Raw genomic sequence first — 57671 nt, 5'->3', positions numbered from 1 at the left:
AGATAAGATACAACGGAGGTTTTTATGTTAACAGGTAAACAAAAACGTTTTTTACGTTCAAAAGCACATCATTTAAATCCAATTTTCCAAGTAGGAAAAGGTGGAGTCAATGAAAATATGATTGGTCAAATTGCTGATGCATTAGAAGCAAGAGAATTATTAAAAGTAAGCATTCTGCAAAACTGTGACGAAGATCGTGACACGGTTGCTGCTCGATTAACAAAAGGAACAAAAGCAGAGCTTGTACAAGTGATTGGAAATACAATTGTATTATATAAAGAATCACGCGAAAATAAGCAGTTAATGCTTCCAAAAGTGAAATGAAATAGAGCGGGGAAACCCGCTCTATTTAAAAATGAAGTAAATTAAAGGAGTCGGGGATTGTTGAAGAGTATTGGAATTTTAGGTGGAACATTCAATCCGCCTCATTTGGGGCATTTAATGATGGCAAATGAGGTTTTGCATGCCTTGAAATTAGATGAGATATGGTTCATGCCGTCGTATATTCCACCTCATAAAACAATCAAAGAGCCTATTGAGCCGTATCATCGTTTACAAATGCTAAAGCTAGCTATTGAAGAACATGATCAATTTACCCTGCAGCCGATTGAATTTGAGCGCAAAGAGCCTTCATATACATATGATACGATGAGAATACTAACAGAGAAATATCCAACGTATCAGTTTCATTTCATCATTGGTGCTGATATGGTAGAATATTTGCCGAAGTGGTATGAAATTGATGAATTAGTCAATTTGGTTACATTTGTAGGTGTAAAACGCCCGGGGTATACCATTACGTCCCCTTACCCGATAAAAGAAGTAGAAGTTCCGCAGTTTGATGTCTCCTCTTCCTTTATTCGCGAACGAGTAGTAAAGAAAGAAACCATTCGTTATTTTATACCTGCTGGTGTTAAACAATATATCGAGGAGAATCAATTATATGAATCGAACTGAGGCATTAGAAATCGTAAAGAAACAGTTAACAGAACGTCGTTATATTCATACTGTCGGGGTAATGGAAACAGCAATTGAATTAGCTAAGCGTTTTAAAGCAGACGAAAAAAAGCAGAACTGGCTGCTATTTTTCATGACTACGCCAAGTTTCGTCCAAAGGAAGAGATGAAGCAAATTATTATTGATCAAAACATGAACCCTTCTTTATTGGAATACAATACCGAATTATGGCATGCTCCAGTAGGCGCGTTTTTAGTGAGAAATGAAGTAGGGATTACGGATAAGGAAGTATTGGATGCAATTACTTACCATACATCCGGAAGACCTGGCATGGCGTTACTTGAAAAAATTGTGTACGTTGCTGATTACATTGAACCCGGAAGGAGATTTCCAGGTGTTGATGAAGTGCGGGAGTTAGCTGAAACCGACTTAAATGCAGCACTTATTCAATCACTGAAAAACACCATTTCTTTTTTAATGACTAAACATCAGGCCGTTTATCCCGATACGGTGATGACATATAATGATTTAATCTTAGGAGGTCAAACACATGACTGAACGTGAATTGCTATCTCTTGTTGTAGAAGCAGCAGACGATAAAAAAGCAATCGATATCGTAGCGTTAAATATGGAAGGAATCTCACTTGTGGCAGATTATTTTGTTATTTGTCACGGTAACTCAGATAAACAAGTGCAGGCAATTGCTCGTGAAATTAAAGAAAAAGCACACGAACAAGGCATTTCTGTGAAGCGTTTAGAAGGATTTGAACAGGCTAAGTGGGTTCTTGTTGATCTTGGAGATGTTGTGGTTCACATTTTCCATAAAGATGAGCGCGGATATTATAACTTAGAACGCTTATGGGGAGATGCACCATTTGTAAGTTCAGAAGAGCTACAGCTATGAGCAGGTACGGAGAATTTGCCTACGTATATGATCAGCTAATGGCAGACGTTCCGTATGACGATTGGGCTGAATTTTTTAATCAGCAGGTGGCAAAAGCAAAAACAAAGCCTGACAGTATATTAGACCTTGCCTGCGGCACGGGAGAACTCTCCGTTCGATTTGCAAAAGAAGGTTTCTCCGTAGTAGGCGTTGATTTGTCTGATGATATGCTTATGGTAGCCCAGGAAAAGGCGGCAGAAGCAGGGGTAACGCTATCTCTTTTTCAGCAAAACATGGCGGAACTTGAGTTATTGAAAGAGTTCGACTGTGTAGTAATCTTTTGTGATTCTTTGAACTATTTGCAAAGTGATAAAGAAGTTCAAGAAACCATTCAACGTGTATATAAGCACTTAAAACCCGGTGGGCTCTTTATATTTGATGTTCATTCACTGCACAAGATGAAGGACGTATTTGGAAATCAATCTTTTTCTTACGTAGATGAAGACGTGTCATATATTTGGAACTGCACCTATGACGATACAGACATGCGCGTAGAGCATGATATTACGTTTTTTGCTTATGATGAAGAAATTGATGCATATCATCGCTTTGATGAGGTGCATGCTCAGCGCGCTTGGTCGATTGACCATTATCAATCATGGCTGCGCGAAGCTGGTTTTATAAATATAGAAGTAAGTGCAGATTTCAAAATGAGTGAGCCTACTTCAAACAGTGAGCGCATCTTTTTCTCTGCGCAAAAAAAAGAAGCCGAGTAGAGGCTTCTTTTTTGTTTCAAAGCAGGATTTCTACAGAAATTATGGAATAAGACTATCAAACTGATTGTGAACAAGCTCAATGTCTTCGTCAAATTTTTCATGTGTTTTTTGAAATACGTGCACAAACATCTCTCCGAGTTCAGCTTCTAAAACTTTAATACCTTCTCCGGTTACACCGCCTTTTACGCACACTTTATCCTGCAAGGTAGGAAGCGTAAATATTTCTTTTTCCAACAGTTTTCCCATTCCAATAATCATATCACTGGCCATGACGGTAGCTTCTTCTTCAGAAATATTTGTTTCTTGAACTGCTGCATCAATAAAGCGTTGAAGCAAAAAGCTGAAGAATGCAGGACCGCAGCTTACGATATCGGATGATACGCGCGTAATCGTTTGATCAATACTCACAGGCTTTGACATAGATGAAAATAATTCATGTAAATAATTTTGGTAAAAAGGCGTACATCTTTCTCCAAACGTGAAAAGAGAAACACCTGCTAATGCCCGATTCGTAATGCTAGGGATAATTCTAGCTGCTTGACTCGGAATGAGGCGTTCGATTTGTTCTACGCTAATTGGACTGGTAATGGATACAATGCAGTGATCTTTCGTCAGCAGTGGTTCTAATTTTATTAAAAGGGGGTGAATATCCAATGGCTTAACACAAATAAAAATGACTTTGGATGCGTGAACAACTTCTTCAGCTGTATCAGCAACATGAATTTTTTTATGCTGCTGTTGAATCTCTTTTGCTCTTTTTTTTGTGCGATTCATAATAGTAATTTTAGAAGAACGTACGGCTTTTGATTCAATAAACGCATCAATTAATATTTTCCCCATGTTTCCTGTTCCGATAAACCCTATGTTCACTGATTCATTCCCTCCTTCAAAAGCCTTTTCTTCTAAACACTATGAAGACATAATGGAATTTATGACGTTACTTCAAAATTCAAAGGAGTGTACAATTTGACTTTTTCAAAAAAACAATGGCTAATTGGGTGCATTTGTTTAGCAGTTGGATTGGCTTTTTATATTTATCGCACAGGCGGAGAGAAACCGGAAAGTTCTCTTCAAACCTCAGATATGATAAAGGCAGAATCTTCTGCTGCAAAAAAAGAAGGAGAGTCGTCTGATCAAGTAATTTCGAGCCAAGATTCCCCGTTTGTTATGGTGGATATTAAAGGAGCTGTTCAGAAGCCTGGTGTATACCAGCTTCCGAAAGATGCAAGGGTAAAAGATGCTCTAGCACAAGCCGGAGGTGCTACGAAAGAAGCGGACTTAAGACAGCTCAATTTAGCTAGCAAGCTACAAGATGAAATGGCAGTTTACATTCCAGCTGTTGGAGAAGAAATCCCACCTTCATCCCCTGTTTCTTCAATCCCTTCCTCAGGAACTTCAAACGATCAGCCCCTTGTTAATATCAATACAGCGAACACTGATGAACTGCAAACGTTAAATGGCATTGGACCTTCAAAAGCGAGTGCCATCATTTCATATCGAGAGGAAAATGGCTTGTTTCAAACAGTAGAGGATTTGGGGCAAGTATCAGGTATTGGCGAGAAGTCGCTAGAAAAAATCAAAGCTCAAATTACGGTACAGTAGAGACTTATTGACGAAAAAGGAAAAGAAACGCTACACTATGAAAGAGACAAGTATAATTATTCAGTTTTAAATAAAAAGGTAGGGAATGAGATGAACCGGATTTCATGGGATCAATATTTTATGGCACAAAGCCATTTGCTAGCTTTAAGAAGCACTTGTGAACGTCTGGCTGTTGGGGCTACAGTGGTGCGTGATAAACGTATTATAGCTGGAGGATACAACGGCTCGATCAGCGGAGGCGTGCATTGTGCTGACGAAGGCTGTTATGTGATTGATGGACACTGTGTAAGAACTGTCCATGCAGAAGTGAATGCACTCTTGCAGTGTGCTAAGTTTGGTGTAAAAACAGAAGATGCCGAAGTATACGTCACGCATTTTCCGTGTTTAAACTGCTGTAAAGCCCTTATTCAAGCGGGAATTAAAACAGTATATTACGCTAATGATTACAAAAATCATCCGTATGCTGTTGAGTTATTTCAACAGGCGGGAGTGAAAACAGCAAAAGTTGAACTTGATGAAGCAGTCATTGACTTAAAAAGTAAAGAGAAGCTTCAATTTGTGACGGATGTTCTCGCTCGTTTAGAAAAAAGCGGAGCGGACGAAGCAGAAGTGATGAATTTACAACGTGAAGCTCTCGCTTTGTTTACGGCAAATTAAAGGTAAAAGAGGTTTTTTACTTGGTAACAGTAAGAAGCCTCTTTCTTTTAAGAAGAAAGGAGCTAAAAGTGAAAGGATATTATATTTATTGTGCTTTTAGCATGATGATAGCTTTATATGTATATGATAATCATTCCGCTGTAAGCCTATTTTTGCTAATCGTGCTTTTCATTTTTCAATGGCTACAATGTCCGAGGAAAGTGGTTATTGCTTCTGCACTGTTGAGTGTTTTGTGCGTCTACCTATTAGCTGGGACAAATAAGCATAACAAAACGATTCTTTTAGCTGAATCTTCTTCTTTTACAGGCGAAATTTCATCTGTGCCGCATAGTGACGGCGACAAGCTTACTTTTAAGTTTACGGTTCAAAATGAAGAAGTCATGGCTTTTTATAAACTAAAAACGTTGGAAGAGAAACAGCAGCTCGAAAAGCTAACGATTCATCAAGTTTGTCAACTAGCGGGGCAATTAACTTCTCCTTCACCTGCTCGCAACCTTCATTCATTTGATTATCAGCAATATTTGTACCATCAGTCTATTCATTGGCAGCTTAACGTCAAGAGACTTGATTTGGTAAAATGCCAGCTCCCCACTTTAACTCCACTTACGTACCTTACCTTTATTCGCCAAAAAGGAATTAATTATATTCAACAAACTATGTCGGATCCAGGCGCTGGGTTTATGCAGGCACTAATTTACGGCGAGCGCACTGGCATCGAAGAAGAGAGTATCAAGCGCTATCAGCAATTTGGTTTAATACACTTGCTTGCCATATCAGGTCTTCATGTTGGACTGCTGACAGCGATGTGTTTTTATTTGCTCATTCGGATTGGAATGACGCGCGAGCGAGCCATTACGCTTTTACTTTTGCTTCTTCCTGTATACATGGTTTTGGCCGGTGGCAGCGCTTCAGTCGTCCGAGCTGTTTTTATGAGTATGCTGATGCTTATATCGATAAAAATACAAAGAAAAATTCTTTTGGTTGACAGCATCAGCCTTGCTTTTATGGTCATGCTGCTTTTTAAGCCGTACTATTTATTTGATGTAGGATTTCAGCTTTCTTTTGCCGTTAGTTTTGCATTGATTTTATCGAGTCAGACGATTTTACCTCGTTTTCATTCTTCTGTCAGCCAGCTCATGGTTGTTTCAGCGATTGCACAAGTCAGTTCACTTCCTTTATTGTTGTACTATTTTTATGGAGTATCTCTCCTCAGTTTGCCATTAAATATGGTTTTTGTACCGCTGTTTTCTCTTGTTATATTACCTCTTTGTTTGCTCATTCTTTTTGTTCGTATCCTCTTGCCGGGAGTGAGTGAACTGCTGGAGCAAATTCTTCATGTTCTTTTACTTTTTTGTGAAAAATTGCTTGGCTTTTTTGAATGGATTCCCGCTGATTTTATAACGGGAAAACCCCACATTGTTCTGTTTTTGGGCATGTACTTATGCATTTATGCTTTATTTGTGGCGGTCGAAGAAGGAGAATTTTTCGTTCGCTATATGTTTCTTCTCGTGGCATTGTTAGCCGCACAATGTATGTATCCTTATTTGAATCCAAAAGGAACGGTCACAATGGTCGATGTAGGACAAGGAGACTCCTTTATCATTGAGCTTCCTTATCGAAAAGGTGTGTATATGATCGATACCGGAGGAACCGTTTCATTTCCAAAAGAACCATGGCAAAAACGTCGTTCTTCTTTTGACGTGGGAGAAGACGTACTTGTTCCCTTTTTGCATTCAAAAGGAATAACAAGGGTAGATAAAATGATTATCACACACGGCGATTATGATCACGCAGGGGCGGCTCAGCATTTATTTTTACAAGTGGCTATCGGAGAGCTGGTGCTTGGGAAAAAAGCTGAATTAAATGACATAGAGACTGGCTTGGTGATCGCTGCTCAAAAACAAAGCGTGCCTGTTCAAATTGTTCAACAAGGAGATAGCTGGCAAGAAGGAGGTGTGTTATTTCAGGTTATTTCTCCGACAGGTTTCGAAGAAACGAGCAACAACCGCTCAATTGTAATAGACGCTAAGTTAGGAAATTTAAGATGGCTATTTACCGGAGATTTAGAAAAGGAAGGAGAACAAAGAATATTGAAAGACTTTCCAAACCTTAAAGCAGATGTATTAAAAGTTGGGCATCATGGCAGTAAAACCTCAACTTCAGAAGAGTTTGTGCAACATTTAAATCCTAAAGTAGCGCTTGTTTCAGCGGGACAAAAAAATCGTTATGGTCATCCTCATCAAGAAATATTAGAGCTTCTGAAAAGCTACGGGGTGTATATTTATCGAACGGATGAAAATGGTGGGGTAATGTATGAATTTACAAAAAAGTCAGGAACGTTTTCGCAGCAACTTCCATAGTCTATAGTAAGAAAAACGAACTAAAAAAGACTGCTAAGAAGCAGCCTTGAAGCAATTTTACGAACCCAAGTAGTGAATCACAGTTGCAATAACAAATAAGGCAGTGAAAAAGCCAAATGAAACACCAAATCCTACGGCAGAATCGACAGCGTCGTTGCGTTTACTTTGGACACTTTCTTCAAATTGGTTCATTAACACCCCTCCTGTTTACAGTATAATCTAACTTTTTTTAAAAATCTAGACAATTTAAAAGCGTTTTCACAAACTGACAACAGTTAACAACTATACTTTATGAGCATGAGGAGAAAATAGAGATAAGGGTTTAATCATTAACAAATAAGTAACCTAGGGCTTATATTGTTAATGTTTATCATAAACTGAGGAATTGTCTTTTTAAGGCAATTCCTTTTGTATTGTTGCCAAAAACTCATAACACCTTTACGATAGAAATTGTATTTTGTTTATCAGTAACTATACATAATTAATATAGATGAATAAAAAAGAGGAGCGTATATACGTTGGCAGTTGATAGCTTAAAAAGTATTACCAAAAATAATATAGCCCCCGTTTACTTAATACACGGGGTCAATGCATTTATGAGTAAAAAGATTAGAGATAAAATCGTCGACTATACGTTAAATGAAGAAGATAAAGAATTTAACTTGTCACTATACGATTTAGAAGAAACATCGATTGATCAAGTTCTAGAAGATGCTGAAACGCTTCCTTTTTTAGGAGACAAGCGTGTAGTGGTTGCGAAAAATGCAGCATTTTTAACGGCTGAAAAATCGAAAGATAAAGTAGAGCATGATCTAGCAAAACTGCAGCAATATGTGGAGCAGCCCCCATCTTTTTCAACGTTAATTCTACTAGCCCCTTATGAAAAGCTGGATGAAAGAAAAAAAATAACAAAATTATTAAAAAAACAAGCAGCTTACATCGAAGCGAACGAATTTGGTGAAAAAGAAATGAAGCAGTGGATTCATAATTTACTTTCAAAAGATGGAGTGAATATGGATGAAGATGCTGTGACGCTGCTTATTCAGCTTGTGGGTCTTAATGTAACGCTTGTGACAAATGAAATTGAAAAAATGGTGTTATACGTTGGACAAGGCGGAGTCATTACAAAAGAAGTTGTGCTTAAGCTTGTGGCAAAAACGCTTGAACAAAATGTATTTACGCTTATTGACGCTGTTATTCAGCGAAAGGTTTCTACTGCTTTAAATATGTATCAGGATTTACTGCGTAATAACGAAGAGCCTATTAAAATTTTATCTTTGTTAGCGACGCAGTTTCGTTTGATTTATCATACGAAGCAGCTGTCTAGTCAAGGGTACGGTCAGCAGCAAATTGCTCAAACGATTAAGGTTCATCCTTTTCGTGTGAAAATTGCTTTGCAGCAGAGCAGAAGTTTTGAGGAACAGCAGCTTAAAGAAATTTTAAAGGATTTAGCAGAGGCAGATTATGAAATGAAGACGGGGAAAATGGATAAAGCGCTTATTTTACAGCTGTTTTTATTAAAAAGAGCGCAATAAAAAAACGATCCTAATGGGATCGTTTTTGTCTCAATTATGCAGATAAACCGTTAAGTTTTACTGCTAAGCGAGATTTTTGACGAGCTGCAGCATTTTTGTGGATAATACCAGATTGTGCAGCTTTGTCTAATTTTTTAGAAGCAACAGCAAATGCTGCTTTTGCGTTATCTACATCGTTGTTTTCAACTAAAGCTTCAAAGTTTTTGATTGCAGTACGCATAGCTGATTTAGCTTGAATGTTATGAGCACGGCGAGCTTCAGTAGTTTTTACACGTTTGATAGCTGATTTAATGTTTGGCATCCGTTTCACCTCCCGAAATGATAACAATCGAGATTATATAGAACTCGACATTCTTCACAATAAGAACAAAAGATATTTTATCAAACACAAGGACAGAATGCAATAGCCTTGACAAGGAATTTTATATGACAGAGCTCTCTTTAAAAGCTTGTAGCTGATATTGCGCCCTTCCTTCCACTTTTCATTTCTTAAATGCATGAATCTGCCAGTCCTCGGTGACAATAATTTCAACAAAGATTGTCTAGGAGGTTAAGAAATGGAAAAAGAACTTGATTTAAGTCAATATAGCGTGCGCACGGATTTAGCTGTCGAAGCAAAAGACATAGCGTTAGAAAATCAGCCTAAACCGAATAACCAGTCAGAAATCAAAGGCGTAATTGTAAAAGAAAAAGAAGAACAAGGTGTCAAAATTTCAATGGTAGAAATTACGGAAGAGGGCGCAGAAGCAATCGGTAAGAAAAAAGGCCGATATGTAACCCTTGAATCGGTAGGTATTCGCGAGCAGGATACTGAAAAGCAAGAGGCCATGGAAGAAGTATTTGCTAAAGAGCTGAATTTTTTTATTAAAAGCCTCAACATTCCAGATGATGCTAGCTGTCTTGTAGTGGGTCTTGGAAACTTAAGTGTTACACCAGATGCGCTTGGACCAAAGGTAGTAGATAATTTGTTGATTACAAGACATTTGTTTGAGTTACAGCCTGAAAGCGTGCAAGATGGCTTTAGACCCGTTAGCGCCATTGTTCCGGGAGTAATGGGAATGACGGGTATTGAGACAAGTGATATTATCTTTGGCGTTGTAAAGAAAGTGAATCCAGATTTTATCATTGCAATCGACGCGCTGGCCGCTCGTTCGATTGAACGGGTAAATGCTACCATTCAAATTTCAGATTCAGGTATTCATCCGGGGTCTGGGGTTGGAAATAAGCGCAAAGAAATCAGTTATGAAACATTTGGCATTCCAGTTATTGCAATAGGTATTCCAACGGTAGTGGATGCTGTTTCCATTACAAGCGATACAATTGACTTTATCTTAAAACATTTTGGCCGAGAAATGAAAGAGCAGGGAAAGCCGTCTAAGTCGCTGCTTCCGTCCGGTATGACGTTTGGAGAAAAAAAGAAGCTCACGGAGGATGATTTACCCAATGAAGAGCAGCGTCAAACGTATCTCGGTATGATTGGCACCCTTCCCGATGAAGAAAAAAGACGTCTTATTCATGAAGTGCTTGCACCTTTAGGCCATAATTTGATGGTTACGCCAAAAGAAGTGGATATGTTTATTGAAGATATGGCTAATGTAGTTGCAGGAGGACTTAACGCTGCTTTGCATCATGAAGTGGATCAAGAGAACTTTGGGGCATATACTCATTAATACGCTTTTAGATGAATGAGTTCTTCAGAATATAGTCATAATGGTTAGTACTACAGAAGATAAAGAAGTAAGGGGCCTAATAATATGATTAAATTTACTTTAAAATCAGTAGTACTAACCATTTTTTTACTGTGCGTCGTATTTTTAGGGATGCAGACGGCTCAGCAAGGGTTGATTAAAATGAAGGGATATAATGATCCTTCGATTGAACATGTTATTAATGTGTCTAAAACGTCAGATGGTCAGGTGGAAGCTGCTGTTTTAGGTTCAAAAAAAGTCGTGAACATTGATGAAAAACAGCAGTTTCTAGAAAAACGAAAGGCTTTTAACTTTTTCTCCTCGCTAGGTCAAAGTCTAGCGGAAGGCGTGAAAAGTACAATAGGAAAAGCTTTTAAGGCTATCCATCATCTTCTTAATTAAAAGCAGAATCTCTTTCTGCTTTTTTGTATGGGAAAATCCCCAATGGAATGCTTATTGAATGTTGACGAATGTGTTGTTATAATTTAATTTAGTGTATTTTGCCGATTTTCAGTAGGAGTGAAAAAAATATGGATAGAGAAGCAAGATTGAAACGACAATCGAAAATCAGAAACTTTTCGATTATTGCTCATATAGACCACGGTAAGTCAACATTAGCGGACCGTATTTTAGAAAAAACAAATGCGTTAACACAGCGAGAAATGAAAGCTCAGCTTTTAGATTCGATGGATTTAGAACGTGAACGTGGAATTACCATTAAATTAAATGCTGTGCAGCTTCAATACAAAGCAAAAGATGGAGAAGAGTATACTTTTCATCTAATTGATACACCGGGACACGTCGATTTTACATATGAAGTGTCGCGAAGTTTAGCCGCGTGTGAAGGTGCAATTCTAGTAGTAGATGCAGCTCAAGGTATTGAAGCTCAAACACTAGCAAACGTATATTTAGCGCTTGATAACAACCTTGAAATTTTACCTGTCATTAATAAGATTGACCTGCCGAGTGCAGAGCCAGAGCGAGTGCGCCAAGAGGTTGAAGATGTAATTGGATTAGATGCGTCGGAAGCTGTATTAGCTTCAGCTAAAGCAGGAATTGGTATCGAAGAAATTTTAGAACAAATTGTTGAAAAAGTTCCTGCTCCTGAAGGGGATCCAGATGCACCGCTTCAAGCACTAATCTTTGATTCATTTTATGATGCATACCGAGGTGTAGTTGCATCCATTCGTATCGTACAGGGACGAGTAAAAGTAGGCGACAAAATTAAAATGATGGCAACAGGAAAAGAGTTTGAGGTAACGGAGCTAGGTGTGTTAACGCCAAAAGCCGTTGCTAAAGATGAACTTTCTGTTGGCGACGTAGGGTTTTTAACAGCAGCTATTAAAAACGTTGGAGATACGCGAGTAGGGGACACGATTACTCTTGCTAAAAACGGAGCAAGTGAACCTCTTCCTGGTTATCGTCGTCTGAATCCAATGGTATACTGCGGGCTGTATCCGATTGATACCGCGAAGTATAACGATCTTCGTGAAGCACTAGAAAAGCTAGAGCTAAATGACTCTGCACTTCAGTTTGAACCAGAGACGTCTCAGGCCTTAGGATTTGGTTTCCGATGTGGATTCTTAGGGTTGCTTCACATGGAAATTATCCAAGAGCGTATTGAGCGCGAATTTAAAATTGATTTAATTACAACAGCTCCAAGCGTTATTTATGACGTGTATTTAACAGACGAGACTCATCTGTCTGTAGATAACCCGTCTAATATGCCGGACCCACAAAAGATTGAACGCGTGGAAGAACCGTATGTGAAGGCAACGATGATGGTACCAAACGATTATGTTGGTGCTGTGATGGAGCTTTGTCAGAAGAAGCGAGGCAACTTTATTGATATGCAGTACTTGGATGCTAATCGCGTGAGTATTGTATATGAAATTCCACTAGCTGAAATTGTATATGATTTCTTTGATCAATTAAAATCAAATACAAAAGGCTACGCATCGTTTGATTACGAGCTTATTGGATATCAGCCTTCGAAGCTTGTGAAGATGGATATTCTCTTAAACGGCGAAACGGTCGATGCACTGTCCTTTATCGTGCATAGAGATTCGGCTTACGATCGTGGTAAAGTCATTGTAGAAAAGCTTAAAGAGCTTATTCCACGTCAACAGTTTGAAGTGCCGATTCAAGCGGCAATCGGTCAAAAAATTGTGGCGCGTTCAACAATTAAAGCCATTCGTAAAAACGTTTTAGCAAAATGTTACGGAGGAGATATCTCTCGTAAACGTAAACTTCTTGAAAAACAAAAAGAAGGTAAAAAACGTATGAAGCAGGTCGGTTCTGTTGAAGTACCGCAGGAAGCATTCATGGCTGTGCTTCGCATGGACGAAGATTAATAGCTGAAATTCTATTATTTAACATGTCAAATTAGTTTTGAAAATCAAGCTAATCTGATACGATAATAAAGAGTTTTGAACGCTGTAAATAAGTGTGAACGAACATAGATAAAAATACCGCAGAATCTCTCTGCGGTATTTTTATCATTTATAAATGTGATTGAGGTGGAAGTCCATGGTGAAGGCAGCATATCTGCATATCCCGTTTTGTCATCATATTTGTCACTATTGTGACTTTAATAAAGTGTTTTTCAAAAATCAGCCCGTTATGCCGTATTTGGAAAGCATGCGAGAAGAAATGAAACAAACAGTTGAACATTATCCAACGACCAATTTAAACACGATATTCGTTGGAGGTGGAACGCCCACAGCCTTAGATGAACAGCAGCTGGAGTATTTTTTAGAATCCATTCGTATGTATCTCCCTTATGACGAAAAAGGTGAGTTTACATTTGAAGCGAATCCGAATGAATTGACAAAAGAAAAGCTTCAGCTTCTCCATGATTATGGTGTGAATCGTTTAAGCATTGGTGTACAAACGTTTAATGAAAGATTATTGGAGAAAATTGGACGTGTGCATTCAAATAGACAGGTATTTGATTGTGTTGAGCAAGCGAGAAAGATTGGAATGTCGAATATAAGCTTAGACTTAATTTATAGCCTGCCGGAACAAACGGTAGCTGATTTCTCTTCTACGCTTCAAACCGCTTTTTCATTAGAGGTAGAGCATATGTCTGCCTATTCGTTGATTATTGAACCTAAAACGGTATTTTATAATTTAATGAATAAAGGAAAGCTGCCGCTGCCTGCTCAAGAAGAAGAAGCAGCTATGTATGAGCTGCTTATGAAAGAAATGGACAAACAAGGTTTTCATCAATACGAAATCAGTAATTTCGCAAAGCCAGGCTACGAGAGTATTCATAATCTAACCTATTGGAACAACGACGATTATTACGGAATTGGCGCAGGCGCACATAGCTATATAGACGGAATAAGACGAGCAAATATTGGACCATTAAAAAAGTACATTGATTCAGTCGAGCAAAAAGGAAATGCATATCTCAATGAAGTGAGCGTGACCGAGGCTGAAAAAATGGAAGAAGAAATGTTTTTGGGCCTTCGTAAAACGAAAGGAGTCTCAAAAGAGGAGTTTAAGAAAAAATTCAATCGAGAATTAAAAGATGTATTTGGAGAACCTATTCAAGAATACAAAGAGAAAGGACTTTTGGGTGAAGACAATAGCTCAGTCTTTTTAACACACAATGGTCGATTTTTGGGGAATGAAGTTTTTCAAGCCTTTATTGGGATAATCTAATATCAAATCGTTGACATCGCTATAGTGATTTGGTAATTTATTATTAGATTTAGCACTCAGAGTTTTAGAGTGCTAACAGAGGTGATGAAGCGTGCTTACTGATCGACAGTTATTAATTCTACAAGTCATTATTGATGATTTCATTCGATCTGCGCAGCCGGTAGGCTCTCGAACATTATCTAAGAAAGAAGAGTTTAATTTTAGTTCGGCTACGATTCGTAATGAGATGTCAGACCTAGAAGAACTTGGATTTATTGAAAAAACTCATACTTCTTCAGGGCGCGTTCCGTCTGAGAAAGGTTATCGTTATTATGTTGATCATCTAGTGTCCCCGCAGCACTTGAAAGCAAGCGACGTTTCGACGGTACGTTCGGTATTCGCTGAACGCATTGTAGAACTGGAGCAGCTCGTTCAAAAGTCAGCGCAAATTTTATCTGATTTAACGAGTTTAACGTCTATTGTGCTAGGACCAAAAGCGGTCAGCCATAAGTTAAAACAGCTGCAGATTTTACCTTTAACGGCTCAGTCAGCTGTTGCCATTATTGTGACCGATACAGGACACGTTGAAAGTCGGACGATTACGCTGCCGAGCAGTATTCAACCTTCCGATATTGAAAAAATGGTTAACATTTTAAACGAAAAGCTCATCGGCGTTCGCATTACTGATTTACATGATAAAATGTACAAAGAAGTAGCGACGCTCTTAAAAAGCCATATTCAAGGGTATGAGCAGACGATGGATATACTCAATGATGCATTAAAGCTCAACATGAATGGCAAATTAGTAGTTGGCGGCAAAACGAATATGTTTGCTCAGCCGGAATTTCATGATCTTAATAAAATTCGCGGGCTGTTTAACATTATTGAACATGAACAGCAGTTTTATAAGCTGTTAAGCCCAAATGAAGCTGGCATACATGTGAAAATTGGTCATGAAAATAAATTGAATGAAATGGTAGGGTGCAGCTTAATTACAGCTAGTTATTCCTTTGGTCACGAACAGCTCGGCACAATTGCTATACTGGGACCGACCCGCATGGAATATGCACGTGTAATTAGTTTGCTTACACTGCTGTCATCAGATATGTCTCAAGTGTTAACAAACTTGTATAAAGAATAAAGGAATCGGGTGGAATATATTACTTCCATCCTTTCCCTGTGATAAAATAAAAATCGTTGTTTAAAATGTGAAAATGTGTGTAAACATTTAAGGGAGGTGAATGAATTGTCAAACGAAAAGCAAGTAGAAGAACAAAACGAAGAAGTGGTTGAAGAAGTTCAAACAGAGGCTGCTGAAGCAACTGAAGCTGAAGCGTCTGAGGAAGTAAACCCTCTTCAACAAGAAAATGATCAATTAAAGCAACAGCTTGAAGAAGAAGAGAATCGCTACTTACGTCTACAAGCTGATTTCGATAATTTCCGTCGTCGTTCACGTCTCGACGCAGAAGCTGCTCAAAAATACCGTGCTCAATCATTGGTTGCGGATATTTTACCAGCACTTGATAACTTTGAACGTGCATTACAAGTTAACACAGCGGACGAACAAACTAAATCTGTGCTGCAAGGTGTAGAAATGGTATACCGTCAATTGGTAGAGGCACTTCAAAAAGAAGGTGTTGAAGCAATTGAGTCAGTTGGGAAAACATTCGATCCATACGAGCATCAGGCAGTGATGCAAGTAGAGGACGATGAATACGAACCGAACACGGTAGTAGAAGAGCTTCAAAAAGGTTACAAATTAAAAGATAAAATCATCCGCCCTGCGATGGTTAAAGTGAATCAATAACACTACATATTATGAAGGAGGTCATTGTCAATGAGTAAGATCATTGGTATCGATTTAGGTACAACTAACTCTTGTGTCGCTGTATTAGAAGGCGGCGAACCAAAAGTAATTCCAAATCCAGAAGGAAACCGTACAACGCCATCAGTTGTGGCATTCAAAAACGGTGAGCGTCAAGTTGGGGAAGTAGCGAAACGTCAAGCTATTACAAACCCTAACACAATTATTTCAGTTAAACGTCATATGGGTACAGACCATAAGGTTGAAGCTGAAGGCAAGCAATACACGCCTCAAGAAATGTCAGCTATCATTCTTCAACATTTAAAAGGTTATGCTGAAGAGTATTTAGGTGAGCCTGTAACAAAAGCTGTTATCACAGTTCCTGCTTACTTTAATGATGCTGAGCGTCAAGCAACAAAAGATGCTGGTAAAATTGCTGGTTTAGAAGTAGAACGTATTATTAACGAGCCTACTGCAGCAGCACTTGCATACGGATTAGAAAAAACAGATGAAGATCAAACAGTTTTAGTTTATGACCTTGGTGGCGGTACGTTTGACGTATCTATTCTAGAACTTGGCGACGGCGTATTTGAAGTTCGCGCAACTGCAGGTGACAACCGCCTTGGTGGTGACGACTTTGACCAAGTAATCATCGACTATTTAGTCGCTGAATTCAAAAAAGAAAACGGCGTTGATTTAAGCAAAGATAAAATGGCGCTTCAACGTTTAAAAGATGCGGCTGAAAAAGCGAAAAAAGATTTATCGGGCGTAACATCTACACAAATTTCTTTACCATTTATCACTGCTGGAGAAGCTGGTCCTCTTCACTTAGAGGTATCTTTATCACGTGCTAAATTTGACGAGTTATCAGCAGGCCTTGTAGAGCGTACAATGGCTCCTGTGCGTCAAGCTTTAAAAGATGCAGGCCTTTCTGCAAGCGAACTTGATAAAGTAATCTTAGTTGGTGGTTCAACTCGTATCCCAGCGGTACAAGATGCAATCAAAAAAGAAACTGGTCAAGATCCTCACAAAGGTGTAAACCCTGATGAAGTAGTTGCACTTGGTGCAGCAATTCAAGGTGGCGTATTAACTGGTGATGTAAAAGACGTTGTATTACTAGACGTAACGCCTTTATCACTAGGTATCGAAACAATGGGTGGCGTATTTACAAAGCTAATTGAGCGTAATACGACGATTCCAACAAGTAAATCACAAGTATTCTCAACGGCCGCAGATAGCCAAACGGCTGTAGATATTCATGTTCTTCAAGGTGAGCGTCCAATGTCTGCAGACAACAAAACGCTAGGTCGTTTCCAGTTAACTGACATTCCACCTGCACCACGCGGAGTACCTCAAATCGAAGTATCATTCGATATTGACAAAAACGGTATCGTAAACGTTCGTGCAAAAGATTTAGGTACAAACAAAGAGCAAGCTATTACAATTAAATCTTCAACAGGTTTATCAGATGATGAAATCGACCGCATGGTAAAAGAAGCGGAAGAAAACGCAGATGCTGATAAGCAACGTAAAGAAGAAGTGGAACTACGCAATGAAGCAGATCAATTAGTGTTTACAACTGAAAAAACATTAAAAGATCTTGAAGGAAAAGTAGAAGAAGCTGAAGTAACAAAAGCTAACGAAGCAAAAGATGCTTTAAAAGCTGCGATTGAAAAGAATGACCTTGAAGAAATCAAAGCGAAAAAAGATGAACTTCAAGAAATCGTTCAAGCGTTAACTGTAAAATTGTATGAGCAAGCTCAACAAGCTCAGCAAGCAGGTGAACAAGGCGCTCAAAATGATGATGTTGTAGATGCAGAGTTTGAAGAAGTAAACGACGACAAAAAATAATGCATCTTGACGACTAACGTGAATGACGCCATGGTGTCATTCACATCTTGTTAAAAAGTCAAAGTCAAGCTTATTTCTTGGCTTTGACTTTTTTAACGTGGAAAAGCGAAAGGGAAAGTTTTTCACTTGGCTCTCTGCGTGCACGGGAGCAATAGAAAGTAACTTTTATGTTGCTATGGAATTATTAATAATGATACAATTACGTTTATGTGAAACGATTCGGGAGTGAGTATTGATGAGTAAGCGAGATTACTATGAAGTACTCGGTATCAGTAAGAGCGCTACAAAAGATGAAATAAAAAAAGCATACCGCAAGCTTTCTAAACAATATCATCCAGATATTAACAAAGCGGAAGATGCTGCTGACAAATTTAAAGAAGTAAAAGAAGCATATGAAGTATTGAGTGATGACCAAAAAAAGCACAATACGATCAATTTGGTCATACTGATCCAAATCAAGGCTTTGGCGGCTTTGGTGGAGGCGGCTCAGACTTTGGCGGCTTCGGCTTTGAAGATATTTTCAGCTCGATCTTTGGTGGTGGTGGTCGCAGACGTGACCCTAATGCTCCGAGACAAGGTGCCGATTTACAATACACGATGACACTTTCTTTTGAAGAAGCTGTTTTCGGAAAAGAAACAACAATTGAAATTCCACGTGAAGAAACGTGTGAAACATGTCACGGTTCAGGTGCAAAACCTGGTACAAAAGTCGATACATGTTCGCACTGTAATGGTTCAGGTCAGTTAAACGTTGAACAAAACACGCCGTTTGGCCGCGTGGTAAATCGACGTGCGTGTCATCATTGTAATGGTACGGGAAAAATCATTAAAGACAAATGTGCAACTTGCCATGGTGACGGTAAAGTAACAAAACGACGTAAAATTAATGTTAAAATTCCAGCTGGTGTAGATGATGGTCAACAGCTGCGCGTTAGTGCTCAAGGAGAACCAGGGGTAAATGGTGGTCCTCCGGGAGATTTATACGTAGTGTTCCACGTGCGCACTCATGAATTCTTTGAACGTGATGGAGACGATATCTACTGCGAAATGCCTTTAACGTTTGCTCAGGCAGCGCTAGGTGATGAAGTAGAAGTACCAACTCTACATGGCAAGGTGAAGCTGAAGATTCCTGCTGGTACACAAACGGGGACGAAATTCCGTTTAAAAGGAAAAGGTGTGGCAAACGTACGAGGGTATGGTCAAGGAGATCAGCATATTCACGTTCGAGTTGTAACTCCAACAAAAATATCAGAAAAACAAAAACAATTATTGCGTGAGTTCGCTGAACTGAGCGGTCAAGAAGCCGTTGATGAGCAGCATGATTCCTTTTTTGCAAAAGTAAAACGAGCAATTAAAGGAGAATAATTGTCTTTCATAGTAAACAGAGACAGGTTGGTAAAGGTACTTTGCCAACCTGTCATCTGTCATGTTCATATTTAAAATCCTATATTACTGAAGGCAGAAAGGATGAAGTTGGTAGCAATGAAATGGTCTGAAATTTGTATTCATACAGCGCAAGAAGCAATTGAACCCATCTCTCATATTTTACATGAATCAGGAGCTAGCGGGGTAGTCATTGAAGATCCTGCTGATTTAGTGAAGGACAGAGATACAACTTTTGGTGAAATCTACGATTTAAACGTAGAAGACTATCCAGAAGAAGGTGTAGTGATTAAAGCATACCTTCCAGTTAACAGCTTTTTAGCAGAAACTGTGGATGGTATTAAAAAAGAAATTAATGGACTGCTTGTTTACGACTTTGATTTAGGAGCTAACAAAGTTACGATCAGTGAAGTGAACGAGGAAGAGTGGGCCACTGCTTGGAAAAAATATTACCATCCCGTGAAAATTTCAGAGCGTTTTACGATTGTACCAACTTGGGAAAACTATGAAAAAGTAAGCACAGATGAATTGATTATCGAGCTTGATCCCGGAATGGCTTTTGGTACAGGTACGCATCCAACGACGGTTATGTCTCTTCAAGCATTGGAAAGAACAGTGAAAGCAGGAGATACTGTTATCGACGTGGGTACAGGTTCAGGAGTGCTAAGTATTGGCGCAGCTCTGTTAGGAGCAAGTAATGTACAAGCTCTAGACCTTGATGAAGTAGCCGTACGTTCTGCCCGCGAAAATATTGAACTGAATCAAGTTGGGAACGTCGTAACAGTAGGTCAAAACAACTTATTGCAAGGTATAGAAGGACCGGTTGACATTGTTGTGGCGAATATTCTAGCTGAAGTAATCGTTCGTTTTGTAGACGATGCTGCAAAGGTATTAAAGCCAGGAGGCATGTTTATTACATCAGGTATTATTAGTGCGAAAAAAGAAGATGTCAAAAAAGCGTTAACGGGAGCGGGCTTTGTTATTCAAGAAGTAACGCTTATGGAAGACTGGGTAGCAATTATTGCGCAAAAACAAGCTTAACAAGTGAGAAGGTGTCAAGATGCAACGTTATTTTCTGCCAAATGATCAATTTCAAGAGCAAAGTGTCATAGTGACACATGATGATGCCCATCATATCTCACGTGTCATGAGAATGAATGAAGGATCACAGTTTATTGCCTGTAATGAACAGGGGCAAGCTGCTTTGTGTGAAATTGAAAATATTTCCGCTAACGAAGTGAAAGCATCTATTATAGAATGGATAAGCGAAGAAAAAGAGCTTCCAGTCCATGTTACAATTGTGAACGGTCTGCCTAAAGGGGATAAGCTCGAGCTTATTATCCAAAAAGGGACAGAACTTGGGGCGTATAAGTTTATCCCTTTTATTGCGGCTCGTTCAGTTGTTAAATGGGATGATAAAAAGAGTCAAAAAAAATTAGATCGCTGGAACAAGATTGCTAAAGAGGCTGCAGAACAATCTCATCGTACGATTGTACCAGCAGTAGAAGCCCCAATTTCTTTTAAAAAACTAGTAGAAATTAGCGGTGACTATACTCATAAAGTTGTAGCCTATGAAGAAAGAGCGAAGCAAGGAGAAACATCTCATCTGCATGCTGTTCTTTCAGCTTTAAAACCCGGCAATTCCGTGCTTGTGGTTGTAGGCCCCGAGGGTGGTTTGACCGAGCAGGAAGTAGAAGTATTAGAAGAAAATGAATTTACAATAAGCGGATTTGGTCCGCGAATTTTACGAGCAGAAACAGCTCCTTTATATGCGCTGTCTGCTATATCTTATCAAACTGAGTTAATGAGGTGACGATTATGTCAACAGTTGCTTTTCACACGCTAGGGTGTAAAGTAAATCACTATGAAACAGAAGCAATTTGGCAATTGTTCAAAGGCCAAGGCTATGAGCGTGTTGAATATGAACAAACTGCCGATGTATATGTAATTAATACATGTACGGTAACAAATACAGGAGATAAAAAAAGCCGTCAAGTTATTCGCAGAGCTGTGCGAAAAAATCCAGATGCGGTTATTTGTGTAACTGGGTGTTATGCTCAAACTTCGCCTGCTGAAATTATGGCCATTCCTGGTGTTGATATCGTAGTAGGTACACAAGATCGCGTTAAGATGCTTGATTATATTGAACAATTTAAAAAAGAGCGTCAACCGATTAACGGCGTAGGAAATATTATGAAAACACGCGTATATGAAGAGCTAGATGTACCGGCTTTTACAGACCGTACACGTGCTTCGTTAAAGATTCAAGAAGGCTGTAACAACTTCTGTACATTCTGTATTATTCCATGGGCGCGCGGTTTAATGCGATCACGTGATCCTAAAGAAGTAGTAGCACAAGCACAGCAGCTAGTGGATGCAGGATATAAAGAAATTGTGTTAACAGGTATTCACACTGGCGGATACGGAGAAGACATGAAAGATTACAATCTTGCCCAGCTTCTTCGTGATTTAGAATCTCAAGTAAAAGGGCTAAAACGTATTCGTATTTCGTCAATCGAGGCAAGCCAAATTACGGACGAAGTGATTGAGGTACTAGATCAATCAGAAATGGTTGTACGTCATTTGCATATTCCTCTTCAATCAGGTTCAAATACGGTATTGAAGCGCATGCGTCGTAAGTATACAATGGAGTTCTTTGGTGAGCGCTTAAACCGTCTGAAAGAAGCTCTTCCTGGATTAGCGATTACATCAGATGTTATTGTTGGCTTCCCAGGTGAGACAGAAGAAGAGTTTATGGAGACGTATAACTTTATTAAAGAGCACGGTTTTTCAGAGCTTCACGTATTCCCGTATTCTAAACGTACAGGTACGCCAGCAGCTCGTATGACCGACCAAATTGATGAAGAAGTAAAAAATGAACGTGTGCATCGTTTAATCGAACTTTCAAATCAATTGGCAAAAGAATATGCTTCAACGTTTGAAGGAGAAGTACTAGAAGTAATTCCGGAAGAAAAATATAAAGAAGATCCTGAAAGTGGTTTATATGTAGGATATACTGATAACTACTTAAAGGTTGTGTTTAAAGCGTCTGAAGAGATGGTTGGAAAGCTTGTAAAAGTTAAAATTTCAAAAGCTGGATATCCTTATAATGAAGGTGAGTTTGTTCGCGTGCTAGATGAGGTTCATCTTCAAGATCAGGTGAAAATGAGCTCATAACACTTATTGGAAAGCTGCGTGTATACGCAGCTTTTTTCATACGTATAAAAAAGCTGAACGAGTAATGTTTTATCAAGAAAGTTCATAAAATAAAGGGGGAATAACTGCATTACTTTATGTAAAGCGGTTGACCTTAAGGAATCATTATATTATAATTGAAAAAGACATGTCTAACATGTCATTTCATTATGATGTTAGTGGTTTTGTTCGGAGGGAGGGAATTAGAATGTCAAGAACAGTTGTTCGTAAAAACGAATCGCTTGAAGATGCTCTTCGTCGCTTCAAACGTTCAGTTTCAAAAACTGGTACGTTACAAGAAGCAAGAAAGCGCGAATTCTATGAAAAGCCTAGCGTAAAGCGTAAGAAGAAATCTGAAGCTGCTAGAAAACGCAAGTTCTAATAAGAGGGTGGATTTATGAGTCTTCTCGAGCGTTTAAATAGTGATATGAAACAAGCGATGAAAAACAAAGAGAAAGAGAAGCTTGGGGTCATTCGTATGGTCAAAGCATCTCTTCAAAACGAAGCCATTAAGTTAGGAACTGACCTAACTGAAGCAGACGAGTTGACGGTTATTTCTCGCGAATTCAAACAACGTAAAGACTCCCTCCATGAATTTGAGAAAGCAGGTCGTCAAGATCTTGTTGATAAAATTCATTCTGAATTAGCGGTTTTAGAAGTTTACGCTCCTAAACAGCTAACTGAAGAAGAGTTATCTGAAATTATTAAAACGACGATTGAAGAAACGCAGTCTTCCTCTAAAGCTGATATGGGGAAAGTTATGGGAGCGCTTATGCCGAAAGTAAAAGGCAAAGCGGATGGCTCTCTTGTTAATAAGCTTGTCCTTCAACACTTATCATAAAAAACACCTTACCTTGTGTAAGGTGTTTTTTATATGAATAATAAACGAACGTATGTTTTGTTTTTCTGGTGTGAAGAATAAAATAGATAAATTTTAAAAAATTTGAAACTATTGTTAAAGTTATTCGTATATACAGATACATACTCATACTATCTATGGAAGGAGGGAAGTGTATTCGGTGAAAACCTTATTTTCTTTCGTGTGCTTTCTTATCTTAGCCACTGGGTTATTCCCCACTATTAGCACCGCTGACGTGAAGCGCGTACACGTTATTCCTGTAAATAAAACGGTAGAAAATGGACTGCTTTCTTTTCTAAACAGATCCATTGAAGATGCGGAAAATGACGGTGCAGATTTGATTATATTGGACATAGATACTCCTGGAGGAGCTGTAGATGCAGCTTCTGAAATAGCTAAAAGCTTAACCTCAACACCTATTCCTACCGCTGCTTTTGTCGATAAAAAAGCATTATCAGCCGGAGCGTATATTGCACTTAACGCTGATCAAATTTATATGACACCCGGTTCTACAATGGGATCGGCAGCTGTGATTGACCAACAGGGAAATGCAGCAGGAAAAAAAGCTCAGTCCTACTGGTTATCGGCTATGAAGAGCGCAGCAGAACAAAATAACCGAAACCCTAAATATGCAGAAGCGATGGCAAATACAAAGATGGTAATACCTGAGCTCAACTTAAAAGGAAACGAATTGCTGACGCTCACTCCGAAGCAAGCCGAGCAAGTTGGTTATTCAGAAGGGACTGTAAAAAATTTAGACGATCTCCTAAGCGTACTTGGCTATGAAGATGCTAAACTGACGTATGCAAAAATGAGTGTAAGTGAACAAATTGCTCGTTTTCTTACCCATCCGCTTGTTGTTCCCATTTTATTATCCATTGGTGCTTTAGGAATTGTAATTGAATTGTTTACGCCTTCATTTGGTATTGCGGGCTCTATTGGAATAGCTTCACTTCTTTTATTTTTCTATGGTCATATGGTAGCAGGATTAGCTGGAATGGAAGCGCTCGTTTTATTTATAGCAGGAATTATATTGCTTCTGTTAGAGATTGTAGTACCGGGCGGAGTTTTAGGACTACTAGGGCTTGGAGCTATCATTTTAAGTTTTTTTATGTCAACAGATAATAATGTCGAAATGGGAATTTCTCTTGTAATTGCAATAGTGGTGGCACTGGGAGGTGCGTTTGTGATGATGAAATTTTTTAAAAGAAAGCTTACACCTTTCAAAAAAATGGTGCTTAATGATTCACTTAATACTGAATCTGGCTACGTGTCGAATCAAAATCGTTATGAATTAATAGGAAAACAAGGTAAAACAACAACACCGCTGCGTCCTTCAGGTACCGTGCTCATCGATGAAGAGTATGTGGATGTAGTCACTGAAGGCGGATATTTAGACAAAGATGTGTTAGTAAATATTATAAAAGTAGAGGGATCAAGGGTTGTGGTGCGGAAGCTTACAGAGCCTTTGAAAAAGGAGGACCTTAATTAATGGAAGTAGGTAGCGTATTGTTTTTTGTAGTTATTGGTCTAGCAATTATTGCTTTAGCTGTTTTTTTCACTTTTGTACCGATTATGCTATGGATTTCAGCATTAGCAGCAGGCGTTCGTATTAGTATTTTCACACTGGTCGGAATGAGACTTCGTCGAGTGATACCATCTCGCGTTGTGAACCCGTTAATTAAAGCAAGTAAAGCAGGTTTAGGTATTACCATTAATCAATTAGAAAGCCACTATTTAGCAGGCGGTAACGTTGACCGCGTGGTAAATGCGTTGATTGCAGCGCACCGAGCAAATATTGAGTTAACATTTGAGCGCGGAGCAGCTATCGACTTAGCGGGCCGTGATGTGCTAGAAGCTGTACAAATGAGCGTTAATCCAAAAGTTATTGAAACACCTTTTATTGCAGGGGTGGCTATGGATGGAATCGAAGTCAAAGCAAAAGCTCGAATTACTGTTCGTGCAAACATTGATCGACTAGTAGGGGGAGCTGGAGAAGAAACGATTATTGCTCGTGTTGGCGAGGGGATTGTTTCTACAATCGGTTCGCAAAAAGATCACAAAAAAGTATTGGAAAATCCCGATATGATTTCTCAAACGGTGTTAGGAAAAGGGCTGGATTCAGGAACAGCGTTTGAAATCTTATCCATTGATATTGCTGACATCGATATTGGTAAAAATATTGGGGCAGTTCTTCAAACAGACCAAGCGGAAGCAGATAAAAATATTGCACAAGCAAAAGCCGAAGAACGTCGTGCTATGGCCGTTGCTCAAGAACAAGAAATGCGTGCAAAAGTAGAAGAAATGCGTGCAAAAGTAGTAGAAGCAGAAGCAGAAGTACCGTTAGCGATGGCAGAAGCACTGCGCTCTGGCAATATTGGCGTCATGGATTATATGAATATTCAAAACTTGACTGCTGATACGGATATGCGTGATTCAATTGGAAAAATGTCTAAAGAAGACGATGAGAAATAATGAATCAGCTTAACAAGGAGGTTTTCTCCTAATGAATATCGTTGAAACGCTTATTAAACTAATTATTAATAATGCTTTCATTTTTGTCATCATTGGAGGGATTATTTTTAACGTTGTGCAGCGTTTTATGGCTCAGTCAAAAGAGGAAGAACAGCAGCGTTCTAAAAGAGCTCCTATGCCTCCTGTAAACAATCCTTCAAGGCGGGAAAGACCTAGATATCGACCTGTCAAAGAAGAGCCAAAAACAGCTCGTATGGAGCCGGAAACTGTTCCTTCAGCAGAAACAAATCCTTTGCAAGAAAAATTGGAAGAGCTAAAAAATCGTTCGTATCATGAACCGTCTATTCAAAAGAAAATCACAGTTGACAAACCAAAAATCACGGGTGAGAAAAACGTTTTCAAGCCCATTTCTCGTAAAGAAGCTGTTCAAGGAGTGATATGGTCCGAAATTCTAGGGCCGCCAAAATCGAAACAACGTAAATATAAACGATAAATAGATGTGATACATTAACCCCCTTTCTCATAAACATGAGATGAAAGGGGGTTCTTTTTTATGAGCAAAAAGTGGAGACACCAAATGAAAAGATGGATGACAAAAACAATGGAACTACCCGCTGATGTATTAATGGATCTTCCCCGTATTACGTTAGTTGGACAAATACACATTTATATTGAAAATCATAAAGGTTTATTAGCCTTTTCTGATACTGAAATACGCGTGTTACTAAAACAGGGACAAATGTTAATTCGAGGTGAAGGACTGGTCATTAAAGTAATACTGCCAGAAGAACTGGTTTTAGAAGGTAAAATCAATCAAGTTCTTTATTTAGAACAATAACACAAGGAGGAAAAAAATGAAGAATGGATGGACAAACTTTGTTATTGGTACCGTACGTATTCGAATTGTTGGAAAAGGAATTGAACGTTTTTTAAATAATTGTGTGAGACAACAGATTATGATTTCGAATGTCCATAAAGTTGACGGTCAGCTAGCGACAGCAACGATATTATTGAAAGATGTAAAGAAAATTCGTATACTAATTCGCAACGCAGATTGTAAAATTTATTTTATAAGAGGCAGAGGTTTTCCTTTTTTAACAAAACGAGTGATCAAAAATAGTGGATTTGCTTTAGGTTTTCTTTCTTTTTTTATTATTCTTGGTTTGCTTTCCAACATGGTGTGGAAAGTGGAAATTAGCGGTGCAGAACCACAAACAGAACATCAAATGACTAAGCAGCTTGCCAAAATAGGTGTAAAAAGAGGAGAGTTTCAATTTCTGTTAGAGAGTCCTGAAAAAATTCAGCGCTATTTAACGGATAATATGAACAATATTACCTGGGTGGGAGTAGAAGTGCGCGGCACTTCTTATCACTTCCAAGTGGTTGAAAAAAATGAGCCCAAGCTTCAGCAAAAAACACCTTACCAACATTTAATTGCTAAAAAGAAAGCCATTATTACGAATTTGTTTGTCGAAAAAGGACAACCTTTAGTCAAGGTTAATGATTTTGTCAATGAAGGCGAGGTCCTAGTTTCCGGTATTATTGGAAACGAAAAAAATAAAAAAGTAGTAGCTGCTAAAGGGAAAGTCTACGGTGAAACATGGTATAAGTCTGAGGTGGAAGTGCCTTTAAAAACTGATTTTCAGGTATTAACGGGTAATGGATATACGAAGCACTATTTAGATTTTCAAGCTTTTAAAATGCCTCTTTGGGCTTTTAACAAAGAAAAATACGGCTCAAAGGTGACAGAAAAAGTGGAGCATCCACTCTATTTTTTTAAATGGAAATTACCTCTGTCGTATGAGAAAGTTACTGTACGAGAAGAACAGAACTCGCAGCGCGTCTATTCTAAACAAGAGGCGGTGGAAAAAGCTTTGGAAATCGGTCGAAAAAAATTACTATCAACTTTAGGTGAGGATGCTAAAATAAAAGGTGAAAAAGTTTTGCACCAAGAACAGGACAATGGTAAAGTTAGATTATCAATACATTACCAAGTTATAGAAAATATTGCGAACACTCAACCAATTATTCAAGGAGATTGATGAATGTCAGAACAGCTAGTAACAATTAACGTACAACTTGATGATTCAAACGAAGCCATTTCATTATTTGGCGTACAAGATGCGAATTTAAAGCGAATTGAAGAAGAAATGCAGGTCTCTATCATTTCAAGAGGTGAGACTGTTGTAGTCTCCGGAAGTACAGAAAATGTTCAGCTAGTGGAAGAAATGCTTAAAAAGTTACTGAACATTATCCGAAAAAATATTTCCATATCTGAACGAGATGTTGTGTATGCGATTCAATTAGCTAAGAAAAATTCTCTCGAGTTTTTTGAAGATGTATATGAAGAAGAGATTGGTAAAAATGTAAAAGGTAAGACTATTCGTGTTAAGACATTAGGACAAAGTCAATACATTTCTGCTATTAAGAAAAATGATTTGGTATTTGGAATTGGGCCTGCTGGTACCGGTAAAACGTATTTAGCCGTTGTCATGGCTGTTAATGCTCTTAAAAATGGTCACGTACAGCGTATTATTTTAACACGTCCTGCTGTTGAAGCAGGTGAAAGTCTTGGCTTCTTGCCAGGAGATTTGAAAGAAAAAGTAGATCCGTACTTGCGGCCTCTGTACGATGCATTACATGATGTATTAGGAACAGAACATACGCAACGCCTAATCGAACGCGGAGTTATTGAAATAGCACCCCTTGCTTATATGCGAGGTCGTACACTAGATGATGCGTTTGTTATCTTAGACGAAGCGCAAAACACCACGATGGCGCAAATGAAGATGTTTTTAACACGACTAGGATTTGGGTCTAAAATGGTGATTACAGGAGATATTTCACAAATTGATTTACCAAAAGGAGCTCAGTCTGGTCTAGCGGCTGTCTCGAAAATCCTGACCAATGTTAAAGGTATTTCGTTTGTTCATCTAGAACAGTCAGATGTTGTGCGCCATCCACTTGTGGGACGCATCATTCAAGCGTACGAACAAGCTGACCAAAAGACCCTTTCTTAATAGGGTCTATTTTTTGTAAAAGGGGGTACGTTTGTGTCAACGTTTCGGATAATCAAGCAAACAATGGCACAGATCGAGCGATTACGGTTAATTCAAATTGGGTTATATGCCTTGTTAGGTGTAATGATGTTTGCGTCTATGTATAGCAATGTAAAGCCGCAGGAATTAGATCTCAGATTACTATCTATTTCTCCGCAAACCATTTACTCACCCGTTACCATTGAAGATAAAGAGAGCACAGAGAAAAAACGGGCAGAGGCAGAACAAGCCGTTGAAGATGTGTATACACAAAAAACAGAATACGCACAGAACCAAGTCGATCTTGTTGCATCTATTTTTGATGCGATGATGGAAGTTAATACAGAATATGAAAAAGAAGATCATGAAGATGACAGTATCGATGCCGTATTAAAAACCAAACAAAAAATGCTAGAGGACAAGCTTCCTAAAGACATTCAAAAAAACTTGCCAAAGGATACTATTAAGCAGCTGCTTCAGTCTTCTAACAGTGATTTATCGATTGCGAAAGATGCTGTAGTCACGGCCGTTCATCATGTGATGAAAGATCAAGTGAAGATTAGCGATGTAGAAGAGAAAAAAGACCAAGTAGAAAGTCAGCTTGTTTACACCAATGTCAGCAATTCCCTAAAGGATTCAATGAATGCAATTGCTAAATTCGCTATCATTCCAAATGTGATTTATGATCCACAAAAAACAGCTGAAAACCGTCAAGCAGCTGTGGAAAAAGTGGAGCCTGTCCGAATCAAACAAGGCCAGATTATTGTAGAAGAAAATCAGCTTATTAATCCTGATATATATCGTCAGCTTCAGCTCGCGGGATTGTTGAATAATAAAGGATCTATTCAGCCTTTTGCGGGATTAGCTTTGCTGATTGTAATGATGATAGCGGGCCTCATTTACTCTTTGCGTGAATTTCACCCCAAGACATATCAGCCCTTGCTGTTGTATGTATTGGTAGCAACCATTACGATTGGCCTCATGAAAATCTTAAGCTTGTTTCAGCAAATTGATTTATCGGAAATTGGTTTCTTAGCTCCTGTTGCGGTGGGAAGTTTGCTGATTCGAATTTTAATGGATGAACGCATTGCTATTTTATCAAGCATTGTATTTGCTATTTGTGGAAGCATTATTTTTAATGGTGAATTGACAACCTCGTTTAATATGAACATTGGGATCTACTTTTTAATTAGCAATATTGCTGCTATTTTATTTTTAAGCAGGCAGCACAGACGTTCACGGATTTTGCAGGCAGGTCTATTTGTGGCTATGGTAAACGTAATTATCAGCTTTGCTATTATTTTTATTAAAAATGGCCAAATCGGCACTGTAGAGCTTGGCTATTACAGCATGATGTCAATTGCATCTGGTGTTATCGCTTCCGTTTTAACTATAGGTTTGCTGCCGTTTTTTGAAAGTGGATTTGGCATTTTATCTACGATGAAGCTGATTGAATTATCGAGTCCTAATCATCCGCTATTACGCAAAATCTTAACCGAAACACCTGGAACATACCATCACAGCGTAATGGTGGCAAACTTATCTGAAGCGGCGTGCGAAACGATAGGAGCTAACGGTTTATTAGCGAGAGTCGGGGCTTATTACCACGATATTGGTAAAACGAAGCGACCGCAGTATTTTATTGAAAATCAAATGAATATTACTAATCCGCATGATAAACTAAGTCCTAAGACTAGTAAAAATATTATAATCGCACATGCTACAGATGGAGCTACCATTTTGCGAAATCACAAGTTTCCAAAAGAGATTGTAGATATTGCAGAGCAGCATCACGGAACGACTCTACTTAAGTTTTTCTATCATAAGGCACTTGAACAAACAGAAGAAAAAATTGATGAAAAAGAATATCGCTATCCTGGACCAAAGCCTCAGTCGAAAGAAGCAGCGGTTATTTGCATAGCTGATAGTGTAGAAGCAGCCGTAAGGTCAATGTCCAATCCGACTCCTGAAAAAATTGAGAACTTGGTGCGAAATATTATTAAAGATCGCTTGCAGGATGAGCAGCTTAGCGAGTGTAACGTAACGCTCAAAGAGCTAGAGTTAATTCGCCAAGCACTATGTGAAACTTTAAATGGGATTTTTCATTCCCGAATCGAATATCCAGAGATAAAAAAAGAGAAGGTGAAGGTATGAGTTTAGTTATTGATTTTATTGATGAAACAAACGAAGTAAGTGAAGAACAGCAAAAAGAGCTTGAAAAGCTGCTTGAAGCCGCTGCTATATATGAAAATCTGCAAGAGGATGCAGAAGTGTCCGTTACATTTGTGGATAATGATCGAATTCAAGAAATCAATCATCAATACCGTCATAAAAATCAGCCAACAGATGTAATATCGTTTGCGCTAGAAGAAATGGGCGAAGATGAAATGCAAATTATCGGAGATGAGATGCCAAGAGTCCTAGGGGACATTGTCATTTCGATTCCAAAAGCTCATGAGCAAGCAGAAGAATACAATCACTCGTTTATGAGGGAGCTAGGATTCTTAACGGTTCACGGTTTCTTGCACTTGCTTGGATATGACCATGAAACATCAGAAGATGAAAAAGAGATGTTTACACGTCAAAAAGATATTTTAGAACAATATGGACTCTCGCGATAAAAAGGGGATAGCTAAAGTTGTCAGTAGCTTTGGTTATGCAATAGAAGGGTTTATCTATGTTTGTAAAACACAGAGAAATATGCAAATTCACGTAGCAGCTTCTTTCATCGTCCTTTTCTTAGGCACCGTGCTGTCAATTACAGCTGGTGAATGGACGGTTGTGCTGCTTCTGATTGCAGGCATGTTCAGCTTGGAGTTAATGAATACAGCAGTTGAAAAAGTTGTCGATTTAGTTTCTCCTGAATATCACATACTAGCAAAACACGCAAAAGATGCAGCCGCAGCCGCGGTGTTGGTCTATGCGTGTTTTGCTGTCCTTATAGGAGGAATTATTTTCTTAAAGTATTTGTTTTAAAAAGGATTCTTTTTGGTTCTTTACACCCCCGTGGTATAATAAAAAAGGACAAGTTAAAAGACATGTAGAAGCGCAAAAGGAGAGCGGATAAATGGATAAGACCGGACTGATTGATGAGGCAAAAAAAGCTCGTGAAATGGCTTATGTACCGTATTCAAAATTTAAAGTTGGTGCAGCTTTATTGACGAAAGATGGAAAGGTTTATCGCGGCTGCAATATTGAAAATGCAGCTTATAGCATGTGCAATTGTGCTGAGCGTACGGCTTTATTTAAAGCCTATTCAGAAGGAGATAAAGAGTATGCAGCACTTGTTGTAGTAGCTGATACTGATCGCCCTGTTTCTCCGTGTGGAGCATGCAGACAAGTAATCTCTGAGCTTTGTCCAAAAGAAATGAAAGTTATATTAACCAATTTAAAAAATGACATACAAGAATTAACTGTGGAAGAATTACTTCCAGGAGCATTTTCATCGGAGGATTTACATGAGTAATAATGAATTTAAGTCAGGTTTTGTTTCAATTATTGGAAGACCAAACGTAGGGAAATCAACTTTTTTGAACCGAGTAATTGGTCAAAAGATTGCGATTATGAGTGACAAACCGCAAACAACTAGAAATAAAATTCAGGGTGTGTACACGGAAGATCAGGCGCAGATTGTGTTTATTGATACACCAGGAATTCATAAACCTAAGCATAAATTAGGCGACTTTATGATGAAGGTAGCGCAAAATACGCTTAAAGAAGTAGATTTAATTTTATTTATGATTAACGCAACAGAAGGCTTAGGTCGAGGCGATGAATTTATTATCGAGCGTTTAAAGGATACAAAAACGCCTGTTTTCCTTGTGATTAATAAAATTGATGAAATTCATCCAGACGAATTGTTTTCAATTATCACGAATTATAAAGACTTATATCCTTTTGCTGAAATTGTGCCAATTTCGGCTTTACAAGGAAATAACGTGGAGCGTTTGCTTGATCAAATTAAGCAGCGATTGCCGGAAGGTCCGCAATATTATCCGGCAGATCAAGTAACAGATCACCCAGAGCGCTTTATTATTACGGAATTAATTCGTGAAAAAGTACTGCATGCAACGAGGGAAGAAATACCTCATTCTATTGCCGTTGTGATGGATTCTATGCAAAGACGAGATAATGGTGCTGTTTACGTGGGCGCTACAATTATCGTCGAAAGAGATTCACAAAAAGGCATCGTAATTGGAAAGCAAGGAAAGATGTTAAAAGAGGTAGGAAGAAAAGCAAGAGCAGACATTGAAGCCCTTTTAGGTTCAAAAGTATTTTTAGAACTATGGGTAAAAGTGCAAAAAGATTGGCGAAACCGAGCGTCGCATCTCCGTGACTTTGGATTTAGAGAAGACGAATATTAATCATTTGAGTTCTTGTTTGCGTCGATTTATATCCCTTCATAAAAGAAGGTAATTTGTAAAAAATTGTGTTACATGATTTTACGTCGGAAGGCTATTCTAAACATAAGGAATTGAAATATGTATCTGATCTTTATGGTTAGAAAGGTGGGAGTTCTATGTTGAATTTTACTTGGAACGTTTTTTCACAAACAGGTAGCATTGATACTTATCTCATTTTTAAGGAACTTGAAAATGAAGTGAAAGAAAGACCCGAAACATATGAGGACAACAGCGAAAGTCTCAATTCTCCCTTGTCTTAGCCTTCTGTAAGATGGCGGTGATGATGATTGTTTAAAAAGTGTGAAGGAATTGTCATTCGAACGAATGATTACGGTGAATCAAATAAAATTGTCACCATTTATTCACGTGAACTCGGAAAAGTGGGTCTCATGGCAAGAGGGGCAAAAAAGCCCAGTAGTCGCTTAGCTTCCGTCACACAATTATTTACGTATGGATACTTTTTTATACAAGCAGGTTCAGGAATGGGTACTCTCCATCAAGGAGAAGTTATCTCATCTATGAGAAGCATACGCGAAGATATCTTCACAACAGCGTATGCTTCTTATATTCTTGAATTAACAGATAAAGCTACTGAGAACAATAAACCAAATCCATTTCTATTTGAACTGCTGCACCAAACCATTCATTATATGAACGAAGAGTATGATGCAGAGATCTTAACATTTATTTATGAAATGAAAATGTTAAACGTTCTAGGTCTTCATCCTACATTAAATGAATGTGCAGTCTGCCATCGAGGTGAAGGAACATTTCATTTTTCCATTCGAGAAGGCGGGTTTATTTGTCATCGATGCTTAGAAAAAGATCCTTATCATTTGAAAATTAGTTCGATGACGGTTAAACTATTAAGGCTATTTTATTACATTGATTTAAAGCGATTAGGTTCTATTTCTGTTAAGCCCGAAACAAAAAAACAATTAAAGTTTGTAATTGATCAATATTACGAAGAATATTCAGGATTGTTTTTAAAAACAAAGCGGTTTTTGAATCAGATGGAGTCTTTAAAACAATCGCTCTCTGATGAGAAATAGAAAAGATAATCAGTGATATGCAAAGAATTGCTGTCGCTAGGGTGCCTCGTAGTGTGTAGGGGACACCCTTTTTACTGTGGAGCGAAGGGGTAGCTTCGCTTGTTGTAAGCGTAATGCCTGCTTTTTTTGAGAAGCCGTGGTAAAATAAACGGCATTCTAAAAAGATAAAATGCTAAAATTAATAAGTTATAGCTTTTACTTTTGCTTAAAAAGTATATAATGTTTTATAAATAGTATGTCACATTTAATGATTAGGTGGTGAGTACAATCGAACTGAACAAACGACAAGAACAAATTTTGCAAATTGTCAAAGACGAAGGCCCTATTACAGGCGAGCATATTGCAGATCAGCTTAGCCTTACGCGGGCAACGCTAAGACCGGACTTGGCTATTTTAACAATGGCTGGTTATTTAGAAGCGCGACCGCGCGTAGGTTACTTTTACACAGGTAAAACAGGAGCACAGCTTCTTACAGATAAAATAAAAAAAATACAGGTGCAAGAATATCAGTCTATCCCGGTGGTCGTGAACGAAAATGTGTCGGTATATGATGCTATTTGTACAATGTTTCTAGAAGACGTGGGGACCCTTTTTGTAGTGGATGAGAAATCCCAGCTAGTGGGAGTACTGTCGCGTAAAGATTTATTGCGCGCGAGTATCGGAAAGCAAGAGCTCACATCTATTCCTGTTCATATTATCATGACGAGAATGCCCAACATTACATATTGCTATCGCGAAGATTTGTTAATTGATATTGCTAAGATCTTAATTGAAAAACAGATTGATGCTATGCCCGTTATTAAAGAGGGAGACGGCAATTTTGAAGTGGTGGGACGCATTACCAAAACAAATATTACAAAATTACTAGTAGCATTAGCAAATGATGAAGTATTATAAGTGAAAAAGGATTAAAAAGGGGATGCACAAAATATGAACAACCCATGTCTTTATGTCATTTCGGATTCTGTAGGTGAGACAGCTGAACTAGTTGTAAAGGCTGCATCAAGTCAGTTCAATATGACGGACTTTGTAATTAAAAGAGTACCTTACGTAGAGGACATCGCAACACTTTCAGAAGTGGTTTCAGTAGCGAAGTTGAACAACGCTATTATTGGCTTTACGCTAGTAAAGCCCGAAATGAGAGAATTTTTAATTCAAGAAGCGTCCAAGAACGGGGTAGAGGTATTTGATATTATTGGACCATTAATTGATAAAATTCAATCTTCTTATCAACTTTCTCCTCGCTATGAGCCTGGAATGGCTAGAAAATTAGACGAAGATTATTTTAAGAAAGTAGAAGCGATTGAATTTGCAGTGAAATATGATGATGGGCGTGATCCGAGAGGCATTCTTAGAGCGGATATCGTATTAATCGGTGTATCAAGAACATCTAAAACACCTCTTTCTCAATTTTTAGCACACAAGCGTTTGAAAGTAGCCAATGTTCCAATTGTACCTGAGGTAGATCCACCAGAAGAGCTGTTTCACGTATCACCTGAGAAGTGTATAGGACTTACTATTAGTCCTGAAAAATTAAATGATATTCGTAAAGAGCGTTTAAAGTCTCTTGGGCTAAACGATAAAGCAATTTATGCTAATATTGGCCGTATTAAAGAAGAACTTGAATTTTTCCAAGGGATTGTAGATAAGATTGGCTGTGAAGTGGTTGACGTATCCAACAGAGCCGTAGAAGAAACAGCTGGTATCATTCTTAATACCATCAAAAAGAAATAAACGATGGATCTCCTCTGTGCGTGACAGAAAGGAGATTGCTTTCTTATGTTTGTATGCTGTAAGCCTAAGAAAATATACCAAAGATGAATATGACAGAACTTTTAAAAACAAGTGACTTTGGTATAGAAAATATAGGTTGTTTATATTATAATAAAAAATTGTGATAAAAAAGAATAGTTTTAGGTTTAGACTTTGTTAAGAACGAATAAACTATTTATATAAAAGTCAAGTCAAAATCGAAAAAAGTATTCGACAAATGCCATCTACAGGAAATAACAAATTGTTAGAAGGAATCTCTGGAGGGATGTAGAATACAGAGTTATAGCAAAAGAAAAAGTAAAGTTTTTGTCGATGCTGATGCATGCCCTGTTAAAGCAGAAATCGTTGAACTTACACATACATATGACATCGATCTTGTGTTTGTTGCTTCCTATGCTCACATGCAAACAAATCCTACACCAGGAAAATGGGTCTATGTGGATGCAGAAAAGGAAGCCGCAGATTTATATATTTTAAATCACGCAGTCAAGCAGGATATTGTCGTAACTCAAGATACTGGCTTAGCAAGCATGTTAGTAAGTCGAGGGGTTTACGCACTGTCTCCTCGTGGAAAGTACTATAATGACGACGAAATGAATACGGTGCTTTTCTTTCGTTATGTTTCTGCAAAAGAACGACGGTCAGGCCGTCATACTAAAGGCCCAAAGGCATTTAGTGAAGAAGATCGCCAGCATTTCATTCAAGCTTTTGAAAAAATGTTGTCGAAACTTGCAGGAATTTAGCACTTAGTGAAGAATATTATATGAAATACGGAGCTGTTACTATGGCAAATCGAATTCCTGATGAAGTAATCGACCGTATTCGGCATTCAGTAGATATTGTCGACGTCATAAGCGATTATGTACAACTAAAAAAACAAGGGCGCAATTATTTTGGACTCTGTCCGTTTCATGGGGAAAGCACACCGTCTTTTTCAGTATCGCCTGATAAACAAATTTATCATTGCTTTGGATGCGGTGCAGGAGGGAATTCATTTTCATTCATAATGGAATTAGAAGGACTGTCCTTCACGGAAGCAGCTCAGCAGCTTGCTGAAAAAGGAGATATTCCTTTCGAACATGAGATACATCCTCATGAAGAAGATAATCAAAAGCCTAGCAATAAAATGATTGAAGCACACGAGCTTTTAAAGAAATTTTACCATCATTTATTGGTAAATACAAAAGAAGGCCAAGATGCTTATGATTATTTAATAAATCGAGGGTTTTCACGAGAAATTATCGATGAATTTGAGATAGGTTTTGCTTTAGATTCGTGGGAATTTGTAAGTAAGTTCTTAACAAAACGTGGGTTTAATCCGCAAGAGATGGAACATGCAGGTTTAATCATTAAACGCAACCAAGATGAAACGTACTTTGATCGTTTTCGTGATCGAATTATGTTTCCTATTGCTGACTTGCAAGGCAAAACAATTGCATTTTCAGGGCGCCTGCTAAAAGAGATAAAAGGGCAGCCTAAATATTTAAACAGTCCCGAAACTTCTATTTTTAACAAAAGTCGCACACTCTACAACTTTCACCGCGCTAAAAAACATATACGCAAAAATCAGCAGGTTATTTTATTTGAAGGATTTGCAGATGTTATTTCGGCTGTTAAAGCGGGGTGCCCGAACGCAATTGCAACAATGGGAACTGCCTTAACAGAAGAACAAGCCAAGATTATTCGCCGAAATGTAGAGTCCGTTATCATTTGCTATGATGCAGATTCTGCCGGAATTGAAGCAGCGCACAAAGCAACTGCTATCTTAACAAACGTGGGTTGTACCGTTAAGATTGCTGTGATGCCGGATGGTTATGACCCGGATGATTATATTAAAGAATACGGGGCAGAGAAGTTTCAAAATGATGTTATTAATAGCAGCTTGACCTTTATGGCATTTCAAATGAGGTATCTCCGCCGAAAACGAAATCTACAAAATGAATCTGAACGTATGCAATACATTGAAGACGTTTTGAAAGAAATAAGCCTCCTTACGAAAGCTGTAGAGCGAGATCATTATTTACGCCAATTGGCACAAGAGTTTTCCATTTCATTAGATGCGCTTAAAGAACAGCAGTATCAAGTGTATCGAACTGAAAAAAAGAAAAAGGATAATGATTCTCCAAATCGAAATAATATAAATAGACAACCAGTCGTAAAGAGAAGCTTATTACCGGCTTATCAAAATGCAGAACGTTTTTTGATCGCTCATATGTTGAAAGATAAAGATGTAGCATTTAGAATTCAAGACCGACTTCAAGGTCAGTTCAATGTTGAGGAACATCGTGCGCTTGTTCTATATTTGTATGCTTATTACGAGGAAGGACACGAGCCTAATCCGAGCGGATTTATCGAACGGTTGCCTGAGTCTTCGTTGTCTAGTCTAGCTTCAGAATTGGCGATGATGTCAATCAATGATGAATTGTCGGAGCAAGCTTTGAATGATTATATCCAAACGATATTGATTTACCCACAAAGGGTAGCGATAGAAAAAAAGAAGCAGAAAAGCAAGAAGCAGAGCGTCAAAAAGATTATTTAAAAGCTGCGACAATAGCAATGGAAATTTTACAGTTAAAAAAAACTTTAAAATAAACGATATTGCGTATTAGTCCCACTTTTAGAAGGTTTTCCTTAAAATTTTGGAAGGAGGGGATCTGATGGCTGAAAAATCAGCTCAATCAAAACAACTTGATTCAGATTTAACAATTGAACAAGTAAAAGATCAATTGACCGAAATCGGAAAAAAACGTGGTGTGCTCACATACGAAGAAATTGCAGAGCGTATGGCGAACTTCGAAATTGAATCCGATCAAATGGATGAATATTATGAATACCTTGGAGAACAAGGTGTTGAAGTAATGAGTGAATCTGAAGCAAATGATGACGATGCCGATCCCGATATTCAAGAACTGTCAAAAGAAGAAGAGTTTGATTTAAATGATTTAAGTGTACCTCCTGGTGTAAAAATTAACGATCCAGTTCGTATGTACTTAAAAGAAATCGGACGCGTTGACTTATTGTCAGCAGAGGAAGAAATCAATTTAGCAAAACGTATTGAAGAAGGCGATGAAGAAGCGAAACGTCGTCTTGCTGAAGCAAACTTACGTCTTGTTGTAAGTATCGCTAAACGCTATGTCGGGCGCGGTATGCTGTTTCTTGATTTAATTCAAGAAGGAAACATGGGTCTTATTAAAGCGGTAGAAAAATTTGATTATCGCAAAGGTTATAAATTCAGTACGTATGCGACATGGTGGATTCGTCAAGCTATTACTCGTGCAATTGCTGACCAAGCAAGAACGATTCGTATTCCCGTTCATATGGTTGAAACGATTAACAAGCTAATTCGTGTTCAACGTCAGCTTCTACAAGATTTAGGTCGCGAACCATCTCCTGAAGAAATTGCAGAAGATATGGACTTAACACCAGAAAAAGTTCGTGAAATCTTAAAAATTGCTCAAGAGCCGGTTTCCCTTGAAACACCAATTGGTGAGGAAGATGATTCTCATTTAGGTGACTTCATTGAAGACCAGGATGCAACATCACCTTCTGAACATGCTGCATATGAATTATTAAAAGAGCAGTTAGAAGACGTCCTTGATACGTTAACAGATCGCGAAGAAAATGTTCTTAGACTCCGCTTTGGTCTGGATGATGGACGTACGCGTACGCTTGAAGAAGTAGGAAAAGTATTTGGCGTAACGCGTGAGCGTATTCGTCAAATTGAAGCTAAAGCGCTTCGTAAGCTTCGTCACCCTAGCCGAAGCAAACGCTTAAAAGATTTCTTGGAATAGATAAAAGCGTAAATAACGCTTATGAGATAGCTTCTTTCCTAAAGGAAAGGGGCTATCTATTTTTTATGGAATAAATTTCATAAAAACGCATTTTGAAGAAGTATATTGATTTTTTTACCAACTTTTCTTCTTTCATATATTTTACTGAATTGTCCTTCGTTTTGCAAATGCTCCTTTATATTCTTTTGTTACAAGAGCGTAAGCTGTTCAAATTCCTTTTAGACATCCGAAAAATGGAATCGCTATCATTTTATTCATGCTTTGATTAGTACTCTTATATTATAACACGAAAAAATTAAAACGTTTTAAAAGTTGAGAAAATTTACAAAAATGAATTATAATTAAATAATGTAAGCGTATACATTTTTTTAGGGGGAATAAAAATGAATTTTGAATTAACCAATGAACAAAAGATGATTCAACGAACGCTCAGAGAGTTTTCAGAGGCGGAAGTAGCACCGAATGCACTAGAGCGCGATCGAAGTAAGCAATTTCCGCTTGACGTCTTTAAAAAGTTAGGTGAGCTTGGTGTAATGGGTCTTCCTTTTCCTGAAGAGTATGGAGGCGGAGGAGCAGATACGGTTAGTTTTGCTATTGTCGTAGAGGAATTAAGTAAAGCTTGTGGCTCTACAGGAATTACATACTCAGCTCATGTTTCGCTCGGGGGGGCACCTATTTATTTATTCGGAACAAAGGAGCAAAAAGAACAGTACCTACCTGCTTTATGCTCTGGGGAATCTTTTGGAGCGTTTGGTTTAACCGAACCGAACGCAGGAAGTGACGCGGGGGGAACGGAGACCGAAGCAGTGTTAAAGGATGGAACATTTAGGATTAATGGAAGTAAATGCTATATTACGAATGCCAGCTATGCAAAGTTTTTAGCTTTAACGGCTGTTACAAATCGTACAGAAGGTAAAAAAGAAATTTCAGCTATTATCGTGCCTGCAGAAGCTCGAGGTTTTACTGTAATAGACAATTACGAGAAAATGGGTCTACATGCTTCAAATACAACTGAACTCGTTTTAGAGGATGTTGAAGTGCCTGAAGAGAATTTACTCGGTGTAAGAGGAGAAGGCTTTAAACAATTTCTAATGACGCTTGACGGGGGAAGAATTGGAATTGGAGCAATGGCCGTTGGAATTGCTCAAGCGGCTTATGAAAAAGCACTGTCATATGCGCAGGAAAGAAAGCAATTTGGGAAAGCTATTTCATCGTTTCAAGCGATTCAGTTTAAATTAGCTGATATGGCCATGAAAATTGAGTTAGCAAGAAATATGGTGTATAAAGCAGCGTGGTTAAAAGACCAAGGAAAGCCATTTACGAAAGAAGCTGCTATGTGTAAACTGTATGCTTCTGAAATTTGTATGGAAGTAGCCAGTCAAGCTGTTCAGATTCATGGAGGATACGGCTACATGAAGGAGTATCACGTGGAGCGGTATTTACGAGATGCCAAGCTTTTAGAAATTGGAGAAGGAACTTCAGAAATTCAGCGCTCGGTTATTGCAAGGCGAATTGGCTGTTAAGATAAGTAATAAGAAATTAGTTAATTATGTAAATAAAACCCTTTCACTTATGAGCATTTTCAAGTAAAATAAAAGTGCTTATACTATTTTGTTATTTCTAGGGATGGGAATACATAAAGGGGGTATAGTGAGTGAAGCGAAATCCGCTAATACCATTTTTATTAATTGCGGTAATTGGGATTGCTTTAATGTTAACGCTTTCGTTCAACGGATTAAACAATGCAAAAGAAATCGCGGCTGAAAAAGAAGGCGGTGGCGCGGAACAGCAGGCTTCAGCTAAACCAGAAGAAATTTATCAAAAAACTTGTATTGGTTGTCACGGTGATCAGTATCAAGGTGGAGTAGGTCCTTCGTTAAAAGGAATTGGGAAAAAAGTTTCTCAAGACGAAATTGCAGATATTGTTGTAAACGGTAAAGGAAACATGCCGCCTGGGCTGGTTCCTCCGGAAAAAGCGAAGGAAATGGCTAAATGGGTATCAGAAATTAAATAGAGTTCAGAAACATGATTTTCTGGAAAGCCGCTCATTTATAAAGCAGGCTTTTTTTTTATGGTTTTTTTATAAGCATTCGGCTAAAAGGAAAACATGAAGAGAAATAGGAATCATGCAGCTATCTATGTTAAAATAATGAACAGTAATCACATAGAGAATAGGTGACAAAATGAATGAATTAAACTTATCAATAAGACTTGAAGAAGTAGTAAAGTCGATTCCTTTGGGAGCAAAGATAGCAGACATTGGCTCAGATCATGCATACTTGCCGTGTTTTGCTTATTTAAATGGATATATTAGCGGTGCCGTAGCAGGAGAAATTACAGAAGGTCCTCTTCAATCTGCTATTCAGCAGGTGAAAAAAACAAGCTTAACGGACGTTATTGACGTTAGAAAAGGAAACGGCCTAGAAGTAATATCACCGAATGAAGTAGACTGTATTACAATCTGCGGAATGGGCGGAACGCTTATTACGATGATTTTAGAAGAAGGAAAGGCGAAACTAGAAGGAGTAAAAAGACTTGTACTTCAGCCGAATATTGGTTCACATCATATTCGCAGCTGGCTGATTGAACACAACTGGGAAATCATTGATGAAAAAATCATCGAAGAAGACGGTCGTATGTATGAAGTCATCGTCGCTGAACCTGGAAACGCCTTAGCTCCTTATAACGGTGAAGTGGAAGCCGGTATGTTAATGGGCCCTATTTTAAAAGAAAAGCGCTCTTCTGCTTTTATGACAAAGTGGACGCATGAACTAAATCATCTTAAACAAATTGTCAGCCAAATGGAGCAGGCTCAGTCCGAGGAAAGCAAAGCAAAACTTCAAAAACTTACCCAAGACATCTCATTAATTGAGGAGGCGTTAAAATGAGTAAAATCCCTAACGGATTTCAAGTAATTGAAGCATTTGAATCATTTTCTCCCAAGCATTTAGCGGTTGAAGGAGATAAAATTGGTTTACAGATTGGAACATTAAACAAGCCTGTAAAAAAAGTAATGGTAACGTTAGATGTTCTTGAAACGGTCGTAGACGAAGCGATTGAAAAACAAGTGGATTTGATTATTGCTCATCATCCTCCTATTTTTAGACCTCTAAAACAAGTGGTTACAGATCGTCCTGAAGGGCGTATTTTAGAGAAATGCATCAAACATGATATTGCTGTATATGCTGCTCATACAAATTTAGATATAGCTAAAGGCGGAGTAAATGACTTGTTGGCCGAAGCATTGGGGCTACAAGAGACAAAAGTGCTGGTTCCAACAACGTCTATTCAGCTGAAAAAGCTTGCTGTATTTGTTCCTTCAAATCATGCTGAAGCAGTGCGCACAGCTATTTGTGATGCGGGAGCTGGACATGTGGGTCTTTACAGCGACTGTACGTTTTCAACTGAAGGGGAAGGCACATTTAAACCTTCTTCAGAAGCCAATCCATACATTGGCTCAAAAGGAGAGTTAGAACGTGTAAATGAAACAAAAGTTGAAACTATTTTTGAAGCGGGTCAACAAAATAAAATTATTCGTGCCATGCTCAGTTCTCATCCTTACGAAGAAGTAGCCTATGACATTTATCCAGTGGAACAAACGGGCGAGACGCTTGGACTTGGACGAATTGGTAAGTTAAAAGAAGAGATGACGTTAAAACAGTTTGCCGCTCATGTTAAACAAGCATTGGATGTGGATGGTGTTAGAGTAGTAGGGTCTATGGATGCCACAGTGAAAAAAGTAGCTGTTCTTGGCGGAGATGGAAACAAATATATTACAAACGCAAAATTTAGCGGAGCAGATGCCTATGTAACAGGTGATTTGTATTTCCACGTTGCGCATGATGCAATGGCAATGGGATTAAACGTTGTAGATCCTGGTCATCATGTTGAAAAAGTCATGAGACAAGGTGTAACGCGTGTATTAACCAGTTTTTTTGGTGCGAAAAACTTTGAGTGTGAAGTATTTGATTCAAAAGTAGACACAAACCCATTTACGTTTATGTAACAAAGAAAGAAGGTGTTGACGAATGTCAACACCTTCTTTTGCGTCTATTAAGACGATTTTTTTGTTCGAACTTTTGGTAAAATCTTTGAAAGAGGCACGCTTTTTTCACGTGTCCATGTTGTTTCATCTTCCGGATCGAACTGATCTAGAAAATTGATGACCTCTTTTGTGATTGGAGTAGGGGTAGATGCGCCTGCCGTAACAGCTACGGTTTTCGCGTTCATCAACCATTCGATCTGAAGCTCTGAGATGTCACCGATACGATATGCCTCAGTGCCGGCAATCTCCATTGATACTTGAGCTAAACGGTTTGAATTGTTACTTTTAGGATCTCCTACTACAATTGTAACATCTGCTTCACCTGCTTGCTCGGCTACAGCTTCTTGGCGAACTTGTGTAGCTAAACAAATTTCCTTGTGAACTTCAGCGTGCGGATATTTTTCTTTTACCTTTTCCATTACTTCTGCAACGTCCCACTGACTCATTGTTGTCTGATTTGTTACAATGATTTTTTCACGTTGAATATTTAAATGGGCTACGTCTTCTGCTTTTTCAATTAAATGAACGATATCTGGCGCGATACCAAGTGCACCTTCTGGCTCAGGATGATTTCGTTTTCCGATATAAATAACGTCATAACCTTCTTTTTCTTTTTGGCGAATAAGGTCATGGGTTTTTGTAACATCCGGACATGTAGCATCGATTGTTGTTAAGCCTTTTTCTTTTGCTCGTTCTTTTACTTCTGGAGATACTCCGTGCGCAGTAAAAATAACGGTTCCTTCATTTATTTGGTCTAAGATTTCCAGGCGATTAGCACCGTCCAGTGTGATAATGCCGTCCTCTTCAAACGCATCTGTAACGTGTTTATTATGAACAATCATTCCTAAGATATAGATTGGTCGAGGCAATGATTTATCTAAAGCGGCGTTTCGTGCAATGACCATTGCGTCTACTACACCATAACAATAGCCGCGCGGTGCAATTTTAATAACTTTCATTTCAATTTCCTCCTCATCATAATCCTGACGAGCAATTCAACTCGCTTCTATTATATAAAAGAGGAAGGAAGAATACAAAGATATTCTTTTTTACTCACTGTATTTCCTTAAGGAATCAGCAGATTTATCAAATATAAAGTTTTGGTTTAGACACCCGATCTCTGGATGAATGTTCAATTTCTTCTTCAAAGAAATCCAGCTCATCATCGGATGAATCCGTGCTTTCTGCGCCTGCTGATAAAACCTTACTGTCTTTACTTTCATCAGTTTCAGAAACCTCTGTTCCTTCTGCTTCGAGTACTTCATCTGTGTCATCACTTGAGCGCAAGGCCTGATAGATTTTCCACAGAGAAGGAGCATTTTTGACAAGAGGTCCGTATTGTTGAATCATAGGTCCCATCGTTTCCGCTGCTTTTAGTACTCGCTGAACATTCCCCATCATGGAGCTCAAGTTAGCAGGGTTCGTTAATCCTTGCAAACCTCCAAGTAGGGAAGAAGAGTTAGTCGCTCCTGCAGCACCTTGGGCTCCTGAAAGTCCAGAAAACAAAGAACCTCGAGGAGCAGCTGCAGCCGCTTGTTGAAATGGTATGTTTCTATTTCCGCCTCTTCGGAATAGGCGAGTTAAGAAGTTACCTCCTCTACGGTTCAGGCCTTGCTGATTCGGGTAAAATGATTGTTGAGCATTTGTTTGCTGGGCAAAGTTACGAAACTGCTGTAATGGATTAAATTGGCCAAAGTTACCAGGTTGTTGCCCAAAGCCGTTTTGTGGTGGCATTCCAGGCATCATTCTTCTTTGCATACCGGGTGGAAATGGTGGTCTTCGCTGTAGCAAAGGACGCACCTCCTTTAGTAAAGTAGATTTTCTTTTACTATCGTATGCAACTCGCGATAAAATGTTTTTGAAACAGGTAATAAGTTTTAGTAATATGAATGAGAAGTAGTCACAGAAGGAAAAATCGATTATAATCATATATTGTGCCTTAAAAGATGAACGTGAATGTAAAAAAGGAGACTATTATGGAAAAAACAAACTTTGAACGTTTTGAGTTTCAACCATTTTTAATAGAAGCAATTAAACAATTAGGTTTTTATCAGCCTACAGAGATTCAGGAGCGCTTAATTCCTTCCGTTTTAAAAGGGGAAAGTGTAATTGGTCAGTCGCAAACAGGGACGGGCAAAACACACGCTTATTTATTGCCTTTACTTGAAAAGGTAGACCCTAAAAAAGAAGAAGTACAAGTTGTGATTACCGCTCCAACTCGTGAGCTTGCTTCTCAAATTTATCAAGAAGTATTAAAGCTAACAAAACACAGTGCTGAAGGAGAAGAAATTTCAGCAAAATGTTTTATCGGCGGTACAGATAAGCAGCGTACAATCGACAAATTAAAGAAGCAGCCTCAAGTTGTTGTAGGAACACCGGCTCGTTTGTTTGATTTAGTAAATGAAAAAGCGTTAGTTGTGTATACAACAAAGGCGTTAGTAGTAGACGAAGCTGATTTAATGCTTGATATGGGATTTTTAGAAGATGTGGACCGTTTGGCAAGCAATATGCCTGAAAAATTACAGATGCTTGTTTTTTCAGCAACTATTCCTGAAAAATTAAAGCCATTCTTAAAAAAATACATGGAAAATCCAAAATTTACGCATGTTTCGCCGAAGCAAGCAGCAGCAGCTAAATTAGAGCATGTATTAGTTCCACTGCGTCACCGTAACAAGTTTAAGCTGCTGCATGATATGCTTATTTCGTATAATCCTTATTTAGCTATCGTCTTTACAAATACAAAGAAAATGGCGGACGAAGTAGCAGATGACCTGCTGTCTAAAGGCTTAAAGGTAGGAAGAATTCACGGAGACTTATCTCCTCGTGACCGTAAGAAAATGATGAAGCAAATTAATAATTTAGAATTTCAATACGTAGTAGCGACAGATTTAGCAGCTCGCGGTATTGATATTGAAGGAATTTCACACGTCATTAACTTTGAGCTTCCTTCAGATCTAGATTTCTACATTCACCGCGTAGGACGTACAGCTCGTGCCGGTCATTCTGGAATTGCTGCTACAATCTTCGATGTGGAAGATGAAGATGCAGTAAATAAGCTGGAGAAAATGGGAATCGAGTTTGTAAACAAAGATCTTCAAAAGCAAGAATGGGTTTCCATCGATGACCGTAACCGCCGTAAAAAGCGTGTGAAGAAAGCGGATGAAGTGGGAGAAGAGGCACATCGCTTTATTCAAAAGCCGAAGAAAGTAAAGCCTGGCTACAAGAAAAAACGTGCTCGTGAAATTACAAAGTATGTGCAAAAGAAAAAGCGTAGTGAAAGACGCAACAATCGTTAATCGCAATAGGTTAGAGGTGTAAAAAGTAATGTTGAAAATTGGTTCTCACGTATCAATGAGCGGCAAAAAGATGCTTTTAGGAGCAAGTGAAGAGGCAGCTTCTTACGGAGCAAATACGTTTATGATCTATACAGGCGCTCCACAAAATACTCGTCGCAAAAAGATTGAAGAGCTTAATATTGAAGCTGGTCTTTTGCATATGAAAGAGCATGGAATGAAAGATATTGTTGTACATGCTCCCTATATCATTAATTTAGGAAATACAACAAAGCCCGAAACATTTGAGCTTGGAGTAGATTTCTTAACGTCTGAAATTCAGCGCACTCATGCTCTTGGTGCAAAGCAAATTGTTCTTCATCCAGGGGCTCACGTGGGCGCTGGAGCAGATGCCGGTATTCAGCAAATTATCAAAGGTCTAAACGAAGTGTTGGCAGCTGATCAAGAAGTTCAAATTGCGCTTGAGACAATGGCTGGAAAAGGAACAGAGTGTGGAAGAAGCTTTGAAGAAATTGCCCAAATTATTGATGGCGTGACGCACAATGAAAAGCTCTCTGTTTGTTTTGACACATGTCACGTTCATGACGCTGGTTATGATATCGTTCAAGACTTTGACGGTGTATTAAATGAATTTGACAAAACCGTAGGAATACAGCGGATTAAAGTGCTTCACATCAATGATAGTAAAAATGTACGCGGTGCTCGAAAAGACCGCCATGAAAACATTGGATTTGGTGAAATCGGATTTGATGCACTGAATTATATTGTTCATCACCCAGCGTTTAAAGAAGTTCCTAAAATTCTAGAAACTCCTTATATAGGAGAAGATAAGAAAAATAAAAAAGCGCCATATCAGTTGGAAATTGATATGATTCGTGCACAAAGCTTTGATTCAGAGCTAAAACAAAAGCTTATGTAATTTCATATGTGATTGAAAGAGGTCATGTCTATAGACATGACCTCTTCTTTTACATCAACTGCTGAAATAATTCGTTCACTCGTCTGGCAGTTTCACGATCTGTTACTTGAGCAATTTGTTTGATTAAATTTCGGCGCTCTTCAAGGTTATAAATATTTACGGGCTGCTGTCTAATGACGGATACAAGGGTGTGTGCCTGCTGATCTGTAATGGGGATGTTGTATTGTTTGCTATACTTTAAAAGCTCTTTCGGGGTAATGTTATTTACTTTCTTATTGACAATCTGCTGTACAATTTTCATATGATTACCTCCTCGTCATATACAGTTTATGAATAAAAAAGAAAGATGTGACTATATTGTGTAATAAAACAACATTTTGAGTCGGATGAACTTACGGAGGCAAGAAAGCGAAGGAGTGAAACGGCTTAGTTTACAAATAAAAGACAATCCTGTATACTACATTAATGACTAAATCGTAATGATTCTGAGAAAGTAAATGGGTAACGGAGTATACGATAGAAACCGTGCCCTCTTTTGTATGGAGAAATATAAAAAAAGAATGGTGAGGCGCATATGAATACACCTGATATCATTGAAATTGATCATTTATCATTTCAATATGATGGAGTGAATGTATTAGAAGATATAAGTTTTTCAATTCCAAAGGGAGCTTTTTTGGGTCTCGTTGGTCCAAATGGCTCTGGGAAATCAACGCTAATCAAATGTTTGCTTGGTTTGCAAAAACCATCTCAAGGTGCAATTCGTTTATTTGGAAAAGATCAGAGAAGGTTTAAAGAACGAAGTAAAATTGGATATGTATCGCAAAAAGCGAATAGTTTCAACAGCGGCTTTCCTGCTACCGTTTTTGAAGTGGTTTCCACGGGTCTTACTTCAAAATTAGGTTTGTTTCGCTTTATGAATGCTTCTCATAAACAAAAAGTGAAAGAAGCGGTAGAAGCAGTGGGGATGAGCGAATTTTTAAATCGAAACATAGGAGAACTATCCGGTGGCCAGCAGCAGCGAATTTTTATTGCGCGCGCGCTTGTAAGTGAACCCGAGCTGTTAATTTTAGATGAGCCAACAGTCGGAGTGGATGCACAAAATGTGTACACTTTTTATGAGCTTCTTGAAAAGTTAAACAAAGAAAAAGGAATTACGCTTGTGCTTGTTACTCACGATATTGGCACTGTCTCAGAAAAAGTAACCCACGTTGCTTGTTTAAATAAATTTCTACACTTTCATGGGAATGCCAAAGAATTCGAACAGCTTTGTGAACATGACGTATCTATGTTTTATGGTCATAATGTTCATGTGTTAACCCATGATCATCATCATGGAGGGCAGCACGTATGATAAGCAGTTTATTTCAATTTGAGTTTTTACGAAATGCATTTTTAACCGGTATGATTATTGGCGTCTTAGCTCCTTTATTGGGCACGTTCATCGTAGTAAGACGTCTTTCTTTAATTGCAGATGCGTTAAGTCACGTGACGCTGGCGGGGATTTCTGCGAGCTTGCTTCTTAGTCAGAAAATAGGGTTTATGCAAGGAGTGAACCCCGTCTATTTAGGGATGGTATCTTCTGTTACAGGCGCTCTTTTTATTGAAAAACTTCGAAGCGTCTACAAGCATTACCAAGAGCTGGCCATTCCGATTATTTTATCGGGCGGAATTGGTATTAGTGCAATTTGTATCTCGCTAGCGGACGGTTTTAATAATGATTTAATGAACTATTTGTTTGGAAGCGTAAGTGCGGTGAGTCGTTCGGATCTTTGGACAGTTGTTGTCATAGCCGTATTTGTTATAGCTATGGTCTTTTTCTTATATAAAGAATTGTTTATTTTATCTTTTGACGAGGAGCACGCTTCTGCTTCTGGGATTAAATCGAAGTGGATGCACTTTTTATTTATTGTGATGGTTGCTCTTGTCATTGCTGTATCGATGCGTATCGTCGGTATCTTATTAGTGTCATCTCTTATGACTCTTCCTGTAGCAGCAAGCATTCGCTTAGCTAGAGGCTTTAAACAAACGATTCTGCTTTCGGTGATTTTTGGTGAAATATCTGTTTTAGGCGGATTATTTTCAGCGTACTACTTGGATTTAGCACCAGGCGGTACAATTGTTGTCATTGCTGTTGTTATTTTAATCATATCTATTATGATTAATAAAGGACGGAAGGGGAAACAAAAATGAATTTAACTGAAGCCATTCATTTATTAAAAGATCAAGGATATAAACATACAGGAAAACGTGAAGAAATGCTTGCCCTGTTTTCAAAATCAAATAAGTACTTAACGGCAAAAGATGTATTAGAGTACATGAAGCCTGATTATCCTGGTCTGAGTTTTGATACAATCTACCGTAATTTATCATTGTTTGTGGAGTTAGGCGTCCTTGAAATGACGGAGCTTTCGAGCGAAAAGCACTTTCGGTTTAAATGTGCAACCGCCCATCATCACCACCACTTCATTTGTTTAGATTGTGGAAAAACAAAAGAAATTGAAGCTTGTCCGATGGAGTATGTAGACGAGGATTTGCGAGGGTACAATATTACAGGCCATAAATTTGAAATTTACGGTCAATGTATAGAATGTAATCAATAAAAAAGAGAGGGCGTTATGCACCTCTCTTTTTTATTTTTGCTGTTCTTTTAACCAGCCGGCTACCCACTGATCTGCTTCTAGCCAATTGTATACGCGAACTACTCCTTTTGGAACAGGTAAGCGATTATAAGGAGTATCAAATAGGATAACGGGGATATTGCATTCTTCACTGATTTCACAAGCATTATCATGTTTGTCTTCAAAAAAGATATCAACATCATATCGTTTTGCTGTCTCAACTTTAAAATGAGAGCCGACTAACTCAATGTGATGAAACGATAGTTCATTTTTTTGAAACCATTCTTCCGTGACGTCCAATAGCTTATCGTGCCTTGCACTAATAAAGAATAATTCGTGCTTTTGATGCCATTTTTGCAAAACCGCTTTTGCATCGTCTGCAAGTGGAGAGGTTTCATAAATAGAGCGTTCATTTGCTTTAAACCATTTCCCGAGTTCAGCAGGTGATACATTTACAAAAGGACTGAAATCATATTCTGTAATGTCTTCAAGTGTTAAATTTAAGTTAAAGGCTTTATTTAAATGAGGAACAAAAGTTTCAGGAGAAGTAACAGTTCCATCAATGTCAATTCCAAACTTTTTCGTCAACTACGTGCACTCCTTTAATACGTTTATTCTACTTAGATGCTTGATTATTCTTGTCTAGTGTAACATAAAGCCCAAAGAGAAACAGTAATACTTTTTATACGCCTTTGGCAAAACGTAATGATCACTGCATGGCCTGGTGATTGCGTCTGTACCTATTTCTTGTAAGAGAGTGAGCGGCTGTATAAGATTGACACTTATAATTTTTCCTCGCATTCAGATACTATAAATGCTCCTTATTTACGAAAGCGAGGGATTAAGCATGGAGAATGAAGAACAAAGGCGTAGAAAAGATGTATATGAAGCTGATTTCATGGAAGAAACTGCAGCTGAAGTGGGCGTTCCTTACCGAGTAGGAGAGCCTCATGCAGAGCGTGAAGTTATAGATATTGATCGAAATCGCAATCATGAAGTCGCTGGACGAGGAGAAGGAACGGGATACGGTCGTTTCGCACTCGTACTTTCGATTCTTTCACTATTCTTTTTACCAATTATTCTTGGTGCCGCTGGGATTATTCTAGGGTTTATCGCACGCAGAAAAGGAGCACTTACGCTAGGAGCATGGGCAATAGGGATCGGAGTTGTATCGATTATTGTCGGTACGTTTATATTACCGTTCTTTTCATAAAAAAAGCGAGGCGCATATGCGCCTCGCTTTTTTTTTGGTTATGATTTAGCGGCAGCTTTTTCAGCTTCTTGCTTTGCGTGATATTCAGCAGCAATTTTATCAATTTCTTTTTTTAGTTCCTCAACCATTGTTTCTTCAGGAACTTTGCGTACGATTTCGCCTTTGCGGAATAGTAGACCTTCACCGCGTGCTCCTGCAATCCCGATATCAGCTTCACGAGCTTCACCAGGACCGTTTACAGCGCAGCCAAGTACCGCTACTTTAATCGGTGCTTTTACAGTTGAAATGTACTCTTCAACTTCATTAGCAATGCTAATTAAATCAATTTCAATACGTCCGCAAGTTGGGCAAGAAATAAGAGTTGCAGCATTGGAAGCTAAACCGAATGATTTTAGCAATTCGCGCGCAACTTTTACTTCTTCTACAGGATCCGCACTTAAAGAAATACGTAATGTATTTCCGATTCCTTTAGATAAAATAGCGCCAAGACCTGCTGCACTTTTTACAGTTCCTGCAAATAATGTACCCGATTCTGTAATTCCTAAGTGAAGAGGGTAGTCAAATGCTTGAGCAGCTTTTTCATAAGCTTCAATTGCCAAGTTAACATCCGATGCTTTCATTGAAACGATGATGTCATGGAAATCAAGGTCTTCTAAAATTTTAATGTGATGAAGTGCACTTTCTACCATGCCATCTGCTGTCGGATAGCCGTATTTATCTAAAATACGTTTTTCAAGTGAACCGGCGTTAACTCCAATACGAATTGGAATATTTTTAGCTTTTGCAGCATTTACAACAGCTTCCACTCTTTCACGGCGACCGATATTACCAGGGTTGATACGGATTTTATCCGCTCCGCCTTCAATTGCTTTTAATGCTAAGCGGTAGTCAAAATGAATATCCACAACTAATGGAATGTTAATGCGTTTTTTAATTTCAGGGATTGCATCTGCTGCGCGCTCGTCTGGACAAGCAACACGAACAACTTGGCATCCTGCTTCTTCTAAACGTTTAATTTCTGCAACCGTTGCTTCAACATCATGTGTCTTAGTGGTTGTCATACTTTGAATAACTAACTCGTTGCTGCCTCCGATTGTTAAATCTCCAACTTTAACCGGGCGTGTTTTTGTACGATGTATAATTTCACTCACGTGATAATCTCTCCTTCAAAATGAAATCAAGAATTTGAATTCATTAATAGAATAACTCTTTATGAACAAAATAACTAGTAGAAAGTACTACCTTAGCTATTTTAACAATGACTATCCCATCTTGACAAGAAGAATGCTGTCATTACTTGTAAATAGGGAACTTATACGTTTTTCCAATTTGAATATCCTCAGGCGCTGTACCGTTATTTAACTTTTTGAAGTCTGTAATCATTTGGTTCATAGAAACCGGTATCGATTTTTTTGTAAGCTCCTCAATGACGGACAAAACTGTATCGCCTGGCTTAATTTTTATTTTTGTATAGGTGGAAGAAGAGCTGGCGGCTTTTGTTTTTGCAGGCTGCGCTTTGCTGACTTGAACTGCTTCAGTAGCAGTGGGAATGGTCCCGTATTTAATGTCGTAGTGACAAATATATCCGATAAAAGCGAAAGCGGCTAATGCACATAGCTTTTTCATTATGCTCCTCCTTCATTCTTTTGCTTATGTGTAAAGCCTATGCTTGTCTTACTTAAATATGATTGGAGAACGAAAATTGAAAGAAAAATTAATGATTGTTTCATTAGGCTTATTGCCTTTAATCATGGTGCTGGGAAATTCCATGCTCATTCCTCTGCTGCCAAGCATTCAAAAGTCACTTCATTTAAGCGGAGTTCAAACCAGTTTGATACTGAGTGCATTTTCGATTCCAGCCGCATTGTGTATCCCTGCTGTAGGGATTTTATCAGACCGGTATGGGCGTAAAAAGTTAATCATATATTCACTCGTCATGATGATAATAGGTAGTGTCATCGCTGCTAGTAGTGCTTCATTCTCTTCTGGAAGCTTTGTTGTGTTGATGGCAGGCAGAGTCCTTCAAGGGGTTGGAGCTGCAGGTACTACAACGTTGGCAATGGCATTAACTGGAGATGTATTTACAGGGGAAAAAAGAGCAAAAGTCCTCGGGATTTTAGAAGTGTATAACGGAGTTGGAAAAGTGGTTGCGCCGATAATTGGAGCATCGGCAGCACTCGTCGTATGGTATGCCGCGTTTTTTGTCTATCCTTTAGCTGCAGGTGCTGCTTTAGTAGGTATAGTGATGTATGTGAGAGAAGGAAAAACAGGTTCGGATTCAGTATCTGTTCAAAAATATTTAAAGAGAGCCATTGGGATTGTCTATGATAAAAGAAAATCGCTTTTTCCTTTATTCTTTGTCGGGGGATTGGGGTTGTTTTTATTATTTGGCATTTTATATTATTTATCTTTTTTAATAGAGGAAACGTATCATATAGACGGTTTTTTTAAAGGAACCGCTTTTTTATTTCCTCTTGGTGCGATGACGCTCGTTTCTTATTGGACCGGTCAACGCATCAAAACAGATGTAGAGCTCATGAAAAAATTAATGATAGTAGGGATAACTCTTTTATTCCTGATGTTTGGAGTATTAACGATTATTTATACGCTTCCTGTGCTGATGTTTTGTTTGACAGTCGCCTTTGGCGGCTTAGGATTTGTTCTTCCGTGTATTAATATGATGATTACTTCAGCGGCTTCAGACGAAGAAAGAGGGTTTATTGTATCCATTTATGGAACGGTGAGATTTTTAGGCGTAGCGTTGGGACCTGTTGTTTTTGAAGTGTGGATGCATGCTGAAAGGCTGATGTTTGTTTATAGCTTTATTCTGCTCACAGCAGGAGGTTTGTGGGTTTTGTATCAGTTGAAAATTCTTTCTTCTGCAATGGGAAGAAGAAAAGTTGTACCGAAATAAAGAGGCTGAGACTTAACTAAATCACTCCAATCTAAAGACGAGCAAATGGAATAAATGATTTAGTATGGATCTCTTGTTAAACCGCTGTTGATTTCCGTGCCAGACGTCGCTTTCCGCGGGCGGGCGGTAATCCTCCTCGTCGCATACGCTCCTGCAGGGTCTCACCTGTTCCGTTTTCCCCGCAGGAGTCTTCGTCTTCCCCTCCAATCACCAGCTAGAAGCAGCCACATACATGAAACCTGCGTTCACCATATCAATAAAAAAATCCGAACGAGTTGGATTCTCTATCAAGAATCTAGATTCCTCGTTTGGATTTTCCTTCAACTAAAATACGTTTGTCCTAGCATCTTTATTAGGTTTTACCTTTTTTCTTATAGGGACCCTTGTGACGAGCAACAAGTAAATGAAGAATGTTCCTATCCAGTAAAGAGAGCTATGTGTTGCTAGAGACAAAGAAAAAGCTTCAAAAAGCGTATAAAGCAGCGTGAAGGCTACCGTACTATAAGCGCTCAGTGCCCATAGCTGCTTGAAAGGAAGCTGCTTTTTAGTAATGAGTCCAATCAGTTTTCCAAGATAAGCAAGGCAGGTAATAGAAAGGAAGTTTAGTCCAGATGTTAATACGTACAGTAAAAGCATAGCGATAGGGACAAGTATGTATAAAGAAAATTTTTGTTCGTGCAGCAAGTTTAACAGTTCATTTTTATCTTTATGGTGCCAGTTTAGCAGCTCATATGAATACGTTTGTGTTTGTGAATTAGTCGTAATGTAAATTCCATCCTTTAAAAAACCAATTGCATGAGCAGGGGAATGAAACCGTTCAATAGACTGTGAGGGGTTTAAGATAAAAGCGGTACCGTTTACTTTTTTTGTGAAAGGTTGACTTGACGTAAGCTGTGAGTTTGAAATAGAAAAAGAAGAAACAGATTTCGGAAGATCTGTAGTAGCGATATGATAGCCGTTTACAATCGTCAAAGTCATAAAGAAAAATGTAGGCAGCAAAGAAATAAATGTTAAAAACAGCACAAAGCCAATTGTTTTATTCGTATGCTCAAAGCGAAGCGATCTTATTTTTTTGAAGGAAGTAAAACTCCATGCCATCTTTTTCAGCATGCTCATTGTAAAGCCTCCTCTTATTGAAGATTCTGATTATACCTTATTTTATAGCGAAAATTTAAGGTTTACAATAGATTTTAGAAACCGTTACCAATTACAATGATGCGGTGGAGCGTTTTGTCACAAGCACATCTTATGCGTATATGTACAGGTTTTGCCGTCATTGTTTTTGGGGATATTACGGGCAGCTTGAGGACCGTGCTATTAATATTGCAAAGGTACACTCGAAAATCATTATTTGAAGAGGTATTTGAAAGTAAAATAAAGGAAGGACTCGTCGTGCAAGGTCTTTCTTTATAGGAGTGATTATTGTATGATAAATAGTAATAATAAAAAGGATAGGTGCGAGCATGGCTATTTTATGTTGGGCATTAATTATCATTAGCTTTGTTGTATCGTTTGTTGGGTTGGTTTATCCCATCATCCCAAGCGTGCTATTTGTAGCTCTAGGATTTGTTATATACGGTTTATTTTATGATTTTAGCTCCTATAGCTGGTTATTTTGGGTGATACAAGGATTGTTAGTTGTCGCACTTTTTTTAGCAGACTATATAGCTAATATTATTGGTGTGAAAAAATTCGGAGGCACTAAAGCAGGTGTTTGGGGAAGTACAGTTGGGCTGCTTGTGGGTCCGTTTGTCATTCCGGGATTTGGAATTATTTTAGGGCCGTTTATCGGAGCGATTGTAGGAGAACTGATTGTTCATCGGACCACAATTAGCAACGCAGTAAAAATTGGAGTAGGTTCGGTTATTGGCTTTTTTAGTGGCGCTATTTCAAAAGGATTTATTCAACTGTTGATGATTGCCTATTTTTTATACGCTGTTTTAAAATAATATATTGACTTTAGGCTAGAAACATGTTAAATTTTTAATGTCGCTAGTAAATGTTATATTGTTCCACAGTAGCTCAGTGGTAGAGCTATCGGCTGTTAACCGATCGGTCGTAGGTTCGAGTCCTACCTGTGGAGCCATGGCGGTGTAGCTCAGCTGGCTAGAGCGTACGGTTCATACCCGTGAGGTCGGGGGTTCGATCCCCTCCGCCGCTATTTTCCAATTTGCGTTTGTGACATACATAATTCATATTGTTCCACAGTAGCTCAGTGGTAGAGCTATCGGCTGTTAACCGATCGGTCGTAGGTTCGAGTCCTACCTGTGGAGCCATGTGGACCCTTAGCTCAGCTGGTTAGAGCAGACGGCTCATAACCGTCCGGTCGCAGGTTCGAGTCCTGCAGGGTCCACCATTTATAGGGTTGGAGGAATACCCAAGTCCGGCTGAAGGGATCGGTCTTGAAAACCGACAGGGGTGTTAAAGCCCGCGGGGGTTCGAATCCCTCTTCCTCCGCCATACTATTGTCTATTCAAAGCTTCTTTTGAGAAAAAGAAGCTTTTTTTATGTTTAAAAGAATAGCGAATGGGAATTAGGTAAATATAAATCATGGATTAGGAACTTTTTATTTGAAACAGTAGGGTAAATTTGCTAATCTAAACGTATATGGTGCTTTTGCGCCAAAATGCTTACATATTTTGAAGGAGGAATTATTCATGGCTTACAAATTACCAGAACTACCTTATGCATACCATGCACTGGAACCACATATCGACAAAGAAACAATGAATATTCACCACACAAAACATCACAACACATATGTTACAAATCTAAACGCTGCTGTTGAAGGCAAAGCGGATTTAGAAAGCAAAAGTATTGAAGACTTAATTTCAAACTTAGATGCTGTTCCTGAAGATATCCGTACAGCAGTACGCAATAACGGTGGCGGTCATGCGAACCACTCATTATTTTGGACAATCCTTTGCCCTAACGGC

At 38.5% G+C, this 57671-nt stretch carries 62 protein-coding genes, 5 tRNA genes and 3 pseudogenes (2 of these 70 only partly in view); 59 read left to right on the top strand and 11 right to left on the bottom strand.

All coding sequences use genetic code 11. The features are described from left to right. The 6 genes and pseudogenes from aroE to Q5794_RS23490 all read left to right on the top strand — a co-directional run. Positions 1 to 6: the 3' portion of a shikimate dehydrogenase gene (aroE, locus tag Q5794_RS23515; protein WP_374988478.1), read on the top strand. The gene continues 834 nt to the left of window position 1, outside the view; 6 of the gene's 840 nt are visible here — the last part of the coding sequence; its start codon lies off the left edge, out of view; its stop codon occupies positions 4 to 6. 18 nt (positions 7 to 24) lie between these two features. Continuing rightward, positions 25 to 324 carry a ribosome assembly RNA-binding protein YhbY gene (gene yhbY, locus Q5794_RS23510; RefSeq protein WP_013059260.1) on the top strand — a complete coding sequence of 100 codons (300 nt, stop codon included), beginning with the start codon at positions 25 to 27 and terminating at the stop codon, positions 322 to 324. 60 nt (positions 325 to 384) lie between these two features. After that, positions 385 to 957 (top strand): nicotinate-nucleotide adenylyltransferase, encoded by a 573-nt coding sequence (locus tag Q5794_RS23505; RefSeq protein WP_025750563.1) that lies wholly within the window; start codon positions 385 to 387, stop codon positions 955 to 957. Beyond that, positions 944 to 1515: pseudogene (gene yqeK / locus Q5794_RS23500) on the top strand (bis(5'-nucleosyl)-tetraphosphatase (symmetrical) YqeK). Before Q5794_RS23505 ends, yqeK begins: the two are co-directional and overlap by 14 nt. Continuing rightward, positions 1508 to 1861, top strand: a complete 354-nt coding sequence (gene rsfS / locus Q5794_RS23495; protein WP_013085071.1) for a ribosome silencing factor — start codon at positions 1508 to 1510, stop codon at positions 1859 to 1861. The pseudogene yqeK and the gene rsfS overlap by 8 nt, the downstream one beginning before the upstream one ends. Beyond that, positions 1858 to 2616 carry a class I SAM-dependent methyltransferase gene (locus Q5794_RS23490; protein ID WP_214984271.1) on the top strand — a complete coding sequence of 253 codons (759 nt, stop codon included), beginning with the start codon at positions 1858 to 1860 and terminating at the stop codon, positions 2614 to 2616. Before rsfS ends, Q5794_RS23490 begins: the two co-directional genes overlap by 4 nt. A 39-nt stretch (positions 2617 to 2655) precedes the next feature. On the opposite strand, the gene comER is transcribed toward Q5794_RS23490, so the two are convergent. Further along, on the bottom strand, positions 2656 to 3486 hold the full coding sequence (gene comER, locus Q5794_RS23485) for a late competence protein ComER (RefSeq protein ID WP_374988477.1): 831 nt from the start codon (positions 3484 to 3486) through the stop codon (positions 2656 to 2658). 96 nt (positions 3487 to 3582) lie between these two features. Between comER and Q5794_RS23480 the strand changes: the two genes are divergently transcribed. From Q5794_RS23480 to Q5794_RS23470, 3 genes are all read left to right on the top strand, one after another. Continuing rightward, positions 3583 to 4218 (top strand): helix-hairpin-helix domain-containing protein, encoded by a 636-nt coding sequence (locus Q5794_RS23480; RefSeq protein WP_214984273.1) that lies wholly within the window; start codon positions 3583 to 3585, stop codon positions 4216 to 4218. Between the two features lie 90 nt (positions 4219 to 4308). Next, positions 4309 to 4875 (top strand): ComE operon protein 2, encoded by a 567-nt coding sequence (locus Q5794_RS23475; protein ID WP_014458174.1) that lies wholly within the window; start codon positions 4309 to 4311, stop codon positions 4873 to 4875. Positions 4876 to 4943: 68 nt separating this feature from the next. Further along, positions 4944 to 7235: a DNA internalization-related competence protein ComEC/Rec2 gene (locus Q5794_RS23470; RefSeq protein WP_214984274.1), complete on the top strand. Its 2292-nt coding sequence runs from the start codon at positions 4944 to 4946 to the stop codon at positions 7233 to 7235. A 57-nt stretch (positions 7236 to 7292) separates the two neighbouring features. On the opposite strand, the gene Q5794_RS23465 is transcribed toward Q5794_RS23470, so the two are convergent. Continuing rightward, positions 7293 to 7427 carry a YqzM family protein gene (locus tag Q5794_RS23465; protein ID WP_013059251.1) on the bottom strand — a complete coding sequence of 45 codons (135 nt, stop codon included), beginning with the start codon at positions 7425 to 7427 and terminating at the stop codon, positions 7293 to 7295. A gap of 326 nt (positions 7428 to 7753) precedes the next feature. Here Q5794_RS23465 and holA point away from each other — a divergent pair, with 326 nt between their 5' ends. Further along, positions 7754 to 8770: a DNA polymerase III subunit delta gene (gene holA, locus Q5794_RS23460; protein WP_028410615.1), complete on the top strand. Its 1017-nt coding sequence runs from the start codon at positions 7754 to 7756 to the stop codon at positions 8768 to 8770. Between the two features lie 34 nt (positions 8771 to 8804). Here the strand turns inward: holA and rpsT are convergent, their stop codons facing one another. Beyond that, positions 8805 to 9071, bottom strand: coding sequence for a 30S ribosomal protein S20 (gene rpsT / locus Q5794_RS23455; RefSeq protein WP_013059249.1), 267 nt, complete (start codon positions 9069 to 9071; stop codon positions 8805 to 8807). 256 nt (positions 9072 to 9327) lie between these two features. Between rpsT and gpr the strand changes: the two genes are divergently transcribed. From gpr to Q5794_RS23280, 35 genes and pseudogenes are all read left to right on the top strand, one after another. Then, on the top strand, positions 9328 to 10440 hold the full coding sequence (gene gpr, locus Q5794_RS23450; protein WP_214984275.1) for a GPR endopeptidase: 1113 nt from the start codon (positions 9328 to 9330) through the stop codon (positions 10438 to 10440). An 84-nt stretch (positions 10441 to 10524) separates the two neighbouring features. Further along, positions 10525 to 10860 (top strand): DUF3679 domain-containing protein, encoded by a 336-nt coding sequence (locus tag Q5794_RS23445; protein ID WP_014458177.1) that lies wholly within the window; start codon positions 10525 to 10527, stop codon positions 10858 to 10860. A 128-nt stretch (positions 10861 to 10988) separates the two neighbouring features. After that, positions 10989 to 12812: a translation elongation factor 4 gene (gene lepA / locus Q5794_RS23440; RefSeq protein WP_013059246.1), complete on the top strand. Its 1824-nt coding sequence runs from the start codon at positions 10989 to 10991 to the stop codon at positions 12810 to 12812. Between the two features lie 175 nt (positions 12813 to 12987). Next, positions 12988 to 14127: a radical SAM family heme chaperone HemW gene (gene hemW / locus Q5794_RS23435; protein ID WP_214984276.1), complete on the top strand. Its 1140-nt coding sequence runs from the start codon at positions 12988 to 12990 to the stop codon at positions 14125 to 14127. A 91-nt stretch (positions 14128 to 14218) separates the two neighbouring features. After that, on the top strand, positions 14219 to 15247 hold the full coding sequence (gene hrcA, locus Q5794_RS23430) for a heat-inducible transcriptional repressor HrcA (RefSeq protein ID WP_013059244.1): 1029 nt from the start codon (positions 14219 to 14221) through the stop codon (positions 15245 to 15247). 105 nt (positions 15248 to 15352) lie between these two features. Further along, positions 15353 to 15913 (top strand): nucleotide exchange factor GrpE, encoded by a 561-nt coding sequence (gene grpE / locus Q5794_RS23425; protein ID WP_028411655.1) that lies wholly within the window; start codon positions 15353 to 15355, stop codon positions 15911 to 15913. 30 nt (positions 15914 to 15943) lie between these two features. Then, a complete protein-coding gene (dnaK, locus tag Q5794_RS23420) occupies positions 15944 to 17761 on the top strand; it encodes a molecular chaperone DnaK (RefSeq protein WP_013059242.1) in 1818 nt (605 codons plus the stop codon). Between the two features lie 235 nt (positions 17762 to 17996). After that, positions 17997 to 19126 (top strand): annotated as a pseudogene (gene dnaJ, locus Q5794_RS23415) (molecular chaperone DnaJ). A gap of 117 nt (positions 19127 to 19243) precedes the next feature. Then, the gene (prmA, locus tag Q5794_RS23410; protein ID WP_013085059.1) at positions 19244 to 20185 is read left to right on the top strand and encodes a 50S ribosomal protein L11 methyltransferase; all 942 of its coding nucleotides are present in this window, start codon (positions 19244 to 19246) and stop codon (positions 20183 to 20185) included. 19 nt (positions 20186 to 20204) lie between these two features. Next, entirely contained in the window at positions 20205 to 20957 is a 753-nt protein-coding gene (locus Q5794_RS23405; protein ID WP_014458184.1) for a 16S rRNA (uracil(1498)-N(3))-methyltransferase, read from the top strand. 5 nt (positions 20958 to 20962) lie between these two features. Then, positions 20963 to 22321 carry a tRNA (N(6)-L-threonylcarbamoyladenosine(37)-C(2))-methylthiotransferase MtaB gene (gene mtaB / locus Q5794_RS23400; RefSeq protein WP_013059238.1) on the top strand — a complete coding sequence of 453 codons (1359 nt, stop codon included), beginning with the start codon at positions 20963 to 20965 and terminating at the stop codon, positions 22319 to 22321. Positions 22322 to 22547: 226 nt separating this feature from the next. Next, entirely contained in the window at positions 22548 to 22721 is a 174-nt protein-coding gene (rpsU, locus tag Q5794_RS23395) for a 30S ribosomal protein S21 (protein ID WP_013059237.1), read from the top strand. Positions 22722 to 22736: 15 nt separating this feature from the next. Further along, positions 22737 to 23180 carry a GatB/YqeY domain-containing protein gene (locus Q5794_RS23390; protein ID WP_013059236.1) on the top strand — a complete coding sequence of 148 codons (444 nt, stop codon included), beginning with the start codon at positions 22737 to 22739 and terminating at the stop codon, positions 23178 to 23180. 178 nt (positions 23181 to 23358) lie between these two features. Further along, complete coding sequence (locus Q5794_RS23385; protein ID WP_060746218.1) at positions 23359 to 24690, top strand: nodulation protein NfeD; 1332 nt, start codon at positions 23359 to 23361, stop codon at positions 24688 to 24690. Beyond that, positions 24690 to 25673: a flotillin-like protein FloA gene (gene floA, locus Q5794_RS23380; RefSeq protein ID WP_013059234.1), complete on the top strand. Its 984-nt coding sequence runs from the start codon at positions 24690 to 24692 to the stop codon at positions 25671 to 25673. The genes Q5794_RS23385 and floA overlap by 1 nt, the downstream gene beginning before the upstream one ends. A 31-nt stretch (positions 25674 to 25704) precedes the next feature. Beyond that, the gene (locus Q5794_RS23375; protein ID WP_013059233.1) at positions 25705 to 26166 is read left to right on the top strand and encodes a hypothetical protein; all 462 of its coding nucleotides are present in this window, start codon (positions 25705 to 25707) and stop codon (positions 26164 to 26166) included. 60 nt (positions 26167 to 26226) lie between these two features. Continuing rightward, entirely contained in the window at positions 26227 to 26511 is a 285-nt protein-coding gene (gene yqfC / locus Q5794_RS23370; RefSeq protein WP_013059232.1) for a sporulation protein YqfC, read from the top strand. A gap of 16 nt (positions 26512 to 26527) precedes the next feature. Next, positions 26528 to 27715, top strand: a complete 1188-nt coding sequence (gene yqfD, locus Q5794_RS23365; protein ID WP_214984277.1) for a sporulation protein YqfD — start codon at positions 26528 to 26530, stop codon at positions 27713 to 27715. A gap of 3 nt (positions 27716 to 27718) precedes the next feature. Next, the gene (locus Q5794_RS23360) at positions 27719 to 28693 is read left to right on the top strand and encodes a PhoH family protein (RefSeq protein ID WP_013085052.1); all 975 of its coding nucleotides are present in this window, start codon (positions 27719 to 27721) and stop codon (positions 28691 to 28693) included. 63 nt (positions 28694 to 28756) lie between these two features. Beyond that, on the top strand, positions 28757 to 30865 hold the full coding sequence (locus tag Q5794_RS23355; protein ID WP_374989248.1) for an HD family phosphohydrolase: 2109 nt from the start codon (positions 28757 to 28759) through the stop codon (positions 30863 to 30865). Beyond that, positions 30862 to 31332, top strand: a complete 471-nt coding sequence (gene ybeY / locus Q5794_RS23350; protein WP_025750544.1) for an rRNA maturation RNase YbeY — start codon at positions 30862 to 30864, stop codon at positions 31330 to 31332. Before Q5794_RS23355 ends, ybeY begins: the two co-directional genes overlap by 4 nt. Next, complete coding sequence (locus Q5794_RS23345) at positions 31316 to 31687, top strand: diacylglycerol kinase family protein (RefSeq protein WP_136789639.1); 372 nt, start codon at positions 31316 to 31318, stop codon at positions 31685 to 31687. The genes ybeY and Q5794_RS23345 overlap by 17 nt, the downstream gene beginning before the upstream one ends. Positions 31688 to 31778: 91 nt before the next feature. Continuing rightward, complete coding sequence (locus Q5794_RS23340) at positions 31779 to 32177, top strand: cytidine deaminase (protein WP_098626970.1); 399 nt, start codon at positions 31779 to 31781, stop codon at positions 32175 to 32177. Next, positions 32170 to 33075, top strand: coding sequence for a GTPase Era (era, locus tag Q5794_RS23335; RefSeq protein WP_013059225.1), 906 nt, complete (start codon positions 32170 to 32172; stop codon positions 33073 to 33075). Before Q5794_RS23340 ends, era begins: the two co-directional genes overlap by 8 nt. A gap of 155 nt (positions 33076 to 33230) precedes the next feature. After that, positions 33231 to 33374 (top strand): YqzL family protein, encoded by a 144-nt coding sequence (locus Q5794_RS23330; RefSeq protein ID WP_214984278.1) that lies wholly within the window; start codon positions 33231 to 33233, stop codon positions 33372 to 33374. A gap of 27 nt (positions 33375 to 33401) precedes the next feature. Then, complete coding sequence (gene recO, locus Q5794_RS23325; protein WP_047932593.1) at positions 33402 to 34166, top strand: DNA repair protein RecO; 765 nt, start codon at positions 33402 to 33404, stop codon at positions 34164 to 34166. 258 nt (positions 34167 to 34424) lie between these two features. Continuing rightward, complete coding sequence (locus Q5794_RS23320) at positions 34425 to 35063, top strand: helix-turn-helix transcriptional regulator (RefSeq protein WP_025750542.1); 639 nt, start codon at positions 34425 to 34427, stop codon at positions 35061 to 35063. A 33-nt stretch (positions 35064 to 35096) separates the two neighbouring features. Next, positions 35097 to 35900, top strand: coding sequence for a pyruvate, water dikinase regulatory protein (locus tag Q5794_RS23315; protein WP_014458195.1), 804 nt, complete (start codon positions 35097 to 35099; stop codon positions 35898 to 35900). 311 nt (positions 35901 to 36211) lie between these two features. Beyond that, a complete protein-coding gene (locus Q5794_RS23310) occupies positions 36212 to 36682 on the top strand; it encodes a YaiI/YqxD family protein (RefSeq protein WP_026106699.1) in 471 nt (156 codons plus the stop codon). Positions 36683 to 36723: 41 nt separating this feature from the next. Then, positions 36724 to 38531, top strand: a pseudogene (dnaG, locus tag Q5794_RS23305) (DNA primase). Between the two features lie 65 nt (positions 38532 to 38596). Beyond that, the gene (gene rpoD, locus Q5794_RS23300) at positions 38597 to 39730 is read left to right on the top strand and encodes an RNA polymerase sigma factor RpoD (RefSeq protein ID WP_013059219.1); all 1134 of its coding nucleotides are present in this window, start codon (positions 38597 to 38599) and stop codon (positions 39728 to 39730) included. A gap of 383 nt (positions 39731 to 40113) precedes the next feature. Next, on the top strand, positions 40114 to 41253 hold the full coding sequence (locus Q5794_RS23295; RefSeq protein WP_374988476.1) for an acyl-CoA dehydrogenase family protein: 1140 nt from the start codon (positions 40114 to 40116) through the stop codon (positions 41251 to 41253). A 131-nt stretch (positions 41254 to 41384) separates the two neighbouring features. Beyond that, positions 41385 to 41744 carry a cytochrome c550 gene (gene cccA / locus Q5794_RS23290; RefSeq protein ID WP_013059217.1) on the top strand — a complete coding sequence of 120 codons (360 nt, stop codon included), beginning with the start codon at positions 41385 to 41387 and terminating at the stop codon, positions 41742 to 41744. A gap of 169 nt (positions 41745 to 41913) precedes the next feature. Continuing rightward, positions 41914 to 42618, top strand: a complete 705-nt coding sequence (locus Q5794_RS23285) for a tRNA (adenine(22)-N(1))-methyltransferase TrmK (protein ID WP_374988475.1) — start codon at positions 41914 to 41916, stop codon at positions 42616 to 42618. Beyond that, a complete protein-coding gene (locus Q5794_RS23280) occupies positions 42615 to 43736 on the top strand; it encodes a Nif3-like dinuclear metal center hexameric protein (protein ID WP_374988474.1) in 1122 nt (373 codons plus the stop codon). Before Q5794_RS23285 ends, Q5794_RS23280 begins: the two co-directional genes overlap by 4 nt. Before the next feature lie 47 nt (positions 43737 to 43783). Here the strand turns inward: Q5794_RS23280 and Q5794_RS23275 are convergent, their stop codons facing one another. Both Q5794_RS23275 and Q5794_RS23270 read right to left on the bottom strand, forming a co-directional pair. After that, positions 43784 to 44734: a 4-hydroxy-3-methylbut-2-enyl diphosphate reductase gene (locus tag Q5794_RS23275; protein ID WP_013059214.1), complete on the bottom strand. Its 951-nt coding sequence runs from the start codon at positions 44732 to 44734 to the stop codon at positions 43784 to 43786. A 127-nt stretch (positions 44735 to 44861) separates the two neighbouring features. Further along, positions 44862 to 45575 carry a YqfQ family protein gene (locus Q5794_RS23270; protein WP_374988473.1) on the bottom strand — a complete coding sequence of 238 codons (714 nt, stop codon included), beginning with the start codon at positions 45573 to 45575 and terminating at the stop codon, positions 44862 to 44864. A gap of 176 nt (positions 45576 to 45751) precedes the next feature. Here Q5794_RS23270 and Q5794_RS23265 point away from each other — a divergent pair, with 176 nt between their 5' ends. Further along, entirely contained in the window at positions 45752 to 47071 is a 1320-nt protein-coding gene (locus Q5794_RS23265) for a DEAD/DEAH box helicase (RefSeq protein ID WP_013059212.1), read from the top strand. Between the two features lie 28 nt (positions 47072 to 47099). After that, positions 47100 to 47987: a deoxyribonuclease IV gene (locus tag Q5794_RS23260; protein ID WP_374988472.1), complete on the top strand. Its 888-nt coding sequence runs from the start codon at positions 47100 to 47102 to the stop codon at positions 47985 to 47987. 49 nt (positions 47988 to 48036) lie between these two features. Here the strand turns inward: Q5794_RS23260 and Q5794_RS23255 are convergent, their stop codons facing one another. Then, entirely contained in the window at positions 48037 to 48288 is a 252-nt protein-coding gene (locus Q5794_RS23255) for a DUF2624 domain-containing protein (RefSeq protein WP_013059210.1), read from the bottom strand. 273 nt (positions 48289 to 48561) lie between these two features. Here Q5794_RS23255 and Q5794_RS23250 point away from each other — a divergent pair, with 273 nt between their 5' ends. The 3 genes from Q5794_RS23250 to Q5794_RS23240 are packed head-to-tail and all read left to right on the top strand — an operon-like array spanning position 48562 to position 50590. Further along, positions 48562 to 49341, top strand: coding sequence for a metal ABC transporter ATP-binding protein (locus Q5794_RS23250; RefSeq protein WP_013059209.1), 780 nt, complete (start codon positions 48562 to 48564; stop codon positions 49339 to 49341). Continuing rightward, entirely contained in the window at positions 49338 to 50180 is an 843-nt protein-coding gene (locus Q5794_RS23245) for a metal ABC transporter permease (RefSeq protein ID WP_214984283.1), read from the top strand. Before Q5794_RS23250 ends, Q5794_RS23245 begins: the two co-directional genes overlap by 4 nt. Then, entirely contained in the window at positions 50177 to 50590 is a 414-nt protein-coding gene (locus Q5794_RS23240; RefSeq protein WP_013059207.1) for a Fur family transcriptional regulator, read from the top strand. Before Q5794_RS23245 ends, Q5794_RS23240 begins: the two co-directional genes overlap by 4 nt. Positions 50591 to 50620: 30 nt before the next feature. Here Q5794_RS23240 and Q5794_RS23235 read toward each other — a convergent pair whose 3' ends face one another. After that, positions 50621 to 51196, bottom strand: a complete 576-nt coding sequence (locus Q5794_RS23235; RefSeq protein ID WP_075419623.1) for a hypothetical protein — start codon at positions 51194 to 51196, stop codon at positions 50621 to 50623. Positions 51197 to 51455: 259 nt separating this feature from the next. Here Q5794_RS23235 and Q5794_RS23230 point away from each other — a divergent pair, with 259 nt between their 5' ends. After that, positions 51456 to 51821, top strand: a complete 366-nt coding sequence (locus tag Q5794_RS23230) for a hypothetical protein (RefSeq protein WP_013059205.1) — start codon at positions 51456 to 51458, stop codon at positions 51819 to 51821. Positions 51822 to 51859: 38 nt separating this feature from the next. Here the strand turns inward: Q5794_RS23230 and ispG are convergent, their stop codons facing one another. Next, on the bottom strand, positions 51860 to 52963 hold the full coding sequence (gene ispG, locus Q5794_RS23225) for a flavodoxin-dependent (E)-4-hydroxy-3-methylbut-2-enyl-diphosphate synthase (RefSeq protein ID WP_374989247.1): 1104 nt from the start codon (positions 52961 to 52963) through the stop codon (positions 51860 to 51862). 151 nt (positions 52964 to 53114) lie between these two features. Beyond that, positions 53115 to 53447, bottom strand: a complete 333-nt coding sequence (locus tag Q5794_RS23220; protein WP_214984284.1) for a hypothetical protein — start codon at positions 53445 to 53447, stop codon at positions 53115 to 53117. Positions 53448 to 53523: 76 nt separating this feature from the next. Here Q5794_RS23220 and Q5794_RS23215 point away from each other — a divergent pair, with 76 nt between their 5' ends. Continuing rightward, positions 53524 to 54735: an MFS transporter gene (locus Q5794_RS23215; RefSeq protein ID WP_374988471.1), complete on the top strand. Its 1212-nt coding sequence runs from the start codon at positions 53524 to 53526 to the stop codon at positions 54733 to 54735. Between the two features lie 76 nt (positions 54736 to 54811). On the opposite strand, the gene Q5794_RS23210 is transcribed toward Q5794_RS23215, so the two are convergent. After that, on the bottom strand, positions 54812 to 54946 hold the full coding sequence (locus Q5794_RS23210) for a hypothetical protein (protein ID WP_374988470.1): 135 nt from the start codon (positions 54944 to 54946) through the stop codon (positions 54812 to 54814). A 113-nt stretch (positions 54947 to 55059) separates the two neighbouring features. Further along, on the bottom strand, positions 55060 to 55851 hold the full coding sequence (locus tag Q5794_RS23205; protein WP_214984286.1) for a DUF1189 domain-containing protein: 792 nt from the start codon (positions 55849 to 55851) through the stop codon (positions 55060 to 55062). A gap of 347 nt (positions 55852 to 56198) precedes the next feature. Between Q5794_RS23205 and Q5794_RS23200 the strand changes: the two genes are divergently transcribed. From Q5794_RS23200 to sodA, 7 genes are all read left to right on the top strand, one after another. Continuing rightward, the gene (locus Q5794_RS23200; RefSeq protein ID WP_013059199.1) at positions 56199 to 56684 is read left to right on the top strand and encodes a DUF456 domain-containing protein; all 486 of its coding nucleotides are present in this window, start codon (positions 56199 to 56201) and stop codon (positions 56682 to 56684) included. Between the two features lie 62 nt (positions 56685 to 56746). Then, positions 56747 to 56821 (top strand) — tRNA-Asn (locus Q5794_RS23195). A gap of 1 nt (position 56822) precedes the next feature. Next, positions 56823 to 56896 (top strand) — tRNA-Met (locus tag Q5794_RS23190). Between the two features lie 40 nt (positions 56897 to 56936). Further along, positions 56937 to 57011, top strand: a tRNA-Asn gene (locus Q5794_RS23185). 3 nt (positions 57012 to 57014) lie between these two features. Further along, positions 57015 to 57091, top strand: a tRNA-Ile gene (locus tag Q5794_RS23180). Between the two features lie 11 nt (positions 57092 to 57102). Next, positions 57103 to 57195, top strand: a tRNA-Ser gene (locus Q5794_RS23175). A gap of 197 nt (positions 57196 to 57392) precedes the next feature. Beyond that, on the top strand, positions 57393 to 57671 hold the start of the coding sequence (gene sodA / locus Q5794_RS23170; RefSeq protein WP_374988469.1) for a superoxide dismutase SodA. Its footprint extends 330 nt past the window's final position; only the first 279 of its 609 coding nucleotides appear in the window; it begins with the start codon at positions 57393 to 57395; its stop codon lies beyond the right edge, outside the window.

This window comes from Priestia megaterium (assembly GCF_041941685.1).
In the GTDB taxonomy this organism is placed as follows: domain Bacteria; phylum Bacillota; class Bacilli; order Bacillales; family Bacillaceae_H; genus Priestia; species Priestia megaterium_C.
The sequence above is the reverse complement of the archived record's forward strand: the minus strand, read 5'-3'. Positions and strand labels throughout refer to the sequence as shown.

Bases quoted from the DNA above. Each gene is read 5' to 3' on its own strand.
- Q5794_RS23465 (WP_013059251.1), bottom strand. From the start codon at position 7,427: ATGAACCAATTTGAAGAAAGTGTCCAAAGTAAACGCAACGACGCTGTC.
- mtaB (WP_013059238.1), top strand. From the start codon at position 20,963: ATGTCAACAGTTGCTTTTCACACGCTAGGGTGTAAAGTAAATCACTAT.
- Q5794_RS23490 (WP_214984271.1), top strand. From the start codon at position 1,858: ATGAGCAGGTACGGAGAATTTGCCTACGTATATGATCAGCTAATGGCA.
- Q5794_RS23260 (WP_374988472.1), top strand. From the start codon at position 47,100: ATGTTGAAAATTGGTTCTCACGTATCAATGAGCGGCAAAAAGATGCTT.
- Q5794_RS23265 (WP_013059212.1), top strand. From the start codon at position 45,752: ATGGAAAAAACAAACTTTGAACGTTTTGAGTTTCAACCATTTTTAATA.
- floA (WP_013059234.1), top strand. From the start codon at position 24,690: ATGGAAGTAGGTAGCGTATTGTTTTTTGTAGTTATTGGTCTAGCAATT.
- rpoD (WP_013059219.1), top strand. From the start codon at position 38,597: ATGGCTGAAAAATCAGCTCAATCAAAACAACTTGATTCAGATTTAACA.
- Q5794_RS23245 (WP_214984283.1), top strand. From the start codon at position 49,338: ATGATAAGCAGTTTATTTCAATTTGAGTTTTTACGAAATGCATTTTTA.
- Q5794_RS23360 (WP_013085052.1), top strand. From the start codon at position 27,719: ATGTCAGAACAGCTAGTAACAATTAACGTACAACTTGATGATTCAAAC.
- Q5794_RS23375 (WP_013059233.1), top strand. From the start codon at position 25,705: ATGAATATCGTTGAAACGCTTATTAAACTAATTATTAATAATGCTTTC.
- Q5794_RS23475 (WP_014458174.1), top strand. From the start codon at position 4,309: ATGAACCGGATTTCATGGGATCAATATTTTATGGCACAAAGCCATTTG.
- Q5794_RS23445 (WP_014458177.1), top strand. From the start codon at position 10,525: ATGATTAAATTTACTTTAAAATCAGTAGTACTAACCATTTTTTTACTG.
- Q5794_RS23200 (WP_013059199.1), top strand. From the start codon at position 56,199: ATGGCTATTTTATGTTGGGCATTAATTATCATTAGCTTTGTTGTATCG.
- dnaK (WP_013059242.1), top strand. From the start codon at position 15,944: ATGAGTAAGATCATTGGTATCGATTTAGGTACAACTAACTCTTGTGTC.
- ybeY (WP_025750544.1), top strand. From the start codon at position 30,862: ATGAGTTTAGTTATTGATTTTATTGATGAAACAAACGAAGTAAGTGAA.
- Q5794_RS23390 (WP_013059236.1), top strand. From the start codon at position 22,737: ATGAGTCTTCTCGAGCGTTTAAATAGTGATATGAAACAAGCGATGAAA.
- yqfC (WP_013059232.1), top strand. From the start codon at position 26,227: ATGAGCAAAAAGTGGAGACACCAAATGAAAAGATGGATGACAAAAACA.
- lepA (WP_013059246.1), top strand. From the start codon at position 10,989: ATGGATAGAGAAGCAAGATTGAAACGACAATCGAAAATCAGAAACTTT.
- Q5794_RS23330 (WP_214984278.1), top strand. From the start codon at position 33,231: ATGTTGAATTTTACTTGGAACGTTTTTTCACAAACAGGTAGCATTGAT.
- Q5794_RS23345 (WP_136789639.1), top strand. From the start codon at position 31,316: ATGGACTCTCGCGATAAAAAGGGGATAGCTAAAGTTGTCAGTAGCTTT.
- Q5794_RS23285 (WP_374988475.1), top strand. From the start codon at position 41,914: ATGAATGAATTAAACTTATCAATAAGACTTGAAGAAGTAGTAAAGTCG.
- rsfS (WP_013085071.1), top strand. From the start codon at position 1,508: ATGACTGAACGTGAATTGCTATCTCTTGTTGTAGAAGCAGCAGACGAT.
- Q5794_RS23240 (WP_013059207.1), top strand. From the start codon at position 50,177: ATGAATTTAACTGAAGCCATTCATTTATTAAAAGATCAAGGATATAAA.
- yhbY (WP_013059260.1), top strand. From the start codon at position 25: ATGTTAACAGGTAAACAAAAACGTTTTTTACGTTCAAAAGCACATCAT.
- gpr (WP_214984275.1), top strand. From the start codon at position 9,328: ATGGAAAAAGAACTTGATTTAAGTCAATATAGCGTGCGCACGGATTTA.
- Q5794_RS23340 (WP_098626970.1), top strand. From the start codon at position 31,779: ATGGATAAGACCGGACTGATTGATGAGGCAAAAAAAGCTCGTGAAATG.
- Q5794_RS23255 (WP_013059210.1), bottom strand. From the start codon at position 48,288: ATGAAAATTGTACAGCAGATTGTCAATAAGAAAGTAAATAACATTACC.
- Q5794_RS23220 (WP_214984284.1), bottom strand. From the start codon at position 53,447: ATGAAAAAGCTATGTGCATTAGCCGCTTTCGCTTTTATCGGATATATT.
- rpsT (WP_013059249.1), bottom strand. From the start codon at position 9,071: ATGCCAAACATTAAATCAGCTATCAAACGTGTAAAAACTACTGAAGCT.
- Q5794_RS23205 (WP_214984286.1), bottom strand. From the start codon at position 55,851: ATGAGCATGCTGAAAAAGATGGCATGGAGTTTTACTTCCTTCAAAAAA.
- Q5794_RS23250 (WP_013059209.1), top strand. From the start codon at position 48,562: ATGAATACACCTGATATCATTGAAATTGATCATTTATCATTTCAATAT.
- Q5794_RS23230 (WP_013059205.1), top strand. From the start codon at position 51,456: ATGGAGAATGAAGAACAAAGGCGTAGAAAAGATGTATATGAAGCTGAT.
- yqfD (WP_214984277.1), top strand. From the start codon at position 26,528: ATGAAGAATGGATGGACAAACTTTGTTATTGGTACCGTACGTATTCGA.
- prmA (WP_013085059.1), top strand. From the start codon at position 19,244: ATGAAATGGTCTGAAATTTGTATTCATACAGCGCAAGAAGCAATTGAA.
- Q5794_RS23280 (WP_374988474.1), top strand. From the start codon at position 42,615: ATGAGTAAAATCCCTAACGGATTTCAAGTAATTGAAGCATTTGAATCA.
- Q5794_RS23275 (WP_013059214.1), bottom strand. From the start codon at position 44,734: ATGAAAGTTATTAAAATTGCACCGCGCGGCTATTGTTATGGTGTAGTA.
- rpsU (WP_013059237.1), top strand. From the start codon at position 22,548: ATGTCAAGAACAGTTGTTCGTAAAAACGAATCGCTTGAAGATGCTCTT.
- Q5794_RS23295 (WP_374988476.1), top strand. From the start codon at position 40,114: ATGAATTTTGAATTAACCAATGAACAAAAGATGATTCAACGAACGCTC.
- era (WP_013059225.1), top strand. From the start codon at position 32,170: ATGAGTAATAATGAATTTAAGTCAGGTTTTGTTTCAATTATTGGAAGA.
- Q5794_RS23315 (WP_014458195.1), top strand. From the start codon at position 35,097: ATGAACAACCCATGTCTTTATGTCATTTCGGATTCTGTAGGTGAGACA.
- hemW (WP_214984276.1), top strand. From the start codon at position 12,988: ATGGTGAAGGCAGCATATCTGCATATCCCGTTTTGTCATCATATTTGT.
- Q5794_RS23355 (WP_374989248.1), top strand. From the start codon at position 28,757: ATGGCACAGATCGAGCGATTACGGTTAATTCAAATTGGGTTATATGCC.
- Q5794_RS23405 (WP_014458184.1), top strand. From the start codon at position 20,205: ATGCAACGTTATTTTCTGCCAAATGATCAATTTCAAGAGCAAAGTGTC.